Raw genomic sequence first — 57,671 nt, 5'->3', positions numbered from 1 at the left:
CAAAGAAAAGTTTGGTACAGATTTAAATGAGTGAAAATCACAAAATCCTTAGTTTTAATTTCAAATAGGATAATTGTCCTTCAGGTTTGGTTTTGTATTTTTGCAGCGCTTTCAAAAAGAATCGCTTTAAACATTTAAAATTAAAAATATGAGCACTTTCGATGTTATTGTTTTAGGTAGTGGCCCAGGTGGCTATGTTACTGCTATTAGAGCTTCTCAGCTAGGTCTTAAAACAGCAATTATAGAAAAGGAAAACCTTGGTGGAGTTTGTTTAAACTGGGGTTGTATCCCAACTAAAGCTTTATTAAAGTCAGCTCAGGTTTTTGAATATCTTCAACATGCCGGTGATTATGGACTTAAGGCCGAAGGTGTTGATAAGGATTTTGATGCCGTGGTGAAAAGAAGTAGAAATGTGGCCGATGGCATGAGTAAAGGCGTGCAATTCTTAATGAAGAAGAACAAAATCGAGGTTATTAATGGGTTCGGCCGACTAATGCCTGGAAAAAAGGTGGTGGTTAAAGGAGAGCACGGAGAACCTGCGGAATACTCTGCGGATCATATCATAGTAGCTACAGGAGCCCGTAGTAGGGAATTACCGAGTTTACCACAGGACGGAAAAAAAATAATTGGTTACCGGGAGGCAATGACCTTGGCCGACCAACCCAAGAAGATGATTGTTGTGGGTAGTGGCGCCATAGGTATAGAGTTCGCCTATTTCTATAACGCCATGGGTACCGAGGTTACCGTGGTAGAATACCTTCCGAATATTGTCCCCGTAGAAGACGAGGACATCTCCAAACAATTGGAACGTAGCTTCAAGAAATCAGGGGTTAAAATTATGACGTCTGCGGAAGTAACTTCTGTAGATACTTCGGGTGAAGGTGTGAAAGCTACCGTAAAGACTGCTAAAGGAGAACAAGTATTGGAAGCTGATATTGTCCTGTCTGCAGTGGGTATCAAGACTAATATTGAAAATATAGGATTAGAGGATGTAGGTATCGCTACCGATAGGGATAAGATCATAGTAAACGATTTCTACCAGACCAATATACCGGGATACTATGCCATTGGTGACGTTACCCCTGGACAGGCCTTAGCCCACGTTGCCTCGGCCGAAGGTATACTTTGTGTTGAAAAAATAGCAGGGATGCATGTGGAAGCCCTAGATTACGGAAACATACCTGGATGTACCTATTGCACGCCTGAAATTGCCTCTGTCGGACTCACAGAAAAACAAGCAAAAGAACAAGGACTGGATATCAAGGTTGGTAAATTTCCCTTTTCGGCTAGTGGAAAGGCCAAAGCCGCCGGAACTTCTGACGGTTTTGTGAAAGTAATTTTCGATGCCAAATACGGTGAATGGCTTGGGTGCCATATGATCGGTGCTGGTGTTACCGATATGATTGCAGAAGCGGTTGTAGCCCGTAAGTTGGAAACGACCGGTCATGAGGTTTTAAAGGCCGTACACCCACATCCTACGATGAGTGAGGCCGTGATGGAAGCAGTGGCAGATGCCTATGACGAGGTAATTCATTTATAATTTTATGAAGCCGAAAATTAGGAAAATCCATTGAGATGGGATGCGGACGATTCTAACAAGGACGGTTTCGAATTAACCGCTCTTGGCCTAATTTTTTCGATATTCATACTTATTTTATTCGCATACTATGTTATTAAAAGCTTTTAGGGCCACGGCCATTTTAGAAGGTATCTCATATCTAGCCCTTTTTGGGGTAACCATGCCCTTGAAATATTGGGCAGAAATTCCTGGTCCCAATAAGGTAGTGGGCTATGCGCACGGGGTTTTATTTATTGCCTTCATAGCGCTAGCCCTTCTCGTCTGTTTTAACAAAAAATGGGGGATAAAACGCTTCATTATTTTCGGAATAGCTTCACTATTACCTTTTGCGACGTTCTACGTGGAAGAAAAATATTTAAGAGAAGAATAGCGGTTATTCGGTTTCCTTAAACTTGTAAATTTGTCCATCGAAACTACAGACATAGATTTCTTTGGCATTATCCGTACCGAAAGAAGAGATATTTAAACCAGATTCTACCAAAAGCTGATTACTAGGACTACCGTTTAGATTACTGTCCAAAGCCCATATGCGCCCTGAGATAAAATCGCCATAAATGTAATATCCTTTCAAAGTACTAACCTCATCTCCTCTATACACATAACCGCCTGTTATTGACCTGTCATTGGCATTGTGGTTGTATTCAAAAACAGGTGCAATCGTATTAGCACCATCACAAGTGTCCGAGCCAAAACAGGAGGTACCCTCTAGAATGTTCCAACCGTAATTACCGCCTTTTTCTATGATATTTATCTCTTCCATTTCTCCTTGACCCACATCGCCGGTCCATATACTTTTGGTTTGTTCGTCAAAACTAAAACGCCACGGATTACGAAGACCGTAGGCATAAATCTCCCCTCTTGCATTATTCATATTCACAAATGGATTGTCGGAGGGAATGCTGTAGTTAGCTTCCGACCCCGGAAAGTCCACATCAATTCTTAAAATTGCACCTAGCAGGTTCTCTAAATTTTGAGCGTTACCTTGGGGGTCACCTCCTCCTCCACCATCACCCGAAGCAATATATAAGTAACCATCCGGACCAAAGGCTAATTGCCCTCCGTTATGGTTTGTTTCTGGTTGAGGAATCCGTAATAAAATTGTTTCGCTAGCTACGTCCGCGATATCATCGGAAGCACCGGAAACTTGAAACCTTGAGACCAATGCCATATCTTCTGTTGGCGTGTAGGTCACGTAAAAGAAGCCGTTAGAGCTGTAATTGGGATGAAATGCAAAACCAAGAAGACCCAGTTCACCGGTACTAACAGTTCGGTTTTCCAAATCTAAAAAAGTAGTGCTTGCCTGCGTAGTTTCATCATTTGGAAAAACCTTGATACTTCCTCCTTGTTCGGCTACAAAAATACGATTGGTACCGTCGTCCGGGCTTTGGAAGTCCAAAGGTCTCGAAAATTCTAAATTGGGGAACGCGTTTACCAAACTTACGGCGCCCTCGGGAAGCGGAACAAGTTTATTGTCCTCGTCCTTGCTACAGGAAAATAGGACCAATAAAGCAAATGAGATGGGTGCAATAATCCTTTTCATAGCTATAGGCTTTCTTTATTTACGTAGAAATAGTCCTGTTTGGACGTATTTCAAAAACCAACCATTGAATAAGCGTAGGGCTATAAAAAACTTTGTATGGCTAAATTATAGCTCTGAAGACCAAAGCCAAGAATTACGCCTTTTGCACCAGAAGAAATATACGAAACATGTCTGAAGTCTTCTCTTTTATGGGTATTGGAAATATGCACCTCAACGACGGGAGTCTCTATAGCTTTTACCGCATCGCCTATACCTACCGAGGTGTGGGTGTAAGATGCTGCGTTTAAAACAATACCGTCATAGGAAAAACCTGTCTCCTGTAGTTTGGAAATTAGCTCTCCCTCTATGTTAGATTGAAAATATTCTAGTTGTACCTCCTTAAACTTAAATTGAAGCTCGGCAAAATAGTCTTCAAAGGTTTTATCCCCATAAACTTCTGGTTCACGTTTGCCTAAAAGGTTTAGATTGGGTCCGTTAATGATGATGATTTTCATATAAATCGCTTCTGTTATTATCTAGAATTAGAACAAACGCTTCAATCTTATTGCCAAAGACCTATAAAGCATATCCTGTCATCAAAAATACTAAATAATTATGCTAGAGAAAGCGACAGCAGCAAGCTTGTGCTTTTAGAATAGAATGAGAAACCCTAAAAGTACTGTGGAGAAATTAACATCTCCATTAACGGCAAAGTAGGAAACATTTATTTCGGTGGAACCTCCACTTACATCTACGCCCATACTTGGCCTATAGTAAAAGCCGCCATCATTACCTTCATTGAGGCCAATGGCGTATCCCACGTCCGCACCTATCTTAAACCCGGAAGTTGGATAAATGCGTAAGGACCCGGCAACCGGAATGAACTGTGCATTGTCAAATTCGGTTTGGACGGTTACACCACCAACCGAAGAAGATTCCTTTTCTCCAAAGGCATTGGAAAAACCTGTGGCGATTCCTAAGTCCAGTTCTTTTGACACACCCCAATGTTGATAAATATCTACACCTAATGTAAGACTGTAAGCTTCGGAAAAATCGCCTACCACGAGTCCGGCGTTGACGCCAGCCCTAAAATTAGTTCTGTCTATTTGCGCTTCAGCTGAAAAAGAAGCGACCAAGAGACAGATGGCTATATAAAATGTTTTCATTTGATTTTATAGGTTTGATTGTCATGTAAACATAACACCTTAATCACGGTCTGATAATAAAAGTTGTAATCGCCCTGAATTTCGTTGTAAAACACTCATTTTATGAAGAAAACAGAATTAGAATACTGGTGAATGACCTCCAAGCATTAGAAAGAAAGTCAACATTTATCCCCACGCAAACATCAGAACATTTTAAACCTCGACTATCCTCCACATCAAAAAAAGCGAGAGGTACACCTCTCGCTTTTCTAAATAATCTCATCCTAGTTTAGAAAAAATATACTGCCGATACTTGAAAAACTCTATTTTTGGAGGTGACATCCTCAATAGCGTTTATAAAGCCCGCAGCAAACCTAGCTTGGAAGTAAAAATTTTCATTTAAACGATACCCTGCGCCAACGGTGAGCCCAAGGTCTAGCCCGTTCGTCTCATCAAAATTCTGACCCGTACCAAAAGTATTTCCATCTAAATTATTGGATAGTAGAAGACCCACTTGTGGTCCGGCCTCAATATACAAGGCGTCCCACACATTATACTTGGCAACGACAGGAATGGACAAATACACAAAATTTAAATCATCCTGAAAAAAGCCACCACTTCCCTGTAAAGAGATAAGCGCTTCCGGTTGGATGATTATCTTGTCTGAAAAAGGAATTTCCAGCACGCCGCCGGCGTGGAATCCTAATTTAGCGTCGTAGCTATAAACAGCATCGCCACCCAAAGAGGAAACATTAAGTCCTGCTTTTGCTCCAAACCTCATTCCATCCTGAGCCTTTGATTTATAGGCCATTAAGGAGAGTAATACCGTAACAAATAGTAATTTTTTCATTTTAAAGTGTGTTTTAGATTGAAGCGTTAAAGATATAAATCTTTATTATTCAGAGGCTTTGCATTTGTAATTTTCGACCTATCTTTCCTAAATAATAGTCAAATTTTTTAGAAAACAACTATTGGTCAATGAATTGGGAACATGCCCTAAAAGACTTTAAATCCTACCTTAAAATAGAAAGAGGGTTAGCGGATAACTCTATAAAAAACTATGTTTGGGATATAGAGAAATTAGTGAAATTTCTTGAGACCAATAAGTTAAAAGATTCTCCCTTGGACATTCATAAAGACACGGTGGAGCGCTTTGTTTATGAAATTGCTAAAGAGGTTAATCCCAGGTCCCAAGCGCGTATTATTTCCGGACTTAAAAGTTTCTTCATCTATTTGGTCTTTGAGGATTACCGGGACAACAATCCCTTAGACCTCATAGAGTCTCCAAAAATTGGACGTAAGCTTCCAGATACGATTTCAGAAAACGAAATAAACCAACTCATTGCCGCCATTGATTTAAGTAAGAAAGAAGGAGAACGAAACCGAGCAATGTTAGAAACATTATACGGCTGTGGCCTACGTGTTTCGGAGCTAATCGGACTCAAAATTTCCGACCTTTATTTTGAAGAAGACTTTATCAAAGTTACCGGCAAAGGCAATAAACAAAGGTTTGTGCCCATAAGCAACATCAATAAAAAATATATCAATATTTACAAAGACGAGGTTCGTATTCACCTAAAAATCCAAGAGGGTTTTCAAGATATTCTTTTTCTGAACAGAAGAGGTAAACAGCTTACACGTGCCATGGTGTTTACCATAGTCAAGGATTTGGCTGAGCACATAGGGCTTCGCAAAAATATAAGTCCACATACCTTTAGACACTCCTTTGCGACGCATTTATTGGAAAATGGGGCAGACCTTAGGTCTATACAACAAATGTTAGGACACGAAAGTATTACTACAACGGAGGTATATATGCATGTTGATAGGAGTCACTTAGCTGAAGTGATGAATAAATTTCATCCTAGAAAATAGCCTTCAAAATTTGATTTTACCGCCTAGCGTATAAACTTGCGGCATTGGAATATCGCGTTCACCAAAAACACCCATAGGAGAATTGTTTATCTGAATATTTGATCCACCTTCTATCACAAAACTTTTGTTTACCTCATAGCCCAGACCATTAATGAGTCCTACTCTTGGTGGTTGTTGTTTTACATGAGGATATTTATTTATCTCCGCTTCTATTTCCAGTCCTGAGTACAGGTATAATTTCTTGTTCAAACACTGTTTAAACCGAAAATTGGAACGTACACGATTTGTAGCTCTATAGGTATCGTAAAAGGTTCTTAGTTCTGCGCTGGTCTTATCGGAGAGCCTATACCTTACCAAAAAAGAGCTATGCTCTTCATCATCTAAAAATAAGGGATACGAAAAAGTAGAGCGTGTCAATTTCGGTTCAGCATCCGATATTGCCGAAGCGTTCTCCCGGTTTTGCGAGAAGCCATATTGTAAAATGACAAACAAACAGAGAAAAGAATGTATTTTCCACATAAGCCCTTTTTAGAAGTTCAACCACTTTAAAGCTATTCTAAAAAATAAAACGACTATCCATTTTTATGAATCATTTAACGAGATTATACTGTATTTAACATTCATAAGAAAACAACTCCATCGTTATAGTGTCGCTTATCCTTTTTGATTCTCTTTTTTTAATAACCAAAACAATATATTTATAAAAAAATTGGCCGAATTGAAAGAGCATTTAGAAAGATTGTGGTGGAAAGAAGGTATCGTATATCAAATCTACCCTAGAAGTTTTCAGGATACTACAGGTAACGGAATAGGTGATTTACAGGGTATAATTAAGCGTTTGGATTATATAAAAAGCCTAGGGGTGACCATTATTTGGCTCAACCCGGTATACACCTCACCAAACGATGATAACGGTTACGACATAAGTGACTACAGAGGTATTATGTCCGAGTTTGGAACCATGGAAGATTTTGACCAGCTTCTTGAAGAAATGAAGCAAAGAGGTCTAAAACTCGTCATGGACCTTGTGGTTAACCATAGTAGCGATGAACACCAATGGTTTGTAGAATCTCGCAAGTCCAGGGATAATCCTTTTAGGGATTATTACCATTGGTGGCCAGCCGAAAAAGGCATACCGCCAAAAAGGTGGAGTTATTTTGATGTGGAGGGCAATGCATGGAAATATGACGAGACCACCAATGCATACTACCTGCATTACTTTTCCGAGAAGCAACCCGATTTAAAGTGGGAGAATCCAAAACTTAGGGAAGAAGTATACAATGCCATGCGTTTTTGGTTCGAGAAAGGCGTAGATGGTTTCCGTATGGATGTAATATCCTTTATTTCAAAAGACACGAACTACCCAGAGCTTCCCCAGGAATACGAGGGAAACTTTGTCCCCTTTTATGCTAACGGACCAAATTTACACGAATACCTCAATGAAATGAACAACGAAGTACTTTCTAAGTATGATGTGATGACGGTTGGAGAAGCTCCAGGAGTTACTTTAAAAAACGCATTGGACTTTGTAGACGAAGACCGAAAGGAACTGAACATGTTTTTCCATTTTGATTTGATGTCCCTAGACCGCGATGGAGACGAAGTTTTCATGATGCGAAAAGATAAATGGAAACTTACGGAGTTTAAAAAAATACATACCGATTGGGATGCTGTTTTTTCTGAAAAAGGCTGGGGTAGTATGTATCTTAACAATCACGATTTTCCCAGAAGTGTAAGTAGATGGGGAGACGATTCCAAAACACATTGGTACAACTCCGCGACCATGCTTCAAACGTTTTTATTGACCATGAGGGGCACTCCCTATTTTTATTACGGAGAAGAAATAGGTATGACGAATATTAGATTTCAAAATATTACCGATTACAAGGACATTAATACCCTGAACAGATATGCAAGCGTTAAGAATGTAGGTGGAGATGTATCTGCTTTTATCGAAAATGAAAAAGATGCCAGTAGAGATAATGCTAGAACCCCCATGCAATGGGACACCTCTAAAAATGCGGGATTTTCAGACGAAAAACCATGGATCAAGGTAAACGATAACTATGCAGAAGGTATCAATGTAGCATCACAGGAAAATGATAGGGGCTCGGTTTTGAACTATTTCCGTAAAATGGTTCAAATCAGGAAAGATCATTTAGCCCTCATCTATGGGAGTTATGAACTCCTTGCACCGGACAATGAACGGGTTTATGCCTACACGAGAACTTTAGAAGAAGACAAATATTTAATTCTTCTTAGTTTTTCTAGGGAACGGGAAATACTAACTTTAGAGCAGTTCAAGGGTCAGAATGCAAAATTACTCTTGGCAAACGATGATGCCGTAGTACATGTAAAAGACGGCGTATTTAAAGTACGCCCTTATCATGCCATGCTGTATACAATTGACTAATCTTTGAATTGACTATAATTTCTTTTAAAAGGCCTAATGATTAGTCTTGCTTCACGGTCAAAGCGCACATAATTATACACCCAATTTACAAAGACCACTACCCTATTTCTAAAGCCTATCAAGAAAAATAGGTGCACGAACATCCAAACGAACCAAGCAAAAACCCCTTGAAATTTAAGGTTTTTCAAGTCTACCACCGCTTTATTCCTACCTACTGTTGCCATACTGCCTTTATCCAGATAGGAAAAAGGTTTCAGGGATTTTCCATCTATTAAACGCACCAGGTTTTCACCAAGATGCTTTCCTTGCTGTATGGCCGGTTGTGCCATCATAGGATGCCCTCTTGGATAATCCTCACTTTGCATGCAGGCAATATCACCAATGGCAAATATCTCGGGATATCCTTCTACCTGATTAAATTCGTTCACATTCAATCGGTTACCGCCGGCCAGTAATTCTTTTGCATCTAAACCCTTAATCGTTGCTCCCATTACACCGGCCGCCCAAACAAGGGTCGCCGTGTCAAAGGTTAAATCGGTTTTGGTGGTTACCGTTTTACCATCGTAGCCGGTAACTCTAGTGTTTTTCCAAACTTGCACGCCCAGTTTTTCTAAAAATTGTTCTGATTTTTCAGAAGCATTAGCACTCATGGCATCTAGAAGTCGGTCGCCTCCCTGTACTAAATTGATTTGTGCCCTCCGCGTATCCAAATCAGGATAATCCTTAGGTAGAATTCCCTTTTTTATTTCGGCCAAGGCGCCTGCCAATTCCACACCTGTTGGTCCGCCACCCACAATAACAAAATTCATTAGGGCATCTCGCTCATGGTAATCGTCCGTTAAAAGGGCTTGTTCAAAATTTTCGAGAATCAGACTTCTAAGGTTTAAGGATTGCGGAATGGATTTCATTGCCATCGCATTTTTTTCTAACTCTTTGTTCCCGAAGAAATTGGTCTCCGAGCCGGTGGCAACAACCAAATAATCATAACTCACTTCCCCTATGGAAGTACTTAACACCTTCTTTTCTGGCTGTATTTCCTTTACCTCAGCAAGTCTAAAGAAGAAATTATCATAACCGATCAAAACCTTACGTAAAGGATAGGCAATGGAATCCGGTTCCAGACCACCCGTAGAAACTTGATATAATAAAGGCTGAAAAGTGTGATAGTTGTTTTTATCCAGAAGCACTACCTGAACTTCTTTTTTACTTAGTTTTTGAGCTAAGGAAATGCCGCCAAAACCACCTCCCACAATAACGATTCTTGGATAATTGGACTGCGGTATGTTCATAATTTAAATCTTACGTACAAAATTAAACAAACCTTCTTCCATTGAAAAAAGAATATGGGGTTTTTAGTATATTTAGAAGCTAATTTCAAATACCAACAAAAATGTACAAATCCCTTTACATCTTAGTTTTCTTACTCGTATCCCAGTATACCGTACAGGCTCAAAAAACAACGGATGATGTTTTAAAAAGATTAGATGCCAAAAGCGAGACCTATGCCAACATAGCTCAAGAGATTTGGGGTTTGGCCGAAATGGGTTATCAAGAGGTTAAAAGTTCTGCTTTACTTCAAAAAACACTGGAAGATGAAGGCTTTACCATAAAAACAGGCGTTGCCGGAATACCTACGGCCTTTATTGCGGAATATGGTAGTGGAAATCCCGTAATCGGGATTATGGGCGAGTATGATGCCTTGCCCGGATTATCCCAACAAGCAGTAGCCGAAAAAAAATCAGCCGGAAAAGTAGCGGGGCATGCCTGTGGACATCACCTGTTCGGCACGGCCTCTACTGCTGCCGCAATCGCTACCAAGGACTGGCTAAAGGCCAATAAGATGCAAGGGACCATTCGTTTTTATGGAACTCCTGCCGAAGAAGGTGGTTCTGGAAAAGTCTACATGGTACGAGAAGGACTTTTTAATGATGTAGATGTTGCCCTTCATTGGCATCCCGGAGCTCAAAATGCGGCCAGTGCGGGAGCTGCGTTGGCCAATAAATCGGCTAAATTTCGTTTTTACGGTGTATCCGCCCATGCCGCGGCATCTCCAGAAATGGGTCGCTCCTCTTTAGATGGCGTGGAGGCCATGAACATGATGGTGAACATGATGCGAGAGCACATCCCTGAAAAAGCCAGAATTCATTATGTAATCACAGATGGCGGAAAAGCTCCGAACGTAGTTCCAGATTTTGCAGAAGTGTATTACTATGCGCGCCACAATACGAGGGATGTAGTCATCGAGATTTTTGACCGTATCGTTAAAGCTGCCGAAGGAGCCGCTTTAGGTACAGGTACGACTATGGATTATGAAATGATCGGCGGAACCCATGAACTACTGCCGAACCTGACATTACAAAAATTAATGCACGATAATCTATCCAAAATCGGTGGCATGGAGTACACGCCTGAAGAAAAGATATTCGCGGATAAAATTGCCAAGAGTTTAGGCCAAGACGGTGTTGACAGTGATACCGCTAAAAAGATACAGCCTTATAAAACGGAAGCAAAAGCTTTTGGCTCAACGGATGTTGGAGATGTTAGTTTTGCTGTACCCACGGTAGGTATGAGCGCCTCTACGTGGGTGCCAGGTACTCCCGCGCATAGCTGGCAGGCCGTTGCGGCGGGCGGAACCTCTATAGGCAACAAGGGAATGATGATAGCGGCAAAAACACTAACACTTACGGCTATTGATCTATTCAAGAACAAACAATTAGTCAGTGAGGCCAGGAAAGAATTCGTGGACCGAAGAGGAACGGATTTTAAATATATTCCTTTGCTGGGTGAACGGTCACCGGCGTTGGACTATAGAAATTAGTAAAGTCGAACGGTTACTGCTAATGGCTACTGTCTACTGGTTACTGGCTACTGGCTACTGGCTACTGGCGGCTATGTAACAATAAAAACTTCCTTTTTGTTGTAACAAAAAGAACCCTGTACACACTTATCTCGTAAGAACTACCAACCAAGCGTGAATAAAGAGCTGGAACATCAATTTGTGACGGAACTGCAGGACAATCAAAACATTGTTCACAAGGTCTGTACGTTGTATACAAACGACCGCGATTCTCATAACGATTTGTTTCAGGAAATAACCATTCAGCTGTGGAAGGCCTATCCAAAATTTAGGGGCGAAGCCAAATTTAGTACTTGGATGTACCGGGTTGCGTTGAATACGGCCATTACATTGTATAGAAAGTCTAAGCGACGTGTTGACACGCAGGACTATGAGTCTGTAATTTATAAAATAAAAGCCGACGAATACGATGAGACGGAGGAACAACAGCTTAAGTTGATGTACAAGGCAGTTAGGCAGTTAGGAGATATTGACAAGGCCTTGGTCTTTATGTACTTGGAAGATAAAAATTATATGGAAATTTCTGAAACACTGGGGATTACAGAAGTAAATGCCAGAGTTAAGATGAACCGTATCAAAAACAAATTAAGAACCATTTTGAATCCATAAGGTTATGACGGATGAATTGGAATTATTAAAAAAAGACTGGCAAAAGAAGGAAATTGCCGTGCCTAAGCTATCCTATACCGAAATTCATAAAATGATTTGGAAGAAATCATCTTCTATTGTGAAGTGGATTTTGACCATAAGTATTCTTGAATTTACACTACCGCACCTATTATATCTCGTACCTTCTTGGCAAGATGGTTTGCAGGTTTATGAAAACATCGGCGTATCCAAATATTTATTTGGTCTTTCTATTTTCTCCTACGGTATTGCAGCGTATTTCATTTTTCAGTTCTATCAGCGGTTCAAGGAAATATCCGTATTGGATAGTTCGAAGAATTTAATGAAGAAAATTATCAAGACCAGAAGAACGGTGAAACACTATGTTATTTTTTCCCTCTCCATGATTATGGTGACTATAATGGTCATGGTCATCGGTATTTACCTAAGTGAAGATATTGCCGCAGCATTTCCGGAGTTAAAGGATGGTTTGGACAAAGTATCCCCAGAAAAACTAAGGATTACGTTAATGCTTACCATTGGTATTTTTGGAGTCTTATTAACGCTGTTTATGGGCGGAGTATATTTCTTGTTATATGGTCTGCTATTACGTAAACTGAATAAAAACTACAAAGAATTAAAGCAGCTGGAAGTTTAACCGTTGCGCCATTTGCGCATTTTATTTTCTTCCTCGTAGGCCAATAGTTCCTTTTCCGAAATCACTTTTAGAAAAGACGGGTGCTGCTCTATGGCGTATTCTAATTTTTCAATGATGGCCTCGGTAGATTCGTTTTCGTAATCGATTTCCAACGGCTCCTTGATAACCATAGATTGTAGAATACCTTTTTTCTTAACCCGTAATCCTTTCTTATCAAATGAACGGCGAAAACCATCTATGACCACCGGTACCACTAAGGGCTTATATTTTTTGATAATGTGGGCCGTGCCTTTTCTAAGTGGCTTCCAAGGTGTTGTAGTTCCTTGCGGAAAAGTAATTACCCACCCATCTTCCAAAGCGGTTCCGATATTTGAAATATCACTCATTTTTACCTGTCTGTTCACATCTTGGCCTTCTGACCTCCATGTTCGCTGAACACTTATAGACCCTGCGTAGGCCAAAATTTTGGTAAGTAGACTCTTCTTCATGGTCTCTGCAGCGGCCACGTAATACATATTTAATTTGGGCTGCCAAATATATCCTAGGTTTTTAATGGAATCTTCCCTGCCACTTAAACTAGCATTAAAGACATGGAACATGGCGACCACATCTGCGAAATAAGTTTGATGATTACTCACGAAAAGCACGTTCGTGTCCGGGAGACCCCTTATAATTTCCGAACCCTCAATATCCAAAGTATTAAAGCGTTTATAACGTTGGTGCGAGAGTAACGCTAGAACACGTATAAGCCACTTTTTTAGAAATAGGTTATGCCCAAAAGGGTTTTTCTTGAATAATCCCATAGACGCTAAAGTAGTAAATAGAGTTTTATAACACCTGCTTCAACAAGTCTTTTATCTCGCTCATCATCATTGCCGTAGCTCCCCATACGATGTAATCGTTTAGTTTAAAGGCAGGTACTTCCATCTCGGAAGCATACGAAGTGCTTAATTTTTTTGAGACTACATTGTGGTCTTGTAAGAAATCTACTAAAGAAATTTCCAGTAGTGCCTCCACTTCAGATTCTTGTATCACAAATGGTTTGGGACTAGGATAAAGACCAATGAAAGGTTGTACCTCAAAATTACTGGGTGGAATATAGACCTTGGTAATTTCCGAAATCACATTTACATTACTTGGGTGTACCCCTACTTCTTCATGGGTCTCCCTCAAAGCGGTTTCCATCAAGTCCCTATCCGTAGTTTCAACCTTTCCTCCGGGAAAGGCCACCTGGTTGGAATGTACTCCCTTATACGTTTTTCTAAGAATGCAAAGTATTTTAGTTTCATGGTTCGCATCTGGGTAAAAAAGTGCCATCACAGCCGCTTTTCTTAGATTTTTCTTCTTGAACTTATCTTTTAAAAGTTCTTCGATTCGCTCCTCGGGCGCCATTTTAAAGTGTGATGCCTCGCCTGGTAGCGAGAGATTTTTTATTTTTGATAACCTTGCTTCAAAAATGCTAAAATTCATGCGCTTACTATATTACTTTCTGACAATTACCGCTTTATCGATTCTTTGTTCAGGATGTAAAGATAGTCCGAAGAAATCAGAATCTGATGCAAAACAGCCCGTTACGACAATAGATTCCGTAAAACGGAAAGAAGAAAAGCTCGTATCTGAAATTCAAAAGGATACCTTTAAGCTTACCGAAGAAAATGCCATTGATTTCTTTTTTGAATACCAGCAAAACTTAAAAACCACCAAAGTTAAAATGACCACTAAATTTGGAAGTTTTGTGATTCAACTCTACGATAATGTGCCCTATCATAAAGCAAACTTCATCTATCTTACGAAAAAAGGATATTTCGACTATACTCAGTTTCATAGAGTGGTCAAAGATTTTATAATTCAAGGTGGAAATTCTGACGACAAAAAAACAGCTCAAAAACGAAGGGACATTGGACGATACCTCTTACCTCCTGATACCAGAAAGGGTTACAGGCATCATCGTGGAACCGTATCCATGCCCAGTAGCGAGATAAATAACCCACATATGTTAGCTTCTCCCTACGAGTTTTTTATTGTAGTGACCAAACCTGGCTCTTATCATTTAGATGGTGACTTTACCCCGTTCGGGAAGGTCATAGAAGGGATGGACGTGGTTGATGAGATAAATCGTCAGCCCGTTGGCAAGGGGGATTGGCCTTCGCAGAACATTTATATTCAAAAAGCGGAGGTTGTTGAGTAATTAATGGTTAACTGAAATAATGCTTTGATTGAGGATAAGGAAATTGAAAATATTAATGCCGAAATAATAAATTATCAGGATAAATTAAAACGAATGCAAAAAAAGATTCCTTGGGGAATCTTTGGTGGTTTTGTCTTCTCCTTTTTATTTCCCTTTATTCCAGGACGAAGAGGAAGGAGACCAATGATAGAAAATTGGGAATATCAAAACGCTGTTTTATTTTGTGCCATAATCTATATTATAATATATCCCATTGGATACATAATGGGTAAAAATAAAGCTGAGAAAAAACTAAGAGAATTGAAACTAAAAAAGTATCTAATAGAAAAAGAAAGGTAAATAAGTAGGGAATTGAGACTAATCCCTATAAATATTAGGCAAGGAAATTCTGAACTTTACCGCTAAAATCCGCATTACGATTATGGATAGTATGGCCACAGAATAGGCATAGGTGCTGTTTATAGGAAATTGAATCAATAAAAAATAAAAAGCGCCTCCCAGAATACAGACCGTTGCGTATACTTCCTTTCTGAATATTACAGGAATTTCGTTGCAAAGAATATCCCGTAACACACCTCCAAAACTTGCCGTAATCGTTCCTAGAGCGATGCACATTACCGGTAACAATCCGGCATCCAATCCTTTCTCTACCCCTATCAAAGTGTACAGACCTATTCCTATAGTATCGAATAAAAAGAGTGATTTCCTAAAATACTTTAGTTGCTTAACGAAAAGTATGGCCAGGATTACAGTAGATAAAATAGTGATGACATAGGTGGCATCTCGCATCCAAACCACGGGCGTATTCCCAATGAGTAAATCGCGTAGCGTACCCCCTCCGATTGAGGTTACAAAGGCTATAATTACCACCCCAAAGAAATCGAGGCGTTTTTCCATGGCCACCAACACTCCTGAAATTGCAAAGGCAATGGTTCCTAAAATATCGATGACCGTATAGAACATATTATAGTTGTTGGGTGTAGTAGTTGTAATCCTTGATAACGATATCCACAAAATCAATTGGCTTTAGGTCCGTTGAAATCTCAGCAACTTTTTTAATGCGGTTACTTAAAGACAGTACCACATTGTGGTTCCCATTTCGCTTGGCGCTATCATACAGATTCTTTATGGTCTGCATTTCATTATCCTTGAAAACAGTGACTTGTGGGAACTTTGGACTGTAATCCTCTGGTAACTCCCTTAAAAGGGTGTCCTTTAGAAAAACACGTTTCTTTTCGCTTATTACGGTTGTACCTGCTGCAATATCACCAACGCGCTGTCCTTTTCCTCGAATTAAGATGGTAAATACGGCGACACCCCCCGAACTGATGGAGACATCTATTATTCTAAGTATCCATCTAACAAAATAACTGGAAAAACCAGCTTTGGTGCCATCTAACTTTACCACTCGCAACTTCATGAAACTTTTTCCTATGGTCTTTCCGTCCATAAAAGTTTCCAAAAGAAGGTAATATAAGAACGCTGGTAATCCTATGAGCATATAAATGGCCCATTGGTCTCCCAAATCTACATCTAAGGCCAATAAAAACCATATCATGAGCACATAATAGATGACGATTATAAGGGTGTCTATGATAAAGGCCAACATACGGTCTCCCAAGTGAGCAGTGTTTTGGTCTATACTTATATTTTGGGCCGTTTCTATTTGAAATTGTTCCATTGTTTTGTTTCTTTGGTATAAACCCTTCTGTGAATGCGCGAAGCCGCCTTTGTAAAGCAAAATAAGGACAAATGGTCAACTTTTGAAAGCGCTTTGGCTAACAAAACGAATCTGGAGCCAGATGTATTGTCCAATTTGTATATAGAAATAACGGATCACCTTAGCTACGCCAAGACTTTTTATCCGGCTAGTAATACGGCACATTATCTAAATTCCTTAGCGTCCCAGGCGCATCAAAAAATATATAGGACCAAAAGAGAGCCGAAAAATAGAATCATAAGTTTTTGGAAAGTAGAATTCCCCATGATGTTCAAACAGCATCATCGCGAATTGCTCATCGCGTTTTTAGTGTTCATTTTCTTCTCTTTCGTCGGAGCCTTTTCAGCCGCCAACGAAGGGGATTTTGTCCGTTCCATTCTTGGAGATGCCTATGTAAATATGACGCTTCAAAATATTGAGAAAGGTGACCCCATGGCCGTTTACAAGCAAATGGGAGAGTTCAACATGTTTTTAGGCATCACTATCAATAATATAAGGGTAGCTTTAATGGCCTTTGTTTACGGAATTATGTTAGGCGTGGGCACATTGATGATAATGTTGCAAAATGGTATCATGTTGGGTAGTTTTCAATATTTCTTTTACGAAAAAGGATTGCTTTGGGAATCCGTTAGAACTATTTGGATTCATGGCACCATTGAGATTTCAGTGATCATCATTGCGGGCTGTGCAGGCTTGGTCTTGGCCAATGGTATGCTCTTTCCTGGAACCTACTCCCGTTTGGAATCCTTTAAAAGAGGTACTAAAAATGGTTTGAAAATTATGATAAGTACCATACCGTTCTTTATTATCGCAGGTTTTTTAGAGGGCTTTGTAACCCGCCATACAGAAATGCCAGATGGGTTGGCCATATTCATAATTTTAGCCTCTTTAGCACTAATTCTTTTTTATTACGTTATATATCCATACCAAATACATAAGAAAATACCATCACATGAAAACTGATTATATAGAGTTTAAAAAACAGCGCGAACTTGGGGATATACTTTCGGACACTTTCGCTTTTCTCAGGGCAGAGTTTAAACCCTTCTTTACTACCTATTTCAAAATTGTAGGCCCCTTTTTACTCGTAATGATTTTAGCGCTTGCCGCTTACCTCTATTTCGTAGGAAATATAGCTAATATCATGATGTTCAATTCGGGTAACGAAGCGGCTAATTTGGCAACTATTTTTATCATTGGCCTAGTGTACATACTTTCCATTATGGCCGTGTATACCATGTCGCAATCCACGGTATTGCATTATATTAAGTCCTACTCCAACGGAAAAGGCACTACAGATTTTGATACAGTCCAAAAAGAAGTCTACGGTAGTTTTTGGAACTTCATAGGACTCGGAATTATGGTGGGACTTTCCGTAATGGTAGGGTTTATCTGTTGTATTATTCCTGGAATATACCTCTATGTTCCTTTGGCACTTTCTTTCTCCGTTCTAGTATTTAATAGAATGGGAGCTTCTGACGCCTACAGTTATAGTTTTACCCTAGTAAAGGATGAATGGTGGATGACCTTTGCGACCTTTTTTGTAATCGGAATTATTGTAGCAATTGCCTCTTACGCCTTCGCACTACCCACGGCCATATACCAATGGATGAAGATGGGTATCTTCTCGGGTGAGATGGATGCTGAGAGTATGTTGGATATTTTTAAGGACCCGATTTATATTCTTTTAAATATAGTAGGTACTATAGGTCAATTTCTACTGAACCTCATCTCCGTTATCGCTGGAGTCTTTATCTATTTTAACCTCAACGAGAAAAAGAACTTTACCGGCACCTATGAACAAATTGAAAATCTCGGTAAAACTTCTGATAACTAACGATGCCCAAAGGTCTTCTGTATCTAACCGTCTTTCTACTCTCTTTAAGCAGCTTTTGTCAAAAGGATTCTTTAGCGCTTAACTACGATAAGACTAAAATAGTACAGAAAGAAATTTCAGCTCAAGATATAGAAGTCTATAAAAATGACCCCAATTTTAATTATGAGGTTGTACAAAACGATGCTCCCGAATGGTGGATAGCCTTTAAAAATTGGGCCGGAAACCTGCTTATCCGTTTTTTTGAATGGCTTTTTGGTGTCAATAAGGCGTCCGGCGCACTGAATCTCTTTTTAGAGTTCTTACCCTATGTGTTGCTGGCAGTACTACTATTTATTCTTGTGAAATTCTTCCTTAACGTCAATGCGCGCGCTATTAGTTATGCCAAGAAGAACCAAGCCGCCATGACCATGTCCGAGGAGGAGCATATCATTAAAAACGAAAATATTCAAAAGCTCATTCAGGAAGCCTTGGCCAATAACAATTACCGTCTTGCCGTTCGTTATTACTACCTGTTCATATTGCAAATAATGACAGAAAAGGAGTTAATAGATTGGCAAATACAGAAGACGAACGAAGACTATCTTAAGGAACTAAGACAAGAACGACTACAGCATCCCTTTAAAGATATTACGCGACTGTACGACTATATCTGGTATGGGGAATTTCCTATGGACCATGAGAAATACCAAAAGGCAGAAAGCTCGTTTTCAACCTTAAAACAACTCTTGTCCAATGGGTAAAAAAGGCATTGCTTATATTATTATTGCACTGGTTACCTTGGGCGCCATACTCCTGCTACAATATAATAAAACAAAGGATATTAATTGGTTTGAATCCTATGTTCGGTCCCACAAAATACCGTACGGCACCCTGGTCTTTAACGAGCTTATGGAAACGAAACTATTTCCAGGTAAAACAAAGCAATTGCAGGTTCCGCCTTTTGAATTCCTTTCCAAAAATAATGGGGCAAAGGGAACCTACGTTTTCATTAATAATTCGGTACAATTTCAAGAAGCGGAGCTATATCTAATTTTGGACTGGGTGGCCCAAGGAAATTCCCTGTTCATAGCCTCCGAAGGTTTCGAAGAAAAATTAAGGGATACCCTGAATTTTGAAACCGCTACGCATTATGGCGGATTCGAAGTAGTTCAAAATCAGGACCATCAGCTTGTAAACCCGTTTTTAGAGAAAAGTGAACCCTACAGCTACCGCAAGGACAACGCTATGCGCTATTTTAAGACCATAGATACTTTAAAATCTACCATTGTCGGCGTAGTTAATTTTCCCGATGAGGAAGAAGAACAACCCGAGGTCGTTTCGGTTATAAAGTCACCCTTTGGGAAAGGAGAGATAGTTTTATCCACTTTTCCCAAGGCCTTTACAAATTATTTTATTTTAGAAAAAGAAAACAAATCCTACACAGCCGGTTTGGCTTCCTATTTTAAGGGAGATGAAACCATATATTTAGACAATCATTACAAAAGCGGTAAAACCTTTTACACTTCCCCAATGCACATTTTTTTAAACACCAAAGAATTGAAATGGGCATACTATCTGGCGCTTATCGGTGTGCTTGTCTACGTGGTCTTTGAAGGCAAACGTAAGCAACGTGCCATACCAGTGGTAACGCCGTTACAAAATCAGACCCTGGCCTTTACACGGACCATTTCTGATATGTATTTTGAAAAAGGAGACCAAAAAGCTATCGTTGAGCACAAAATAAATTACTTTCTAGATTACCTGCGTACCAAGTACTATTTAGGGAATATAGCCAACGAAGAGGATTTTTATAAAAATTTAGCCGCTCGTAGCAACTATTCCCTAGATGAGACCAAGAAGCTATTTGGCTTTATGGAAAAACTTAGGGAGCAGCTTCAAATAACTGATAATGAACTGATGCAACTGAACAAACGCATTCAAAAATTTAAATCTGAAACAGATGGAAAATAAGGAAGAAAATACAACCGACTTAAATTTTGACGCTAGAATACCTCTGGCAGATCTACAAAAAGCAGTCGCCGATATAAAACAGGAGTTGGCAAAGGTAATTATAGGTCAAGATAATTTTATAGAGTTATTGATCGTATCCCTTTTGGTTGACGGCCATGTACTCATAGAAGGGGTGCCCGGGGTTGCAAAGACGATTACCGCAAAGCTGTTTGCTAAAACCCTAAAGACCAATTTTAGCCGTATTCAATTTACGCCGGACCTTATGCCGAGCGATATTCTTGGGACTTCTATTTTCAACGTTAAGTCTTCAGAATTTGAATTTAAAAAAGGGCCTATTTTCTCCAATATTATCCTCATAGATGAAATTAACAGGGCTCCGGCCAAAACACAGGCTGCCATGTTCGAAACTATGGAAGAAAGACAGGTAACCATGGACGGTACCACCTATACGATGGAATCTCCCTTTATGGTATTAGCTACTCAAAACCCAATAGAACAGGAAGGTACCTATGCCCTACCCGAAGCACAATTAGACCGTTTTCTGTTTAAAATAAAAGTTTCCTATCCTGAAACAGATGAAGAAATCCTGATTCTGAAATCTCACCACGAAAGAAAAGGTGCCTTACCACAAACCAAGGTTAAAGACATCCTAAGTCCTACAAAGTTAAAAACATTCAAAGCACAAATCCAGGATATTATAGTAGAAGAAAAGATATTCAAGTACATAGCGGAGGTAGTTTCTAAAACAAGGAATCATCCCCATTTGTATTTGGGGGGCTCCCCAAGGGCATCTATTGCAACCCTAAATAGTGCAAAGGCCTTTGCCGCAGTAAACGGAAGGGATTTTGTTACTCCAGAAGATGTAAAAAAAGCCTTGGTTCCCGTACTAAACCATAGGGTTATTTTAACCCCGGAAAGAGAAATGGAAGGAATGTTCACCGAGAATGTTATAAAGATGATTACCGAAAGTGTGGAAATCCCAAGATAAATGAAGTTTTTAAAAGCACTTTATATCCATAATGCGTTCTTTACGTATATCGCAGTGCTTTGCGCTAGCTTCATCCTATCGTATTGGATATCTGACATATACCCAATAGCTTGGCTTCTTACCTTGGTACTACTTGGACTTTTTTTGTTCGATATTTTTATTTTGTTCAGTTCTTCGGAAGGTATTAAAGCACAAAGGGCCCTTCCTAAAAAACTATCGAATAGTGATGTTAATCCGATACAAATTCAGTTTGAAAGTTTTTATCCTTTCAAAACACATATTACCATCATTGATGAACTACCCGTGCAATTTCAAAAGCGCGACTTTAATTACAGAACTGTGGCGATAAAGGGTGAAAAAAAACAATTTGATTACAGCGTAAGACCAGTTGACCGAGGAGAATATTTCTTTGGGAATTTAAATGTTTATGCCTCATCACCCCTACGAATTATAAAAAGGAGATTTGTATTTCAGAAAGACCAAATGGTTCCGGTCTATCCGTCCATTATACAAATGCAGCAATACGACTTTCTCGCTATTAGTAACCGTTTACGTGAAATAGGACTAAAAAAGATTCGAAAGATTGGTCATACCCAAGAATTTGAGCAGATTAAAGACTATGTACGCGGGGATGACATCAGGACTTTAAATTGGAAAGCAACAGCAAAGCGAAACCAACTTATGGTCAATCAATATCAGGATGAAAAATCACAACCGGTATATTCTATTATTGATACAGGTAGGGTAATGAAAATGCCTTTTAACGGACTTAAATTATTAGATTTTGCCATCAATAGCGCTCTGGCCTTTTCTAATGTGGCTTTGAAGAGAAACGATAAAACAGGATTGATATCTTTTTCAAAACAGATAGAGAATTTTGTTCCTGCCGTTCAAAAAATAACACATTTAAATACTATTTTAGAAAAGCTTTACCGCATAGATACCGCTTTTACAGACGCTGATTTTGGACTTTTATATGGTCTTGTCAAAAGAAAAGTAAACCACAGAAGTTTATTGCTCCTTTACACGAATTTTGAGCATATGTCTTCCCTAAAACGACAATTACCCTATTTATTGGGCCTTGCTAAAAAGCATGTCCTAGTGGTCATTTTCTTTCAGAATTCAGAGCTAGAATCCCTCATAGCTGAGGATGCCGAGGACCTACAGGCCATTTACCACAAAACCATTGCAGAAAAATTTTACCTAGAAAAGAAATTGATGCAAAAAGAGTTACAGAAATACGGTATACAGACCATACTTACAAGGCCGGAAGAGCTAACGATAAACACTATAAACAAGTATTTAGAAATAAAGGCCAGAGGTATCCTATAAGCCGTTACTTAGAATATCATTTGCTTGTATCGCAGCCGTGATACTTCCTGAAGCATTTACCGGGTCTACATCTAAGGATTCAAAAACGATTGGCGGACAACCGCAATTTTTACGACTACGTCCCCTTCTTCTATTTTTTAAAAGTAAGTCAAGAGCTAGTCCGGAAATGACTCCACCTAAAGTCGTGAAAAGCACATCCTCTGTTTCCCATTGAGCACCCCTGTTGATGTCGTAGGTCTCTTTCGCCAAACCAGCAGCTAGGCTACTGCCAACAGCGCCCGCCCACGTCCAACCGCGTTGCCCATTAAAGATTTTATGCGCTGCATAGCCTCCAACGGCTCCTATGGCCACACCTGCTCCCAAATGTTTGGCGGCATTTTCCACTTGCTGGGCATGACTATTACTGTGAAATGTTAAAAATACGAAAAGTAAAAGCGTTATTCTAGGTAACATAATGGGGGATTTTTAAAACTTATTATAGCTACAAAACAACTAAATTACACAATACCCTACCATAAATAACAAATTGTGAATTTCATCTAAAAAACACTACTTTTTAACGAACAACACTAAACGAAATCCTGTAATAAAGAACCAATTTTTACGACTACATTTTGATAAAAGAAAGCAGTATGAAAACGATATATTACAACGCAGATACAAGAGGACATGCCAATCACGGATGGTTAAACTCCTACCATAGTTTTAGTTTTGCCAATTACCACAATCCTGAGCGAATGAATTTTGGAACGCTCCGAGTACTTAATGATGATACCGTTGCCGCAGGTAGAGGTTTTGGCACCCATCCACACCGCAATATGGAAATTATATCCATCCCGTTAAAAGGAGATTTAAAGCATATGGATGATATGGGCAATTCTACCGTTATTAGAGAAGGAGATATTCAAGTAATGAGCGCGGGTACCGGTATTTCCCATAGCGAGTTCAACAACAGTAATAATTCAGAAGTAAAGTTCCTTCAGATTTGGGTTATCCCAAGAACGCAAAATGTAGCTCCAAGATATGACCAAGTGCAGCTCAAAAAGCTTGCTCAGGGTACTGATTTTTATCAAATCCTTTCACCCCATAAAGATGACCAAGGCGTTTGGATTCATCAAGATGCGTGGTTCCATATTGGCGAATTCAAGGAAGAAAAAACCACAGTATATTCGGTTAATAAAAAAGGTAATGGAGCCTATATTTTTGTTCTTGACGGGGAAGTTAGCATCAATGGCCAAAAATTAAAGGAGAGGGATGGTCTTGGCGTATGGGAAACTACAGATTTTGAAATAAAAGCCCAGAAAAATTCAAGAATTTTGGTCATGGAAGTCCCCATGCATTTTTAAAACTATCCTAAGGATTTTTAATCCGCATATTTTTGATACTTAAAAGCTATTAGTTCTTATGAAAAGTGCTGATAGCTTTTTCTGTCTTCTATAGGAGTTCGTATATTTAGAGAAATTCCAACCAAATATGAAACTGCTTAAAAAGTTAATTGCCCTAATCGGTATTCTATTCGTAATCCTTATCGCCTACCTTAGCTTTAATGCACTAAATTTTGAATCCAAACAAATAAAAGTTGCTGCATTAGACGCACCCCAAATTGACAAGGCAGCCATTCAAAATTTTTCGAAAGCACTTCAGATTAAAACTGTTTCTCCAGAAAATTTAGCAGATTTTGATTCCTTGGAATTTCAAAAATTTGCCACTTTCGTTTCTGATACCTACCCCTTGATGGACTCCTTGCTAGAAAAGAAAATGTTCAACTCCTTTAGTCACTTATACCATTGGAAAGGAACGGACCCTTCCTTAAAACCTGTAGTGATGATGGGGCATTTGGACGTTGTTCCCGTCATAGAGAAAAACCTGCCAGAATGGAAAGTTGCGCCCTTTGGCGGCGAAATCAAAAATGATACGATCTGGGGACGGGGTGCCATAGATGACAAAGTCGGTGTAATTGGCATTATGGAAGCGGTAGAACTGCTTTTAAAAAAGGGCTACACCCCTAAAAGAAGTTTTTACTTTGCATTTGGTCATGATGAAGAGATAGGCGGACGACAAGGAGCAGTGGCCATGGCCACATATCTCAAGGAAAAAGGCGTAAAAGCGGAATTTGTCGTTGATGAAGGTGGTGTTATAGCAGACGGACTCGTTCCTGATATCACCAAAGAGGTAGCTTTAATAGGTACCGCGGAAAAAGGGTACCTTACACTAAACCTTGCGGTTAAGATTGAAGGCGGCCATTCCTCCATGCCAGGGAAAGAAACTGCAATCGACGTTATGTCCACCGCTATCGCCAAATTAAAGAACAATCCGTTACCAGCTAAAATCACCGTTCCCCTAGAAGGATTTATGAATTATCTAGGTCCAGAGATGCCTTTTATCAATAAAATGATTTTTGCCAATAAAGGCCTTTTAGAACCCTTTGTACTGAACCTCTATGAAAAGAGTCCCTCTGGTAATGCCCTTATACGAACAACGACTTCCCCAACTATATTTAACAGTGGTATAAAAGACAATATCATACCACAAAGAGCAAATGCCACGGTAAATTTTAGAGTGCTTCCCGAAACAACGATAGAAGATGTCATTGCCCATGTGAAGAATGTCGTCGCAGATGACCGCATTACACTTACAAAAGGAAGCACCGCTGCGGAAGCATCCAAACTTTCCAGAACAGATTCGTTCGGATTTTCTACCTTGAACAAGACCATCTTAGAACTATATCCAGAGGTTCTGGTCTCTCCCAATTTAGTCGTTGGTGCAACAGACTCAAGGCATTTTAGAGATATTTCCGATGATATCTACCGCTTTTCTCCTATTCACTTGAATAACGATACTAAAAAATCATTTCATGGTCTAAACGAACGGTTAGCAGTAGAGGATTTTTATGACAGCATTCGTTTTTACATACAGTTTATCAAGAATAGTGACCAACAAAATAATTAAAGCTTAAACTAGCAGACGTAAAATTGTACGAATGAACAAGGTTGTTGCCTATTTTAAATCGAAAATTGGAAAGGACTCTTCTGATTCCATATCGCCGTTGATGAAATGGCTGAATCCTACCTTGCTCAGTGCGGAAGAGGGTGAGTTAGAATTCTCTCATCTTATACGTGATGAGATGACCAATCCCGTAGGTATTCTACATGGCGGTATTACCGCCGCTATCATCGACGATGCCATAGGTGCCGCCGTCTATTCCCTAAACAATAGCCATATTTATACCACGGTAAATCTAGCGGTAGATTACTTTAGTTCAGCTAGAGCTGGTGAAATCGTTATAGCCCAAACAGTTATGGGTAAAAAGGGAAACCAAATTATGAATGTTGAGTGTTTGGTCTGGAACAATGACAAGTCCCGATTAATCGCTAAGGGACATTCCAATCTAATCAAAACTAAAGTAGAAATTCCCAAACAGTAAAAAATAGGTAGTTAGGGAAAGGCAATAAGCACATCTAGGAAATATGCATAAAAATAGAAGAACTTTTTTAAAAAATATGGGTTTAGGTGTAGCCGGAACACTAGCGCTACCTGCACAAAGTTGGTCTAATAGTAAAGCCCCTTTACAATCGGCCATTAACGAGCTTCATCAATTTCCCGATAAAAATTCAGAGAATTATTGGGAAACTGTTGCCAAACAATTCCAATTTGTCGAAGGGGTCAAATACTTCAATAATGCGTCCTTGGGAGCCTGCCCTTACCCTATAAGAAAAGCCACTAATACGTTCAGGGATACCCTAGACGATTTTCCTTCGAAATATATGTGGGGTGGTTGGGATGAAGAAAAGGAAGCTACCCGCAAGAAGGTGGCCTCCGTTTTTAGCGTATCAGAAGAAGAAATCGCTTTAATACACAATACCACGGAAGGAATGAACCTTATTGCGCAGAGCCTACGATTAGAGCCTGGGGACGAAGTTATTCTATCTGATCATGAACATGCAAGTGCAGTTGTGCCATGGACCGTATGGCAAGCATCCAAAGGAATTAAGCTCATAAGGCCTACGTTACCTATCCTACCTAAAACTAAAGAAGAGATTTTAGCCATTTTCAAAGCAGCGATTACACCACGAACGAAAGTAATATCGCTTTGTCATATCGTAAACACCAACGGAATGATGCTGCCCATAAAGGAAATTTCAAAAATGGCACATGAAAACGGTGTTTTGGTGGCCGTAGATGGCGCCCAAGGAGCTGGTATGGTAAAAACCGATTTAAGAGAAATGGATTGCGACTTTTATACCGTTAGCGCCCACAAGTGGTTATTTGCTCCAAAAGGAATCGGTATTTTCTATGCTAAAAAAGAACAACAGGAACTACTTAAACCATTAATCGTAGCACGTGGCTATAAAGATCCCAGCATTAGAAGACTAGAAAATTATAATACACGGAATTTACCGGAATTATTAGGACTTGGAGCTGCAATTGATTACCGAAATGGTATTGGCGAAGATAGAATTCACAAACGAACCTATGAACTAAAAGACTATTTCCTGAAGAGCATAGAAAGTAGTGACCTTATTGTAACTAAAACGCCTTCGTCAAATGACCTCTCTGCCGGAATACAAGTGGTAGAAATTAAAGGAAAGGATGTACAAGCGGTAAAAGAAGAACTCTTCAATGACTTCGGTATAGATTCCAGACCCATGTCTAAATTTGGATTAAATGCAGTGCGACTTTCATTCGCCATATTCATAACAAAGAAGGATATTGACCATTTGGTAACAGCACTTAAAACCATAGCTGAAACCTAAAAAGGTGTAGAAACATGACCGTCGCTTACGCAGTTATGTTTATCTATCCAATACCGGTGTTATTTCCAAGCTTCTAAATTCTACAGGACCGTGGTCTCCTTGAATCATTATTGGTCCTGGTGCAGCTTCATCGTTATCGAGTGCACCTCCGGTCATACCAAGAATATTCTGTTCGGAGATAATGGTCTTGCCGTTGGCCACTATAGTGATATTCCTTCCTAATAGCGTAATATCATAGGTCTGCCATTCTCCCGCCTCTTTGGCCATGTTCGTGTTCGGTGTAAGTAATCCGTAAACACCACCAAAATAGATGGATGATGGCTCTAGACCCTTATTATCCGCAATCTGAATTTCATAACGCCCACGAAGATACAAACCACTATTACTGGCCTTAGGATATCTGAATTCTGCATGAAGCTTAAAATCCGTAAATTTTTCTTGGGAAATAAGATTAATTCCGGGTTTAGGACTTGTCAAAATTCCATCGACCACTTCCCATTGGTTATTACTGTCCGTTTTCCAACCGTCTAAATTTTTTCCATTAAAGAGCTTTTGGGTTTTTCCAAATTTAGGATTGACTACGGTGTTCAATTTGGGAGCTGCAACCGCTGTCCAGTTATAGGTCTTTCCATCCGTATATATCATGGTCCCTTCAAGCCCCGCTCCCACTATTTTACCTTGGAACTCCATGTCGGAGGCACCTGGCTCCCATTGTGGCGGAATTGAAAAGTAAAACAAATCGCCGTATTTCTTTACCTCTGCGATTGGTCTCGCACTTCCAAAAGCATAGGTAAACCTACCTATTAAAGTGTTGTTACCGGAATGTCGTATTTCTAGCCATGACGGTAATTTTTCTCCTTCTTGATCAACAGTCAGATTCCATCTTCCTTCTAGGGGGTGTCCCTCTTGCGCAGAAATAATTGTTGGACTAAAAAAAGTTATTACAACTGCCAGCAAAAAGTATCTTTTCATATGTATTGATTTTTTTCAAATATACTATTAAGTTGGAAAAATCAGACGGCTATAAAGAACCGGGCCGTGCCGGTAACATTAAACGCTACCCTTTTTTGCAATTTACGCCAATAGTGCAATTCAAAATAAAATGACGTTTGCAAGATGCTGTGGACCGTATTAAAAATGGTGTAATTTCTCAGTAGCAAGAACAGCCAATTTATACTCTTCCATCATTTCACGGACAATTTCACCTGCTGGTTTAATATCGTGGATTAAAGCGGATACTTGTCCAATCTCTAACTCGCCCTCATCCAAGTCTCCCTCGAACATCCCTTTCTTGGCTCTTGCTCTTCCTAATAACTGTTTTAATTCCTCTGCAGAAGCACCTTTGGCATAAGCTTCTTGCACTGATTGGTAGAACTTGTTTTTCAAAAGCCGAACTGGGGCCAGTTCTTTCAAAGTTAAATGGGTATCACCCTCTTTTGCATCTATTATAGATTCCTTAAAATTATCATGAGACGAGGCTTCTATACTTGCTACAAATCTACTACCTACTTGTACTGCATCAGCTCCTAATATCATGGTGGCCAGCATGGCCTTACCTGAGGCAATGCCTCCAGCGGCTATTAAAGGTATTTCGAGTCTTTCCTTTACGGCAGGAATCAGAACCAAGGTCGTAGTTTCTTCCCGACCGTTATGTCCACCGGCCTCAAAACCTTCTGCGACTACAGCATCAACACCGGCATCTTGCGCTTTAAGGGCAAACTTAACACTACTGACCACATGCACTACGGTAATCCCGTTCTGCTTTAAGAATGCCGTCCACGTTTTAGGGTTTCCTGCGGAAGTAAAAACGATTTTCACCTTTTGGCTTACTATAATATTCATCAACTGTTCAATATCCGGATAAAGCATTGGTATATTTACCGCAAAGGGCTTTTCGGTCGCCTGTTTACATTTTTGAATATGTTCTAGTAATACATCGGGATACATGCTTCCCGCCCCAATTATACCTAACCCGCCCGCATTGGAAACAGCGGAAGCCAAACGCCAGCCACTAGCCCAAATCATTCCGCCTTGAATAATAGGATACTGTATATTGAAGAGTTCGGTAATTCTATTTTTCATTGGTTACCCCTTTTTGCTGTCTTTGAAAAATGCTCCTTAACTATCAAGATATGACACCAGAGCCTACGAGCTCCTCCTCTATATACCATGCAACGAACTGACCTTCCTGTATGGCGGACTGTTCTTCTGCAAAATCTACATAAAGACCGCCTTCTATTTTATATAGGATGGCTTCTTCCAGAGGTTGCCGGTACCTTATTCGTGCCATGACTTTTAAGGAGCCATCGGTTTTTAACTTCAAATCTGGACGTACCCAGTGTAATTCTTCATCCTTTACGAACAAGGTTCTTCTATAAAGACCGGGATGAGATTTACCCTCACCCGTATAAATTACATTATCGGTAACATCGGTTTCAATGACGAACAACGGTTCTTTTGTACCGCCCACGTGTAGACCTTTACGTTGCCCCTTTGTAAAATAATGTGCTCCTTGATGCTCGCCTACCACGGCACCGTCTGCGATGCTATATTGGGGTTTACTTGCATAAAAAGCCAATTCTTCTTGCTTGTTGTTAAAATTAGGAACTGTTCTGCGGTAGGCATCAACGGTGTGGGGGACTTGTATGATTTTTCCTTTTTTTGGCTTTAATTGTTGTTGTAAAAATTCCGGAAGTCGCACTTTACCTATAAAACATAGCCCTTGAGAATCTTTTTTATCCGCCGTTATCAAATTCATTTCAGCGGCAATTTCTCGCACCTGCGGTTTGGTCAATTCACCTATAGGAAATAAGGTCTTGGACAATTGTTCCTGTGATAATTGACATAAGAAATAAGATTGGTCCTTATTGCTATCCTTACCCGACAAAAGCTGATAGATTTTACTCCCATCTGGGCGTTCAATGGTACCTTTTCTACAGTAATGACCCGTAGCCACATAGTCAGCACCTAATTGTAGTGCTATCTTCATAAAGACATCAAACTTAATTTCTCTGTTACAAAGTACATCAGGATTGGGAGTTCTTCCCATCTCATATTCCCTGAACATATAATCAACGATACGCTCTTTATACTCCGCACTTAAATCCACTGTTTGAAATGGAATACCCAATTTCTCCGCAACGATTAATGCGTCGTTACTATCCTCTAGCCAAGGGCATTCCTCGGAAATGGTTACGGAATCATCATGCCAATTCTTCATGAATAGTCCTATGACCTCGTATCCTTGTCTTTTTAAAAGATAAGCGGCAACACTAGAATCTACGCCTCCGGAAAGTCCAATAACAACTTTTTTCATCTTCCTCTTTTGTCGGTACAAAAATACAAAATTACAGTGCATTAGAAGGCACAGTAACCTATTCTGTATAACGAAATCAATATGTTCATTTTAGACCTTATGTCATGGTTGTATTATCATTTTAGCACAATCCTGAACAAATATTTTCCTTGTTGCAGGCAAATTCCTCTCTGGGCAACTTCAAATGTGCTCTATCCATTTGGAAAAGAACTCAAAAGGTTCATTTCTGTTAAACTTATGTGAAATTTTCATAAACAAAAGCAACCTTAAGAATACTATAACATCTTTCTCTGTGTAAAAACTGTTTATTTATATTTTGAAATAATTGAACAATAATAATCTAAATCCTTAAAAGTAGTTCTATGAAAACATTACCCAGAATTTTAAAATCTACCATTTGTGCGTTCCTCTTAATATTCGCTGCCTCCTGTAGCGATGACGATGAGGATCAAGGACCTGAAATGGTACCTGGTTCTAACATCGTTGAAACCGCCCAAGCTAATAATTCTTTAAGTAGCTTAGTAGCAGCACTTTCGAAGGCTGATGAAAGTGATGATAATGACCTTATAACTTTACTAAGTACAGAAGGTGCCGTATATACGGTATTAGCTCCTTCCAATGAAGCTTTCACAGCTTTACTCGGACGTTTAGATGGATTTGATTCTTTAGACGATTTTAACACGACACAACTTCAGAATTTACTCGCTACGATACTCACTTATCATGTCGTTGGCGGGGCTGCGGTTCCTTCTTCTGAATTAACGGAGGGACTAACAATTACTACCGCACAGGGAGAACAATTGACCGTTAGCCTTGAAGGCGGTGCTTCATTTACCGATGCGGCAGGAGAAGCAGCTTTCGTAACTACTGCCGATGTGACTACGAACAATGGAATTGTTCATGTTATTGATAAGGTATTAATACCTCAAGCAGCATTAGATGCATTAGAAGGTGTTCTTTTAAGTTCTATAACAGACTTGGCCATAGCTACACCGACATTAAGTAATTTAGTTGCAGCACTGCAAGCGGCAGACGGCGATTTACCTAATGTTTTAGATGGCGCAGGACCTTTTACGGTTTTCGCTCCAACGGACGATGCGTTCGAAGCTTTCCTAGAGGCCAATAATTTCACGACCCTAGCGGATGTTCCTGTAGACGTATTAACACAAGTTCTACTGAACCATGTAGTTAGCGGTACAAATATGTCTTCTGATTTAGCTACAGGTTATGTATCATCACTTTCTACAGCGGGACCTGAAGGCGCAAATCTTAGTATGTTTATAGATGTGTCCGACGGTGTTGTCGTAAATGGAGTATCCTCAGTTACTAATGCCGATATCAAAGCAAGTAACGGTGTAGTACATATCGTAGATGCGGTTATAGGTCTTCCCAATATTGTTGATCATGCATTGGCAAATTCAGAATTGACCTCTCTTGTAGGTGCTTTAACCGACGGCGGAAATACGACCTTCACTACTCTATTATCTGATGCTGACGAAGTATTTACCGTATTCGCTCCAGTCAATGCTGCTTTTACAGCATTTACCAATCCAAACGGAAACGATATTAATAATGTATTGTCCAATCACGTAATTCAAGGTGCTGCCGCAGTATCCACAGGATTAACCAATAGTTATATTAGCTCTTTGGGTACTAATGTGGATGGGGACAACCTAAGTATGTATGTTAATACAGATGATGGGGTAAGACTTAACGGAACGAGTAGTGTGGCCATTGCAGATGTTATTGCTACGAATGGTGTAATCCATGCAGTTGATGCGGTCATAGATTTACCATCGGTGGTTACTTTTGCTGTAGCTGACCCTAATTTTACGACTTTAGTAAGTGCATTGACAGAATTAACACCAGATACTGATTTCGCAGGAATCCTATCAAGAACAGAAGGTGGTAATATGGACAATATAAATCCGGATTTTACTGTATTTGCACCAACAAATACAGCATTCGAGGCATTATCCGAAATACCCGGGGAAGCTGTCTTAACCCAAGTATTGTTGCATCACGTAGTAGCTGGAGCTAACGTAAGGTCTGGAGATTTAAATGCTGATGGAACTACAGCCGCTACAACTCTTGAAGGAGATGAAATCACTATAACCTTGCCAGGCTCAGGTGACAACATTGCCGACGTAACCGATGGTTCGGGAACTATGGATATAGGCATCATAGCGGTAGACGTGCAAGCCAACAACGGCGTCGTTCATGTCTTGAACAAAGTTATGATTCCGGATACGACGAATTAATAGTTAATATAAAGTCAAAATCTAAAAGCCGCTTCTTGCGGCTTTTTTTATGTGCATCATTGAAACGGATTCGTTTCACTAGCACTAGAATGATAGCCAATCAAACCACTTCATCCTTAAACAAATATCCCTAATTCGCAATAAATACTGTTGTATTGTCTTACAATTGAGCTTTTTGTTTAACTTTTTTGTTAAACTTTTGTAAAATTTAAATAAACAAAAGCAACCCTTTCTACTTTTGACACTCTTGTTAAAAAGAATGATGATAAAGGGATAAAATTCATTTTTGTGTTAAAAATTCAATTTTTTGAGATTATGACTCCACTTTTTAATTGAATTAGCAAAAAATTAAAAAATATCATTTGAATCATTTGTTCTATTTAAAAAACAATTAATTAAACATTTTACCTAAAACACAAATTATGAAAAAAGTAGTATCCTTTAAAAGTTTGTTAGCCCTGCTAGCAATAGTTTTCTTGGCCTGGTCCTGTGACAAGGACGACAACGATGAAGTAGCCAAAACGTTTGATGAAAAAAATATTGTTGAGACCGCACAGGGACAAGAAGCCCTAGCGGCATTAGTTTCAGCATTAACTACTGCAGATAATACTGAGGGAACCGATTTAGTAGGAACTTTAAGCGGAGATGGCCCCTTCACAGTTTTCGCCCCCACAAATGATGCCTTTGAAAATTTATTGGCCTCACTGGACGGGTTCGAATCTCTTGCGGATTTTGATACGGATGAAGAACGTGCCATACTAACAACTATCCTTACTTATCATGTTATTTCTGGTGTGGCTGCAAAATCTACTGATTTGAGTGCAGGACAAAAGCTAGGAACCGTACAAGGAGAAGAGTTAACGGTAAATCTTGAAGGCGGCGTCTTTATACAGGATGCTACAGAAGTTGATGCTGAAGTTGTCATCGCAGACGTTGAAGCTACCAACGGAGTAGTGCATGTTATCAACAAGGTCATGGTACCTCAGGCTATCATCGATGCCTTGAATGAAGGAGAAATGACTAATGAGACTGGTACCCTTGTAGATGTGGTAGTCGCAACCGAAGCACTATCCATATTGGAAGCCGCTGTCATTAAAGCAGATTTGGCTGCAACTTTAAGTAGTGAAGGTCCTTTTACCGTTTTTGCTCCCACGGACGATGCTTTCGTTGCACTTTTAGATATTTTAGGAGACGATTATAATGGGTTGGACGATTTTGACACGGAGGAAGAAATGGCCTTGTTAAAAGACATCTTATTGTATCATGTCTTAGCTGCCGAGGTAAAGGCTGCGGATTTAGCAGCTGGTTCCGTACCGACAGCACTTGCGGATAATTCAATTGAAGTTATCGCTTCTGGTGACACTTTTGTCATTGGTGATGCTTCTGAAACAAACGCTAATATTACTGCAACGGATATCATGGCTTCCAATGGTGTAGCGCATACGATTGACAAAGTTTTATTACCACAGTCTGCAATCGATTTTGTAGCTAGCCTTCAGTTAAAGACCATAGTGGATACAGCAGTTGCTACAGACGACTTAAGTCTTTTGGTCGATGCTTTAGTTCAGGCAGATGCTGGACTAGTTGAAACCTTGAGTGGTGACGGACCATTTACAGTATTTGCTCCTACTAACGCGGCTTTTGCAGCTTTATTAGATGTTTTAGGTGATGATTTTAACAGTTTGGCTGATTTTGATACAGAGGAAGAAAAAGCGCTACTTGTTAAGGTATTGACGTATCACGTAGTTGCTGGTACGGCCGCTTTCTCTACAGATTTAAGCGATGGACAAATGATTGAAACTTTCCAAGGTGAAAACGTTGGAGTAAGTTTAAATGGCGGTGTATTTATAACCGATGCTACAGAAACTAATGCTGAAGTAGTTATCGCTGATGTAGAAGCTAGCAACGGTGTTGTACATGTAATAAACAAAGTTCTTTTACCACAAGAAGTATTGGATGCTTTAGCAGCCATGAGCCTACAAACAATTATAGAAATTGCTGTAGCAACTGATGATTTAAGTCTTTTGGTAAGTGCTTTAGGACAAGCTGACGCTGGTTTAGTGGAAACATTGAGTGGTGACGGACCTTTTACAGTATTTGCTCCGACAAATGCAGCATTCGTAGAATTATTGGATATCTTAGGAGATGACTTCAATAGTCTTTCAGATTTTGATACTGACGAAGAAAAAGCATTACTTGTAAGTGTACTTACGTACCATGTGGTAGCAGGAACTACCGCTTTTTCAGCTGACTTAAGCGATGGTCAAAACATCACTACCTTCCAAGGAGAGGATGTTTCAATTAATATTAAAGACGGTACAGTTCATGTGGATGACGCTACCGATGAAAATGCTACAGTTGTCCTTGCGGATGTTGAAGCTAGTAACGGAGTAGTACACGTTATTGATAAAGTATTATTACCGCAAGCTGTTTTAGATGCATTGACTCCTGCCGTACCAAATATCGTAGAGACTGCGCAAAGTGTAGATGACTTAAGCTTATTGGTAGATGCCCTGATTCAGGCAGATGCTGGTCTAGTAGAAGTACTTAGTGGCGACGGACCATTTACTGTTTTTGCTCCTACAAATGCAGCTTTCGCTGATTTATTGAATGCTTTGGGAGATGATTTCCATAGTCTTGCTGATTTTGATACGGATGAGGAAAAAGCCCTATTAGCTAAAGTACTTACGTATCATGTAGTTGCAGGCGCTGCCGTGGCTTCGGGAGATTTACAAGATCATCAAGAAATTGGTACTGTACAGGGAGAATCTGTTTTTGCAATATTGAACCATGGCGTTCAAATACGTGACAAAACAGATGTTGATGCTAACGTTACCCTGGCGGATGTAATGGCGAGCAACGGAATCGTACATGTCATAGATAAAGTGTTATTACCACAAGAAGTATTGGATATTTTAAGTCCTCCTTCTCACTAGTATATAACGGTATAAATTTTAAAACCTCTCAACAACTTGAGAGGTTTTTTTGTGTAATGATTTTTTCAAACATCAGAAGTAGATTAGTTAGCATACAAATAAGTGCTCTTTACAACTCATATTTTTTTTAAGAGGTAATTAGAATCATATTTACATCCCCAAATCTTACCAAACCAATCCTTAATCAATGGCAAAAGCCTCTGGATAATCCAGAGGCTTTTCTTTATTGCGCAATAATCGAGATTAGAATGCTTCAAGGCTTAGCTCAAAAGCACACACCTTGTTTTCCTTTTAAATACCTCTTGGGAATGCCCTGAGTTATTTATAAATAAGAGTATCTAATTATTTCTTTTTCTGAGCTTCCGCCTGCTCCATCATCTCACGCATCTTTCGCTGAAATTTATTCTCTTTTTTAGGCTTCTTTTTATTCTCCTGTATTTGCGCATGAATCTTATCGTTATCCAAGATAAAATTCTTGATCACCAACATAATTCCTATAGTAATTAAGTTGGAAACAAAGTAATACAAACTTAACCCACTTGCATAGTTATTAAAGAAGAATAACATCATAAAGGGCATTAAGTACATAATAAACTTCATGTTGGGCATACCGGGCTGTGTTGGCATATTCTGCCCAGTAGTCATCATCATATAAAAGAAAATAGCTACGGATGCCAAAATTGGAAACAGACTAATATGGTCACCATAGAAGGGTATTGCAAAACCTTCTGGAAACTGATAGATGGTATCAAAAGAAGAAAGATCATCTGCCCATAAAAACGACTTTTGGCGCAATGCAAAAGATGTTGGGAAAAACATGAACAAAGCATAGAATATAGGCATCTGCAGAAATGCCGGCACACAACCACTCATTGGGCTAACACCAGCTTTACCATACAATTTCATGGTTTCCTGTTGCTTTTTCATGGCATTGTCCTTATACTTTTCTCCAAGCTCCGTAATCTCTGGCTTCAACACTTTCATCTTAGCTTGTGACAGATACGATTTATACGTAACCGGAGACATGGCCAAACGCACCAAAATGGTCATGATGATGATAGCGATACCTGCAGGTAGCATACCCCCTAGGAAAGAGTAAAAAGGCGTAAAAATATAGCGGTTGATCCATCCGAAAATTCCCCATCCAAACGGTATAGAGTCCTCAAGTCCCAAATCTTCATATTTTGACAAGACCTCAACATCGGTTGGGCCAAAATACCAGTGCATATTTTGAGAAAGTTCACCTCCTTTAACTTCAAGGGGTAAAACGGAGGCATACTCTTTAGTAAAACCAAAAGTCCTACTCTCTTCCTCCACTAAATTTTTTGACTCTAACGCTCCCGTTTTAAAGGACTCCTTGGTCGCCAGAATAGAACTAAAAAAGTGCTGTCTATAAGATATCCATTTTATATCCTCTTCCGTTTCCTCATCATCACTACCTTCAGACAGTTTACTTATCTTACCATCTTCATGATTATAGGTGAGACGCGTATATCTATTTTCATATACTATGCTTTTGGAATGTCTTATACCTTTTAACTGCCAGTCTAAGGTTACAGGCTTACTATCGTTCATAACCCTGTCCAGACCTTGGCTACGTATTGTAAAATCTACCAAGTAGTCATCCGGCTTCATTTCATAACGGTATTCCAAGTATTGGTTGTTGGAAACTTTTGCTTTCAATGAAAGTACTTGGTTGTTATCCGAATTACTTAAGCTTGGCTCAAAATACAGCTCCTTGGTATTCAACACTCTGTTGTCCGTGGTAGAGAAATTAAGCCCAAAAGAGGAATTTCCATCTTTAATTAGGTACACCGGAATAGAATCATAGGTGACAAAATTCTTCATCTTTGCCTCTATAATGTGTCCTCCCTTATTACTTATCTCTAAATAAAGTACTTCGTTTTCAAGAACGGTCGTTGCCGCAGAGGGCGCCGTAAAGCCGAATGCCCCTATTTGACTTTTGTAATTTGCAACTGCCGTAGAATCGTTTAAATTAAGTACTGGCGCTTCCGCTACTATCTCTTTATCTATATTTTCTTCTTGTGCCGCCTTAGCCTCTACCTGCTCTTGTTTTGCCTGTTCTTCCAGCTCTTCTGGGGTAGGCTTGTTCTGATAAAACATGAAAATCAATATGCCAAAAATCAGTACAAAACCGATTATGGAATTCACGTCCAATTTCTTTTCTTCCATCTAAAATATCTTATAGGTAAGGTAATTGTTTGGTTTTCAGAGAGCAAATATATGCCCAAATCGATAGTTTATGCCATACTGGCACTAGTTTGTGTTTTTTTGTGCGCTAAGGCGGCCTTTATAAACCCTACGAATAGAGGGTGTGGATTAGCAACGGTACTTTTGTATTCTGGATGATACTGTACGCCAATAAACCAAGGATGATCTCCCAACTCAACGATTTCTACTAAATCAGTGGCTGAATTTATCCCCGATGTCAATAAACCAGATTGCTCCAATTGTGATTTATAGTCGTTGTTAAATTCATATCTATGACGGTGGCGCTCAGAAATTTCCGTTTCCCCACCATAGACCTTTTGCACCAAGCTCCCCTCTTTTAATTTACAGTCCCATGCTCCCAAACGCATAGTACCTCCCATATTGGTAATTGTCTTTTGCTCTTCCATAAGACTTATTACGGGAGCAACGGTATGCTCATCCATTTCAGTAGAATTAGCATTTTTAAGTCCTAAAACATTTCTAGCATATTCTATGACCGCCATTTGCATACCCAGACAGATTCCCAAAAACGGAATCCCCATTTCTCTAGCGTATTGAACGGCTTTTATTTTTCCTTCTATTCCCCTTTCACCAAATCCGGGAGCTACTAGAATACCATCTAACCCTATTAATTTGTTCTCGAAATTACGTTCTGTTATAAATTCTGAATGAATGGATTTTACTTTGACCTTAACTTCATTTACGGCACCGGCATGGATAAAGGCTTCCAAGATGGACTTGTAAGAATCCTGAAGTTCTACATATTTACCAATGAGACCTATAACTACTTCGTTTTTAGGATTTTTATGTCGCTTTAAAAACTCGTTCCATTGCGTTAGGTCTGGCTCAATTGTATCCGGCAATGCTAATTTTTTTAACGTAACAGTATCTAGACCTTCTTCTTGCATAAGAACGGGCACGTCATAAATCGTTGAAGCATCAATACTTTGTATAACCGCTTCTCTTTTCACGTTGCAAAAGAGTGCCAATTTGTCCTTTATGTCATCTGAAATCTCGTGTTCGGTCCTACAAACAAGGATATCCGCTTTAATTCCGCTCTCCATAAGTGTTTTTACGGAATGCTGTGTTGGTTTGGTTTTAAGTTCACCCGCAGCAGATAAATAAGGAACCAAAGTTAGATGAATCACTATTCCGTTATTATCACCTAACTCCCACAGTAATTGTCTAACGGCCTCTATGTAGGGTAAGGATTCAATATCACCAACGGTACCACCAATCTCCGTAATTACAATATCGTAATCTCCACTATTGCCCAACAACTGAACACGCTCCTTTATTTCGTTGGTTATATGCGGAACTACCTGAACGGTCTTTCCTAGAAATTCCCCTCTTCTTTCCTTTTCAATGACGCTTTGATAAATTCTTCCCGTAGTAACGTTGTTCGCCTGTGAAGTCCTTACATTAAGAAAACGCTCATAATGTCCTAGATCCAAATCGGTCTCCGCACCGTCATCCGTCACATAACATTCACCGTGTTCATAAGGATTTAGTGTACCTGGATCTACATTAATATAAGGGTCTAATTTTTGAATTGTAGTTCGGTATCCGCGAGCTTGCAATAATTTTGCCAAGGAAGCGGCTATGATACCCTTACCAAGAGAAGAAGTTACCCCGCCCGTAACGAAGATGTATTTGGTTTGCGACATGATTGGAATTCTGTGTTACGGGACACAAAGTTACAAATTGCCGTAAGATTTCAGGGCTTATTGACAGGAAATTCTTTTTGTATTTTAAGAATTAGGGTTTCCAAGCCATTTACCTTGATTTCATGCATAGAACGCAACATTTCTCCTAATCTTCCATTCGGATATCCTTTTTGATTAAACCAAACCAAATAAGGTTCTGGCAGGTTCACCAGATAGCGACCTTTATATTTTCCGAAAGGCATTCTGTAATGGGCAAGCGCAATCAAATGTTGCTTATCTAGACCTAATTCCATTTTTTAAATCTAAAAAAATTATCTTTAGTACTACCAATAAAATCAATACTTATGAAAAGACGCAAGTTTATCGGAGCATCCGCGGCCGCTTCAGTCGGCCTAATAGCGTGCAATACTTCAGCTGCACAGGTCACAAAAAAAGACTCGGCAATAAAACTTAAGCACAATATAAACCATAGTGCCTGTTATTGGTGTTACGATTCTATTCCCTTAGGGGCGTTTCTTAAGAATTTAAATGAACTGGATATCAAGGCCATTGATTTAGTAGGTCCTGAAGATTGGCCACTTCTTAAAAAATACAACATACATGCCTCCATGTGCTGGGGCGCGGGATTAGGAATTAAAAAAGGCTGGAACGACCCCACACTGCATGATGAATTGGCGGCGGATTATCTACAAATAATACCCAAAGTAGCAGAAGCCGGTTATACCAATCTTATCTGTTTTAGTGGTAACCGAAACGGAATGAACGATGAAGAAGGTCTAGCGAACTGTATTACAGGTTTAAAGCGCATTTTACCACTTGCCGAAAAACACGGCGTTGTAGTACAAATGGAACTTTTGAACAGCAAGGTAAATCACGAAGACTATATGTGTGACCGCACCGAATGGGGTGTAGCACTTTGTAAAGCCCTTGGTACCGAAAATTTCAAGTTACTTTACGATATTTACCACATGCAGATTATGGAAGGGGACATCATAAGAAACATACAGGAATACCACCCCTATTTTGGACATTACCACACGGGCGGTAATCCCGGAAGAAATGAAATTGATGAAACACAGGAACTCTTTTACCCGGCAATTATGAAGGCTATATTGGACACGGGATACAAGGGACATGTAGCCCAAGAGTTTGTGCCTACTTGGGAAAATAAAATAGATGCCCTTAAGCAAGGCGTAACCATTTGTGACGTTTAACTCAACGTTTGCAACCTAACCCTCGTTCAATGCTTTTTCTATTCTTTGAATCCAAAGTTTTTGCTGAGGGATATTTCTAGAATAATCCGTTTCCTTATCGTAACGGTTCTGAAAATCGTTTAGTTCTTTAAGGGTCTCTCTATAAATAGCCTTTACCTCGGCCTTTATGTTTTTTGTAAATCGTGCTTTCGCCATTTTTTTTCGCATGTGGCGAGCAAAAAGCTCCGAAATATCAAAATGAAGCTGTTCGTGCACCAAGGTTACCTCATTACATATTTTGGGTTTGTACCACGACTTTGTAGGATAAAAGAACGCATTGACTTCGTAATCAACCACCATTTCATTACCCTTATAGCTTGTTGAAAACTGATAACTTATGCCACTCGCGGTAGTAGCTGCAGCTCCCGCCCCAACGGGAACTTTTCCCCTGAAATCGCTCCAATACAGCCTTTTGTCCGGTTCCCAAAGCACTTCTTCTTGTCCCCAAGAATACGATGAGAACATAACAAAAAAGAAAAAAATTAGAAAAGCGTTCTTTATAATACCCAATTGAAAGAGATTTCCTTTTCTATATCAGGGTGTAAACTAAAATGAACAGGACAGGTATTTGCCGTGTGTATCAATATTTTCCTGTCCTTTTCGGAAATATGCGATGGCAAGCTTAGGTCTACTTCTATCTTGGCAATTCTTCTTGGGTCGGATGCCATATGTTTGGTCACATCTGCCCGCGAACCTTCTAAATTTAATTTTAGGCCATTTGCCTTAATTCCCATCATGGTTAAAATACAGCTGGCCAAACCGGTGGCCACAGTATCGGTTGGCGAAAATGCCTGTCCAAGACCATTATTATCGGTCGGAGCATCGGTTACGAAAGAATTACCGGATTTTAAATGAACGCACTCCGTTCTCAAATCGCCGTTATAGGTCACTTTTGATGTCATACTACTTATTCTATTTGTTTTATGGCCATATCCTCATAAGCCATGATATAAGAGGCCTTATTGAAATAACCGGATGTGGCATCTTTTTCGTAATCGAATTTATTGCCGTTATACTCCGTTGCCCCTATGAACTTGGAAATATCTATCAAATCGTTCTTATAGGCTAACTTTAATAGTAAATCATACGTAAGGTCAAAACCTCTTACCGCAAATTTGTCCGGAGCATCCCCGAATCTTTTCCTGTAACGTTTCACAAAGGCATTTGAAGTGACTTCTCTGTATACAGATGGATACGTGAAGTTTAAGTTAGACAAATGGGTGCTAGAAATGACATCATTTTCAAATGCGTTGTTCTTATCCGTTGTTAACATGCGTAATTTCACCTTGTTCTTACCATTTTCAATATCCAGCAATGCATTATTAAAGGAATTTAATATGGATACCACACTGGCTATCAGTTTAAAGTTGTCCGATTCTACGAAAACCCAATTTTCTACGTCTTCAGATAATTGACTTGCCAATTTATCCCTATTTATGCCGATATTCTTCTCTTCTTCTTTTACAAGAATTACTTTTGAACCCGGGAAATGTCCCAACAACTCTTCCTCCACCGCTCTATTTTTTTCGTCCGCAATAATCACCAAATTTTCATTGGCATGATTGGCCTTCACGTATTTAATCATATGTTCCCGCAACAATTTTTCTTCGGTATAGGAGAAAAAAACGTTACTTAAACTAAGCTCACTTCTTACAGGAACAGGTGCAATAACCGGCAACTGATAACTTGCGGCCTGGTTAGAAACCTCATTCAAAGAAATTGCGTCCAAAGGTCCTACGATAGCACTGTATTCTGAAAGATTTTCTTGCTGTAAAATTGTTTTTGTCCTAGCCAAGGTAAATTGGTTATCAAAAGTTTCCACATCTACAGAAATACCTAAGGATTTAATAGAATCTAAGGCAACCAAGGCACCAGAGTATAGCCCAAGACTATATTTAAGGCTATTTCTGTTCTGCATGGCCCAAGTAACGGATTCCTTATCGCTCATATTAAGCTTATCAATGCGGAAGGGCAACAAAAACATAATTTTTGGCCTTACCTGGGTATTGATGCTATCCAACAAGTTGATTTTATCCAGAACGAGGGAATTGCGTACTTCAAAATCCCCAACTTGATCTTTGGGTAATTTAAGCACCATTCCTGCTTTAAGACCATCCTTTAAATCTGGGTTTAGTTGCATTAAATCCGACCAGGACATTCCAAATTTTCGAGTCAGCCGAAATTCGTTCTGTTTTGGCCGTACCACATAGAAGATATAATTGTCCGTATTGATTTCGCCAGGGTCCAATTTAGTTTCGGGGAGTCTAATGACCATTCCCTCTTTCAACCCTCCACGCTCAGAAATTTCCGGATTTAAACGAACTATTTCATCCGCTTTTACACCAAACTTCTTTTCCAACCGATAAAAATTCATTTTGGCCGGAACCGTATAGGAAATATAGAGCTGCGTTTGCTGGTCTTCTACTGTGCTTCCCGCAATTCTGGGCATTAAAAGCTCATAGCCTTCGGCTAGATAATTACTTGTCTTGGACAATCCAGGATTAAGTACGAGCATACTATCGATGGTAATCCCATATTTGTGGGCAATACTCCACCTCGTTTCTTTAGGCGCGACAATATACTTCTCATAATCACCTGGGTCAATCGCGGATGTTTCTTCGTCTGCCTCTGGATATTTCGGGATACGGATTACCATCTTCTTCCTTAATTGCGAGGCGTACAGCTGTTTATTGTATTTCTTTATTTCCTCCTCAGAAACATTGTACCTCTTGGCGATACCATAAAGCGTCTCTTTCTTTCTTACTTTGTGTTCCCTAAAACCAATCGGCTCCTTTTTCACTACTGAATCAGTCATTATACCTTTGATAAGGGCATCAACGGTATTCTTGTCATCGGCCGTCATAGCACCGCTTGGTATTACCAAAATAGTATTAGGGCTTAAATCCCCATCCTTTTTAATTTCCTTGTTATATTTAAGGATATCGTCCGGAGAAACTCCATAAGCCTTAGAGATGCTCTCTAAGGTTTCTCCTTTCTTTACCGGATGCGTATTAAACTTCTGCGCAAAGGCCGTACCGCCGAACAGAAGGCAGATTAGAACCGTAAAAAGTGTTTTAAGTGTATTTTTCATTATTCCCATTCTATCGTTGCTGGTGGTTTGGAACTTATATCATATACGACACGATTCACTCCAGGGACTTTATTAATGATATCATTTGATGTTTTTTGCAAAAACTCATATGGTAAATTTACCCAATCTGCGGTCATGCCATCTGTACTTTCGACAGCTCGTAAAGCTACACATTTTTCATAAGTTCGCTCGTCTCCCATAACTCCCACGCTATTGACAGGCAATAACATAGCACCAGCCTGCCAGACCTTATCGTACAATCCCCACTCACGTAATCCATTAATAAATATATGGTCTACTTCTTGTAATATGGCCACTTTATCCCTGGTAATATCCCCTAGAATTCGAATTGCCAAACCAGGACCCGGAAATGGATGCCGTCCTAACAAGGCTTTGTCTATTCCTAAACTGGCACCTACCCTACGCACTTCGTCCTTGAACAACATTTTTAAAGGCTCCACTACTTTTAACTTCATATAATCCGGAAGACCACCAACATTGTGATGACTTTTTATTGTCGCCGAAGGTCCGCCGGTTGCCGAAACAGACTCAATGACATCCGGATAAATTGTTCCTTGCGCCAACCATTTGGCGTTATCTACCTTGTGCGATTCATCATCAAAAACCTCAACGAACACTCTTCCTATGGTTTTACGCTTCGTCTCTGGGTCAGACTCTCCTTCCAAATCATCCAAAAAGCGTGCCGAAGCATCTACTCCTTTAACATTGAGGCCCATGCCCTCGTACTGTTTCAGCACATCGCCAAACTCGTTCTTACGAAGCAAACCATTGTTTACAAAAATACAATGCAGATTAGTGCCAATTGCCTTATGCAGTAGTACCGCGGCCACAGAGGAGTCTACTCCACCGGACAAGCCTAATATCACCTTTTCATCCCCGATCTTTTCTTTTAACTCCGCCACCGTGGTTTCTACAAAAGCGTCCGGTGTCCAAGTTTGTGCCACCCCTGCAATATGAACTAGAAAATTCTCCAATAATTGTTTACCATCCGTAGTATGATACACTTCTGGATGAAACTGAATTCCATACGTATCTTCACCATCAAACTTAAAAGCGGCATTCTCAACATCATTGGTACTAGCCAATAGGGTAGTATTTTCGGGTAGTTTTTTAATCGTATCCGCATGGCTCATCCAAACCTGACTGCCCGTACCTATTTTGGCTAAAAACGGGGAATTGCTATCCACTTTAGACAAATTTGCCCGACCATATTCTCTTGTATTCGATTTTTCAACATTCCCGCCATTGAAATGAGCTAGATACTGTGCGCCATAGCAAACACCCAACAAGGGTTTCTTGCCACGAATTTGAGACAAATCGGGATGCGGAGCATCATCGGCCCTAACGGAATAGGGAGAACCCGAAAGTATCACCGCTTTGTATTCAGAAAGGGCTGCCGGTGGTTTGTTAAAAGGTTTTATTTCAGAGAAAATATTCAGCTCTCGAACGCGTCTACCAATGAGTTGGGTATACTGAGAACCGAAATCTAGAATCAGGACTTTATTTTGCATGGGCAAAAATAGGAAAATCGAAAATTTGATGTAGCGTTCTTTTGAGATATTTACAACAGGTTTTTAACAATAAACCACATCGCTGTCAACTAGATGAACCACTAGCCTGCAAAACCCCATACCGTCCCCAAGCGTCATGTTTTCAACACGTATGTAAAATTACAAGCCTGACATAACTTTCATGGTAACAGCTACTATTTTTTTTGTACATAACGACCGTCTAGGTGACTTCTTACGTACATACCTAGAGTATTAGGTATTACAGAACCATATTGTAGGGTTTTCACTATTTTTATCACACAGCTTAAACAAAATCTATGAAATATATTTCGTCAATTATCTTCGGTGCCGCCATAGTAATCGCCGCCTATTTTCTTGGAAACGCCTATATCAAAAGAGCTAGTCCGCCGCAGATTATTTCCGTGACGGGTCTTGGAAACGAAAATTTTACATCGGACCTCATTGTTTGGGAGGGGAAGTTTTCCGCAAACAATACGGTGTTAAAATCAGCATTTGAGCAGTTAAACATAGATAAAGCTGTCGTCAGGGATTACCTAGTGTCAAAAGGTATAAAAGAAGAAAACATCATTTTTAATAGCGTACAGACTACGGAAACGAGAGATAACAAATACGACAATGGTAATTATGTCGGTAGTATTTTTAGAGGTTACCAATTAACCCAGTCCATTAAAATAGAATCACCCAATGTAGCGCTTATTGAACAAGTGTCTAGAGAGATTACAGAGCTTTTGAACAGAGGCGTTCAGTTCAACTCTTTCCCTCCCCGCTATTACTATACCAAGCTGGCGGATTTAAAAATAGAGATGATTTCCAAAGCAACGGAAGATGCCAGGATAAGAGCTGAGAAAATTGCAGAAAATTCGGGGAGTAGATTAGGCGACTTATCTTCTGCGCGAATGGGCGTTTTTCAGATAACAGGTCAAAATTCCGGTGAAGATTACTCTTGGGGCGGAGCCTATAATACCACATCCAAAAAGAAAACGGCGTCTATCACCATGAAATTGGACTATAGGGTAGACTAAATGTATTCATTGAAATAAAATATCTTATTTAGCTGATATACATATTCTTGAATTGATTCCTACAAAATATTCTTGACCAGTATTAAAAAAAAGCCCGGTAATCAACCGGGCTTTCTATCCAACCAACCAAATAATCGAATACGATTAGGAATTGAATACTACTCTTTTTCATAGCAATTCGTATTCCTCTCCTTGGTCGTAAGATACATACATGCCTTACAATTAGGGTTTAAAAAAAAGCTCGGGAACCACCCCGAGCTTTTTAATCAAAATCAAAAACCAACCTAACTTTAGTATTTTATCGGAATACTAATTTATTTTTCATAGCAATTTATATATAGAACAACTTAGCTGTAAAAAACCCTACCCAATCCTATGTTTTTTTCTAACTTTATTAAAAGAAGTATAACATGGAGCAGGTTTTCTGGAAGGAGCTAAATGAGGAATTACATAAAGGAACAACTAAAAAAGGGCATCCTTTTCGGTATATGACCCTTGCTACTGTGGGATTGGACCATTTGGCAAGACTCAGAACCGTGGTTTTGAGAAAGCTGAACGAAAATCTAGACCTTACGATATTCACGGACAAACGCTCTAAAAAAGTGATACATATTAAAGAGAACAACAAAGTAAGCCTGCTCCTATATCACCCCAAAAAGATGCTACAACTTAAAATAGAAGGGAAAGCTAGAATCATTGAAGACCCTGAAACTCTAAAAAAATACTGGAACGGCATACAGCCCAACAGTCGCAAAGATTACATTACCAAAAAGGCTCCTGGAACTGTCATCAAAAATCCTGATTTGGTAACCTACATGGATGATGAGCATCATTTTTGTATGATAGAAATAAAGCCTTATAAAATCGAGTATCTAAAACTAAAGAGACCAAACCACATCCGGATTAAATACTCCAAAGAGGGAGAAAAATGGGTAGAGGAATTTATGACTCCTTAATACTGACTATAGGCTAATAACAGTGAACTCCATACGTAAAGGCTGTAAGGCATTCTTTAGCATGGGAATAAGACCATCACCGTATTCCAAAAAAAGTTCTGAAAAGTTCAAATTACGCTCTTGCAAAGATTTCCCTGGAAAGAGCTCGTTCTGTATTTCCGTCATACGAATGACATGATCTTTCAATTTTCTTTTTTGTGCCTTCAACAGGCGTTTTTCCAGATGGTCAAGACCTTTTTTTTGTTTTACCTCCTGTGCCTTAACGGCGCCTAAAAAAGATTTATCCGTCTGTTCGGCCAAGGTATACAAGTCTTTAAATTGATTTTCCAAAAGTTCTTTTTGTGAAGTAAAATCGATTTCGACATTCGATATTTCACGTATTTTTTTATTAATGAGGCTATTTTGCTTTAGAAACAAATCCTTGACGGACAATTGCATCTTATCCAACTTTTTCAACTGTTTCTTTGAAATCACCAAGGCCGAATTTCTTAGTAGAAGAATAGGAAAAGGCACCCGCATAGCTTCAAAAGTTGTCTTGAGCTCCAACCAATATGCAATTTCGCCGCCTCCGCCAATATAGCAGAGATTGGGCAATATCACCTCTTGATACAATGGTCTGGCGATTACGTTTGGCGAAAAGCGCTCTGGATGTCCTTCTAATTCTCTCAGGAGCTCTTCTTCCGTAAAGGAAATAGCCGTGTCATTTACCACATACCTATCCTTGTGTTCAACAATCCGTTCTCTTAAGCCCTCGTGCAAATAGAAATAATTAATTTCTCTAGGATTCACCTGTATGGGATACCCCTCGTTTAGTCCTTCCATGGCACTAATGGTCTTGCTAACCTCGGAATGGGCTTTTTGTTCTAGGATATCTTTTTTTGCGTATGGAATTAGCAGCCGTTTAAGCTTACTGTCGTCACCATCTACGATAACCAAACCATATTCCCCAAATAATTCGTTCGCTAAGAAACGGGTTGCATTTGTTAGTGTCCCGTTTTCTAAATAGGCTTTTTCAAAAAGGTTCTTCAATTCCAGAGCATTCTTACTACTCCCTAAATGGCTAGCAAAAATCCTGAATACCTCATCTAAACCTTCGGTACCTAAATGACCAACGGCTCCGGAGGCATCTTTGTTCCATTGAAGCTTCTTACCTTGAAAATTAAAATAATTTATTTCATCAAAATCATGGTCTTCCGTGGCCATCCAATAGATAGGCACGAAATTGGAATCAGGGAAGTCTTTTTTTAACTGTTCTGCGAGATTTATAGTGGCTATGATTTTGTACAAAAAATATAAAGGTCCCGTAAAGAGGTTTAACTGATGTCCCGTTACAATAGTGAACGTTGAAGATTCCTTTAAACTGTTGATATGATGTAAGGTGCTATCGGAAACATTAAAATCTTTATATTGATGTAATAACGCTTCCTTTAAAATAGCTCTATTTTCTTGGGGAAAGTTCGCCCCTTTTTCTTTTAACTGTTTTTGGAAACCTGCTCTGTCCGGAAAGTTGTTGTAGAGCATCTTAATCTTCTTATCCGCCTCAATATAGTCACAGATTAAATTTGAAAAGTAGCCGGTCTCTTTAAAGGGTAAACAGTCAATATCCATAGAAGAACAAAAATGAAGGTAAATATAAAACTCTCCTGTTTTAGAGTTCCTAAAAATACGTTAATTACCTTAACAAATAAATTTTTGATTACTCGTTAAAAAGCAGTTCTCACAGGACAATTTTCAACAATAATTTGTTAGATTTGGAAACTTTCGATTTTAAAAATATCACATGGTTAAAATTTTACGTTCCCTCCTATTTCTACTACCTATTTTATCAATTGCGCAGCTACAATCCCCTTCAGAATTTTTGGGTTATGAACTTGGAAGCCAGTTTACAAGACACCATCAAGTAGTAGACTACTACGAATATCTTGTCGGGGCATCGCCGGACAGGATGCAATTAATGCAGTATGGGAAAACCAATGAAAGAAGACCTTTATTATTAGCATATATTTCCTCAGCGAATAATATTGAAAATCTAGAGCGTATTCGGTTAGAGCATCTAAAAAGCACCAGTGGAGAGGGAGCATCGGATAAAGCCATCGTATGGCTTAGTTATAATGTTCACGGTAACGAAAGTGTTAGCACGGAAGCATCCATGCAGACCATTTATGATTTACTCACCCGTAAGAGCGACTATTTAGAAAATACCATCGTCATTATGGACCCCTGTATTAATCCAGACGGTAGGGATCGGTATGTAAATTGGTACAACCAGTATAAAAACAGCCCAAATACGGTTGATCCCAACAGCAAAGAACACCATGAAGGTTGGTGGAGTGGTCGCAGCAACCATTACATGTTCGACCTTAACAGGGATTGGGCATGGCTCACACAGGTAGAAAGTCAACAAAGACTGAAACAGTTTAACAAATGGCTACCCCATGTGCACGTAGATTTTCATGAACAAGGTGTAGATAGTCCTTATTATTTCGCCCCCGCGGCCGAACCTTATCATGAGGTGATCACTGATTTTCAACGAGCGTTTCAGGTAACTATCGGTAAAAACCATGCAAAATATTTTGATGAAAACGGATGGTTTTACTTTACCAAAGAATCGTTTGACTTGTTATATCCCAGCTACGGAGATACCTATCCAACCTATAACGGTGGTATTGGCATGACCTATGAACAGGGAGGAAGCGGTAGAGCGGGTCTCGGTATTAAAACCAGTATTGGGGACACCCTTACGTTGAAAGACCGAATTTCTCATCACCACACTACCGGACTTTCCACTGTGGAGGTGGCAAGTAATAATGTGGCAAAATTGAATGATGAATTCAAGAAATTCTATCAGGACAAGGACTTCAAGTACAAAAACTATGTGCTCAACGGAAACCAGGATAAATTGAATGCGCTGACCAACCTGTTAAAACAGCATGAAATCGAGTTCGGTTATGCCTCCAATACAACATATAAAGGATATGACTATGCGACAGGGAAAATAGGCGCTATGAAGGCATCGACCAAAAGTCTGGTCGTTTCAACAGACCAAGCTAAGGGAACTTTGGTGAAGGTACTATTTGAGCCTAAAGCAAAATTAAGTGATTCGGTTACCTATGATATAACCGCTTGGTCCCTACCCTATGCCTATGGCTTGGATGCATTGGCAACAGAGACCGGCATTCAGAAAAATACGGCTACGAATACCGTAGGAAGCTTTGGGATAGCAACGCCGGATAGCTATGCCTACATTACCGATTGGAATGCCATGAACGATGCTAAATTTCTTGCGGAATTGCTCAAGCAAAAAATACGGGTGCGTTATGCTCACAAACCCTTTATGTTAGACGGGATTGAACACAAAAGAGGAAGTCTTATCATTACTAAAACGGACAATAAAAACATAACCGACTTTAGTGAAATTTTAAATGAGGCATCTATTAAATTTTCTAAACGGCTCCAACCCACAACTACCGGTTTTGTAGAGAGTGGAAAAGACTTTGGCTCTAGATACGTCGGCGTTGTACCAGATGTAAAAGTTGCCGTATTATCCGGTGAACCGACCGCTACACTCCGTTTTGGCGAAGTATGGCATTATTTTGAACAACAGCTCAACTACCCATTATCCGTTTTGGACGAAAGCTACTTTAGTCGTGTAGATTTATCCGACTATGACATTTTAATTCTTCCTGACGGATGGGGATATCGCAGTTTCTTAAAGAAGAACATTACCGAAAAAATCACGGATTGGGTTAAAGCCGGTGGTAGGTTAATCGCCATGGGCGGGTCCGTAAACGCCTTAGCTAAAAGTGATAGTTTTAGCATCAAGGAAAAAGAAACACCTAAAGACACCACGGTAAATCTTGAAGCTTTTGAAAACAATCAAAGAGAACGCATTAAAACGGCTATCACCGGCGCAATCTTTAAAGCTACGGTAGACCCTACACACCCCTTAGCATACGGTTATGGCAATACTTACTATACCCTAAAACTCGGTAATACCGCCTTTAATTATTTAGACGGTGGCAGCGCGGTATATCTTAATGAGAACGCGAACAAACCGGTTTCTGGTTTTGCAGGGAGCGAGGCTCAAAAGAAAATTGCGGAAACACTGATTTTTGGAACCGAAAATATAGGAAGAGGTCAAGTTGTTTATATGGTTGATAATCCATTGTTTCGAGGGTTTTGGGAAAATGGAAAACTATTCTTTGCCAACGCCATATTCATGATCAATTAAAACCTCAAAATAAACCGCATGAAAGCATATAAAGTCGAAACACTTATCTATTACAGTAAAATTACCCTGGACACCAAGCATATTGCCAATTCTTCAAAAGCAGAAATTCAAGAAAAGTTAGATGCATATGCCAAGGATGGTTGGCGACTGGCTTCAACGGACGCTACCAACTTCGGTGCAGCGGTTTACATCTATCTTTATTTTGAAAAATAGTATTTTAAACTACTGATTTACTGTATTTTAATTTAAAATACGATTTTAATAGAATTTTAGAGTATCTCAGAATACCCAGTATTCAGGGTATACCAACTCTAAAAAGCTTGATATCTTGCCAACAAATCCAGAGTATATTCGTTCTTAAAATCCGAACGATACCAAGAGTGTGGAGTAAAATGAATCATTATGCCAGATAATCAAGACAACGTATCAGCACTTTTAGCAAAATTAGAACTGCTTTTAAAAAAGCAAGAAAGTTTTAATTTGGAAGTCAATGAGCTTCGCAAAGACTTAAAGGCATTGCAAAGTGAAGCGCCATCAAAGATTACTGAAACAACTCCTGAAACAAAAGAAGCAACTACCCCGGACAACCCTATTATAAAGGAGGAAACCGCTGTAATAAAAGATACTGAAGCGGTAATTGAAACAAAACCGATTGCACCCATTGAAGCTCCTTCTAAAAAGTTTTCCGCACCAATAAAAAAACCGAAGGGCAAATCAAATCTGGAGAAATTCATTGGGGAGAACCTAATTAATAAAATTGGTATTCTCATTACCGTTATTGGTGTATTCATAGGTGCCAAATATTCTATAGAAAACAACCTCATAAGCCCGCTGACCCGCATTATCTTGGGGTATTTGGTAGGTTTAGGACTGGTGGCAACAGGAATTAAACTAAAGGCAAAATATAAGAATTACAGCGCTGTACTGGTCAGTGGCGCCTTGGCGATATTATACTTTATCACCTTTGCAGCCTATAGTTTTTACGATTTATTTCCCCAAGGTGTAGCCTTTACCTTAATGGTCTTTTTAACCGTATTCGGGGTTGTGGCCGCATTAAATTACAACAAACAGATTATTGCCCATATAGGACTGGTCGGTGCCTATGCCGTGCCCTTTTTACTCAGTAATAATTCCGGCAATGCGTGGGTCCTGTTCAGTTATATGGCCATTATTAATTTGGGCATCCTTTTCATTTCCATAAAAAAATACTGGAAAGCGCTGTACTATGTCGCTTTTGCTTTTACATGGCTCATATTTAGCGGCTGGATTACTTTTTCTTACGAAACAAAGGACCATTATCAAATAGCACTCCTATTTCTTTTCATCTTCTTTTTATTCTTTTACGCAACATTTCTGGGTTATAAACTCATCAAGTCCGAAAAATTCAAAGTCTCGGATGTTTTTATGCTCTTGTTGAATTCCTTTATCTTTTACGGATTTGGATTTGGACTACTGGCCCATAACGAAACGGGTGAGGAATTGCTAGGTTTATTTACTCTGGGTAATGCGTTGGTCCATTTTGTGGTGACCACCATAATATTCAAAAAGAATCTTGGTGATAAGAACCTATTTTATCTTGCGGCAGGTTTAGTACTGATATTTATAACCATTGCCATACCCGTTCAATTAGACGGTAACTGGGTGACATTATTATGGGCCATGGAGGCGGCACTCTTATTCTGGATAGGAAAGAGCAAAAACATACGCGCCTACGAGTACATGTCCTATCCTTTAATGGTCATCGCGTTTTTAAGTTTGACCCAGGATTGGGCTTTAGCGTATGGTGGCTTTACCTTCAATCTAGAAGACGAGCGACTTCAGCCGATACTCAACGCAGCTTTTTTAACTTCGTTTCTTTTCATCGCGGCCTCTGGTTTTATCAATTGGGTGAACAAGAAATACAATGCCGTTGATGGGAAAAAGAGTTTCATATCCAAGGTCATGTCCATCGCAATACCCGCAGTTTTCATTTTAGTCCTTTATTGTTCGTTTTATTTGGAAATCGAATACTATTTCACACAATTATATCAAGCCTCCGGAATACCTATGACCATAACGGATACCTCTGAGTATTCGCAATACAACGAAAATATTTCCCAACAAAGAATTGTCTGGCTTCTGAACTATACCTTGTTGTTCTTGTCCGTTCTAACGTTCATCAACATTCACAAACTAAAAAGTAGGGTCCTTGGAATCGTTACTTTGATCCTGTCCATTTTTGCCGGGTTCCTATTCCTTACAACCGGGCTGTACGCACTTAGTGAACTTAGAGAAAATTACTTGAGCGGAGCATTGGCCGAGTTCTATACCGTGAGCACATTTACCATTACCGTACGCTATGTCTGCTTTGCGTTTTTAGCATTACTGCTTTTCATGGTCCGTAAATTGACTTTGGCTCCTTTTATGAGGATAAACTTTAATGTTCCATTTGGACTTTTACTGCATACCTCCGTATTATGGATTGCAAGTAGTGAGCTTATTCATTGGATGGATATGAGTGGCTCTGACCAAAGCTATAAATTGGGCCTTAGTATTCTCTGGGGAAGTTATTCCTTGTTCTTGATTATATTGGGGCTTTGGAAGAAGAAAAAATACCTTCGTATTTCGGCAATCGTACTCTTTGGCGTAACCCTTGTAAAACTTTTCTTTTATGATATAGCGTCTTTGAGCACTATTGCCAAGACCATTGTTTTTGTTTCTCTTGGCGTGCTGCTCCTTATTATCTCATTCTTGTACAATAAATACAAACATATTATTACGGAAGAAAATGAAGACTAAATTCATCTATTATCTTACGCTGCTCGTTTGCTCTTATTCTTTTGGACAGTTGGACACTTATTCCGAAAAAATTCCCCTTACCGGGGTTTCAGACTCGTGGCACACGATAGCCCTACCCGATACGGTCTTTTCAAAGGTAAATGACGAATTTTCGGATATCCGCATTTATGGTATCACCGAAAAAGATACTATAGAGGCACCCTATGTACTACAAACTTCCAGAGCCACTGGAGTTGAGAATGAAATTAAATTTGAACTCGTAAACCAGTCTTTCAACGCCAATGGATTCTATTTTACCTATCAAATTCCCGTGGAAGAATCCATCAACAAAATAGCACTCGATTTTAAGAATACCAATTTTGATTGGAAGGTTCAATTGGAAGGAAGTCAAAATCAAAATGAATGGTTCACTATTCTAGAGGATTACAGAATTTTATCCATACAGAATACCGAAACCAACTACCGGTTTACGGACCTTATCTTTCCAGATTCAAAATTTAAGTATTTTAGACTATTTATAAAGACCGCAACAAAACCTGAGCTTTTAAAAAGCTATCTCGTTTCGAACAAAATTACGCCTGCACGTTATCGTTCTTATTCCGCCTCGGACTTCTCCGTGTCGGAAAAGGGAAAACAGACCTATATCGATATTGATTTAAAGAAACGTGTGCCCATAGCTTTTTTGAAGCTTAAAGTTACCGATGATATAGCGTATTACAGAACCATTACCATTGATTATATAGCGGACAGTACCGAAACCGAAAAAGGATGGCGGTATTCTTATAGAAATCTTTATCGCGGAACCTTGACCTCTTTCAAGGCGAATGAATTTACATTTAGGCCTGTATTAACATCAAAATTCAGCGTAAGGATAGCGAATAATGACAACGCGCCGCTACATATTACCGACGTAGAAGCCAAAGGTTATGAATATACCTTAATAACGCGCTTAATGGATGATGCGAAGTATGATTTGGTCTATGGAAAAGAAAATGCGTACAAACCCCGATATGATATTCAACAAACGGGCTTTACGTTCCCCGAGGATATAAAACCCTTACAACTAGGACAGCCGGAAATTATTGAGAAAAAACCTCCCTTCGTAAAGGCCCCACTATTTGAAAACAAGCTATGGCTCTGGTTGCTTATGGGTACCATTATTCTTGTATTGGGTGGTTTTACGCTTAAGATGATGCAGCAAAAGTAACTACTACTTCTTCCATACTGAAGACCTAAAATTACTGCACAGGATCACCGTACAAATCAAAATCTGCCGCATCTGTAATGGTTACATCAACAAATTCACCCTGTTTTACATAGTGCTTGGTAGCATCGATTAAAACCTCATTGTCAACATCTGGGGAGTCGAACTCCGTTCTACCGATAAAATAATTCCCTTCTTTTCTGTCAATAATACACCGAAAGGTCTGCCCTATTTTTTGCTGATTAAGTTCCCAAGAAATCTGGGATTGTATTTCCATAATCTCGTTGGCACGTTCCTGTTTTACCGCTTCTGGTACATTGTCCTCTAAATTATAGGCATGGGTATTCTCTTCATGACTATAGGTAAAACAGCCCAAACGCTCAAAACGCATATCTTCCACCCAATTTCTCAAGGTTTTAAAATCCTCCTCGGTTTCCCCGGGGTAGCCCACTATCAAGGTGGTGCGTATGGTCATTTCTGGTACCGTAGCCCTAAAATCCTGCAGAAGCTTCGTTGTTTTCGCCTGAGTGGTACCACGGCGCATACTTTTTAAAATACTATCGGAAATGTGCTGTAAAGGAATGTCCAGATAGTTACAGACCTTTGGCTCGTTCTTCATTACCTCCAAAACATCCATCGGAAAACCCGTTGGGAAGGCATAATGTAACCGTATCCATTCAATCCCTTCGACTTTCACCAAAGCTTCAAGTAATTCCGCCAAGTTTCTTTTCTTATATAAATCCAGTCCGTAATAGGTTAAGTCCTGCGCAATTAAAATCAACTCCTTAACGCCTTTTGCGGCCAGTTTCTCCGTTTCTGTAACCAATTCTTCAATGGGCTTACTCTTATGCTTACCGCGCATTAAGGGTATGGCACAAAACGAACAGGGACGGTCACAACCTTCCGCAATTTTAAGATACGCGTAATTTTTGGGCGTCGTGGTCAAGCGCTCCCCTATAAGCTCGTGCTTATAGTCCGCTCCCAAAGCTTTTAGAAGGTTGGGAAGTTCGCTAGTTCCAAAATACTCGTCTACATTGGGTATTTCTTTTTGCAAATCTGGCTTATACCGCTCACTTAAGCAGCCCGTAACAAAAACCTTGTCCACCTCACCGGCCTCCTTCTTCTGCACATATTCAAGAATGGTGTTTACACTCTGCTCTTTGGCATTGGCAATAAAACCGCAGGTATTAATGACGACTACATTCCCCTCTTCCTCATGAACGACCTCTTTATCGTTAGCGCGCAACTGGCCCATAAGAACTTCCGAGTCGTACACATTCTTACTGCAACCAAGGGTTACTACGTTGATTTTATTCTTCTTGAGCGTTTTTGTTCGCATAGCTTTTTAATGGGGTGCAAAAATACGATTTGCCGTTAGAACTAGCTGTGTTTCACACGATTTCTTTGATTTTAACGTTAAACCAATGCAGCGATATATAGTCCTACTAAAAAATCAATCGTTATGATACGTTCCAAAACTTATATCCTATTTCTCATCACGACCCTCATTCTCGGATGTTCCAAAGACACGCCCATTGATGAGAATAATGATATCCCTTTAGAAAATAACGGCCTTTACTTTCCTCCTTTAGATACTTCGGATTGGGACACGGTTGACCTAGAGGGCCTCAATTGGAATGCCGACGCCGAAGCGGAACTCTATGATTTTCTGAATACAAATGGAACAAGGGCCTTTATTGTGCTGAAAGATGGTAAGATTGCCCTCGAAAAATATTTTGGAGACCATACT

At 39.6% G+C, this 57,671-nt stretch carries 53 protein-coding genes (2 of these 53 only partly in view); 30 read left to right on the top strand and 23 right to left on the bottom strand.

The window, feature by feature from the left end:
* The 3 genes from EJ994_RS02195 to EJ994_RS02185 all read left to right on the top strand — a co-directional run.
* Positions 1-34: the final stretch of a DUF1572 family protein gene (locus tag EJ994_RS02195; RefSeq protein ID WP_126591006.1), read on the top strand. Its footprint begins 506 nt before the window's first position; only the last 34 of its 540 coding nucleotides appear in the window; the start codon falls outside the window, past its left edge; the stop codon is at positions 32-34.
* 114 nt (positions 35-148) lie between these two features.
* Positions 149-1,540 carry a dihydrolipoyl dehydrogenase gene (lpdA, locus tag EJ994_RS02190; RefSeq protein WP_126591005.1) on the top strand — a complete coding sequence of 464 codons (1,392 nt, stop codon included), beginning with the start codon at positions 149-151 and terminating at the stop codon, positions 1,538-1,540.
* A 127-nt stretch (positions 1,541-1,667) separates the two neighbouring features.
* The gene (locus EJ994_RS02185; RefSeq protein ID WP_099574425.1) at positions 1,668-1,949 is read left to right on the top strand and encodes a DUF3817 domain-containing protein; all 282 of its coding nucleotides are present in this window, start codon (positions 1,668-1,670) and stop codon (positions 1,947-1,949) included.
* A 3-nt stretch (positions 1,950-1,952) separates the two neighbouring features.
* Here EJ994_RS02185 and EJ994_RS02180 read toward each other — a convergent pair whose 3' ends face one another.
* The 4 genes from EJ994_RS02180 to EJ994_RS02165 all read right to left on the bottom strand — a co-directional run bounded on the left by EJ994_RS02180 (position 1,953) and on the right by EJ994_RS02165 (position 5,093).
* Positions 1,953-3,119 (bottom strand): PQQ-dependent sugar dehydrogenase, encoded by a 1,167-nt coding sequence (locus tag EJ994_RS02180; RefSeq protein ID WP_126591004.1) that lies wholly within the window; start codon positions 3,117-3,119, stop codon positions 1,953-1,955.
* 80 nt (positions 3,120-3,199) lie between these two features.
* On the bottom strand, positions 3,200-3,613 hold the full coding sequence (gene aroQ / locus EJ994_RS02175; protein WP_126591003.1) for a type II 3-dehydroquinate dehydratase: 414 nt from the start codon (positions 3,611-3,613) through the stop codon (positions 3,200-3,202).
* Positions 3,614-3,748: 135 nt separating this feature from the next.
* Positions 3,749-4,264 (bottom strand): hypothetical protein, encoded by a 516-nt coding sequence (locus tag EJ994_RS02170; RefSeq protein ID WP_126591002.1) that lies wholly within the window; start codon positions 4,262-4,264, stop codon positions 3,749-3,751.
* Between the two features lie 268 nt (positions 4,265-4,532).
* A complete protein-coding gene (locus tag EJ994_RS02165; protein ID WP_126591001.1) occupies positions 4,533-5,093 on the bottom strand; it encodes a porin family protein in 561 nt (186 codons plus the stop codon).
* A 128-nt stretch (positions 5,094-5,221) separates the two neighbouring features.
* Here EJ994_RS02165 and xerD point away from each other — a divergent pair, with 128 nt between their 5' ends.
* Positions 5,222-6,118 carry a site-specific tyrosine recombinase XerD gene (gene xerD / locus EJ994_RS02160; RefSeq protein WP_126591000.1) on the top strand — a complete coding sequence of 299 codons (897 nt, stop codon included), beginning with the start codon at positions 5,222-5,224 and terminating at the stop codon, positions 6,116-6,118.
* 3 nt (positions 6,119-6,121) lie between these two features.
* Here the strand turns inward: xerD and EJ994_RS02155 are convergent, their stop codons facing one another.
* Complete coding sequence (locus EJ994_RS02155; RefSeq protein WP_126590999.1) at positions 6,122-6,637, bottom strand: hypothetical protein; 516 nt, start codon at positions 6,635-6,637, stop codon at positions 6,122-6,124.
* Between the two features lie 199 nt (positions 6,638-6,836).
* Between EJ994_RS02155 and EJ994_RS02150 the strand changes: the two genes are divergently transcribed.
* Positions 6,837-8,531 (top strand): glycoside hydrolase family 13 protein, encoded by a 1,695-nt coding sequence (locus EJ994_RS02150; RefSeq protein WP_126590998.1) that lies wholly within the window; start codon positions 6,837-6,839, stop codon positions 8,529-8,531.
* Here EJ994_RS02150 and EJ994_RS02145 read toward each other — a convergent pair.
* Positions 8,528-9,820 carry an NAD(P)/FAD-dependent oxidoreductase gene (locus tag EJ994_RS02145; RefSeq protein ID WP_099574418.1) on the bottom strand — a complete coding sequence of 431 codons (1,293 nt, stop codon included), beginning with the start codon at positions 9,818-9,820 and terminating at the stop codon, positions 8,528-8,530. The genes EJ994_RS02150 and EJ994_RS02145 overlap by 4 nt on opposite strands.
* Before the next feature lie 101 nt (positions 9,821-9,921).
* On the opposite strand from EJ994_RS02145, the gene EJ994_RS02140 reads away from it, so the two are divergent.
* The 3 genes from EJ994_RS02140 to EJ994_RS02130 all read left to right on the top strand — a co-directional run bounded on the left by EJ994_RS02140 (position 9,922) and on the right by EJ994_RS02130 (position 12,652).
* Positions 9,922-11,349: an amidohydrolase gene (locus EJ994_RS02140; protein ID WP_126590997.1), complete on the top strand. Its 1,428-nt coding sequence runs from the start codon at positions 9,922-9,924 to the stop codon at positions 11,347-11,349.
* Between the two features lie 153 nt (positions 11,350-11,502).
* Entirely contained in the window at positions 11,503-11,997 is a 495-nt protein-coding gene (locus EJ994_RS02135; protein WP_099574416.1) for an RNA polymerase sigma factor, read from the top strand.
* A gap of 4 nt (positions 11,998-12,001) precedes the next feature.
* Positions 12,002-12,652: a hypothetical protein gene (locus EJ994_RS02130; RefSeq protein ID WP_099574415.1), complete on the top strand. Its 651-nt coding sequence runs from the start codon at positions 12,002-12,004 to the stop codon at positions 12,650-12,652.
* On the opposite strand, the gene EJ994_RS02125 is transcribed toward EJ994_RS02130, so the two are convergent.
* Together EJ994_RS02125 and EJ994_RS02120 are read right to left on the bottom strand one after the other, a co-directional pair.
* Entirely contained in the window at positions 12,649-13,455 is an 807-nt protein-coding gene (locus EJ994_RS02125; protein WP_099574414.1) for a lysophospholipid acyltransferase family protein, read from the bottom strand. The genes EJ994_RS02130 and EJ994_RS02125 overlap by 4 nt on opposite strands.
* Before the next feature lie 25 nt (positions 13,456-13,480).
* Positions 13,481-14,122 (bottom strand): NUDIX hydrolase, encoded by a 642-nt coding sequence (locus tag EJ994_RS02120; RefSeq protein ID WP_126590996.1) that lies wholly within the window; start codon positions 14,120-14,122, stop codon positions 13,481-13,483.
* On the opposite strand from EJ994_RS02120, the gene EJ994_RS02115 reads away from it, so the two are divergent.
* Positions 14,121-14,840 carry a peptidylprolyl isomerase gene (locus tag EJ994_RS02115; RefSeq protein WP_126590995.1) on the top strand — a complete coding sequence of 240 codons (720 nt, stop codon included), beginning with the start codon at positions 14,121-14,123 and terminating at the stop codon, positions 14,838-14,840. The genes EJ994_RS02120 and EJ994_RS02115 overlap by 2 nt on opposite strands.
* Before the next feature lie 24 nt (positions 14,841-14,864).
* Positions 14,865-15,179 (top strand): hypothetical protein, encoded by a 315-nt coding sequence (locus EJ994_RS02110; protein ID WP_126590994.1) that lies wholly within the window; start codon positions 14,865-14,867, stop codon positions 15,177-15,179.
* Between the two features lie 18 nt (positions 15,180-15,197).
* On the opposite strand, the gene EJ994_RS02105 is transcribed toward EJ994_RS02110, so the two are convergent.
* Both EJ994_RS02105 and EJ994_RS02100 read right to left on the bottom strand, forming a co-directional pair.
* Positions 15,198-15,803: a trimeric intracellular cation channel family protein gene (locus EJ994_RS02105; protein WP_126590993.1), complete on the bottom strand. Its 606-nt coding sequence runs from the start codon at positions 15,801-15,803 to the stop codon at positions 15,198-15,200.
* 1 nt (position 15,804) lies between these two features.
* The gene (locus EJ994_RS02100; RefSeq protein WP_126590992.1) at positions 15,805-16,521 is read right to left on the bottom strand and encodes an RDD family protein; all 717 of its coding nucleotides are present in this window, start codon (positions 16,519-16,521) and stop codon (positions 15,805-15,807) included.
* Positions 16,522-16,554: 33 nt separating this feature from the next.
* Here EJ994_RS02100 and EJ994_RS02095 point away from each other — a divergent pair, with 33 nt between their 5' ends.
* The 6 genes from EJ994_RS02095 to EJ994_RS02070 are packed head-to-tail and all read left to right on the top strand — an operon-like array spanning position 16,555 to position 22,667.
* Positions 16,555-17,523 (top strand): stage II sporulation protein M, encoded by a 969-nt coding sequence (locus tag EJ994_RS02095; protein WP_126590991.1) that lies wholly within the window; start codon positions 16,555-16,557, stop codon positions 17,521-17,523.
* Positions 17,513-18,397 (top strand): hypothetical protein, encoded by an 885-nt coding sequence (locus tag EJ994_RS02090; RefSeq protein WP_126590990.1) that lies wholly within the window; start codon positions 17,513-17,515, stop codon positions 18,395-18,397. Before EJ994_RS02095 ends, EJ994_RS02090 begins: the two co-directional genes overlap by 11 nt.
* Before the next feature lie 2 nt (positions 18,398-18,399).
* The gene (locus EJ994_RS02085) at positions 18,400-19,137 is read left to right on the top strand and encodes a DUF4129 domain-containing protein (protein WP_126590989.1); all 738 of its coding nucleotides are present in this window, start codon (positions 18,400-18,402) and stop codon (positions 19,135-19,137) included.
* A complete protein-coding gene (locus EJ994_RS02080; RefSeq protein ID WP_126590988.1) occupies positions 19,130-20,347 on the top strand; it encodes a DUF4350 domain-containing protein in 1,218 nt (405 codons plus the stop codon). Before EJ994_RS02085 ends, EJ994_RS02080 begins: the two co-directional genes overlap by 8 nt.
* Positions 20,337-21,335 carry an AAA family ATPase gene (locus tag EJ994_RS02075; RefSeq protein ID WP_126590987.1) on the top strand — a complete coding sequence of 333 codons (999 nt, stop codon included), beginning with the start codon at positions 20,337-20,339 and terminating at the stop codon, positions 21,333-21,335. Before EJ994_RS02080 ends, EJ994_RS02075 begins: the two co-directional genes overlap by 11 nt.
* On the top strand, positions 21,336-22,667 hold the full coding sequence (locus tag EJ994_RS02070; RefSeq protein ID WP_126590986.1) for a DUF58 domain-containing protein: 1,332 nt from the start codon (positions 21,336-21,338) through the stop codon (positions 22,665-22,667).
* Here the strand turns inward: EJ994_RS02070 and EJ994_RS02065 are convergent.
* Positions 22,662-23,120, bottom strand: a complete 459-nt coding sequence (locus EJ994_RS02065; RefSeq protein ID WP_126590985.1) for a hypothetical protein — start codon at positions 23,118-23,120, stop codon at positions 22,662-22,664. The two genes, EJ994_RS02070 and EJ994_RS02065, sit on opposite strands and share 6 nt — an antisense overlap.
* 179 nt (positions 23,121-23,299) lie before the next feature.
* Here EJ994_RS02065 and EJ994_RS02060 point away from each other — a divergent pair, with 179 nt between their 5' ends.
* From EJ994_RS02060 to EJ994_RS02045, 4 genes are all read left to right on the top strand, one after another.
* Complete coding sequence (locus tag EJ994_RS02060) at positions 23,300-24,013, top strand: pirin family protein (RefSeq protein ID WP_126590984.1); 714 nt, start codon at positions 23,300-23,302, stop codon at positions 24,011-24,013.
* A gap of 127 nt (positions 24,014-24,140) precedes the next feature.
* Positions 24,141-25,616, top strand: coding sequence for a M20 family peptidase (locus EJ994_RS02055; protein ID WP_126590983.1), 1,476 nt, complete (start codon positions 24,141-24,143; stop codon positions 25,614-25,616).
* Between the two features lie 31 nt (positions 25,617-25,647).
* A complete protein-coding gene (locus tag EJ994_RS02050; RefSeq protein WP_126590982.1) occupies positions 25,648-26,091 on the top strand; it encodes a PaaI family thioesterase in 444 nt (147 codons plus the stop codon).
* A gap of 76 nt (positions 26,092-26,167) precedes the next feature.
* Positions 26,168-27,421, top strand: coding sequence for an aminotransferase class V-fold PLP-dependent enzyme (locus EJ994_RS02045; RefSeq protein ID WP_126590981.1), 1,254 nt, complete (start codon positions 26,168-26,170; stop codon positions 27,419-27,421).
* A 39-nt stretch (positions 27,422-27,460) separates the two neighbouring features.
* On the opposite strand, the gene EJ994_RS02040 is transcribed toward EJ994_RS02045, so the two are convergent.
* From EJ994_RS02040 to mnmA, 3 genes are all read right to left on the bottom strand, one after another.
* The gene (locus EJ994_RS02040) at positions 27,461-28,393 is read right to left on the bottom strand and encodes a DUF1080 domain-containing protein (protein ID WP_126590980.1); all 933 of its coding nucleotides are present in this window, start codon (positions 28,391-28,393) and stop codon (positions 27,461-27,463) included.
* Between the two features lie 159 nt (positions 28,394-28,552).
* Positions 28,553-29,503, bottom strand: a complete 951-nt coding sequence (locus EJ994_RS02035) for an NAD(P)H-dependent flavin oxidoreductase (RefSeq protein ID WP_126590979.1) — start codon at positions 29,501-29,503, stop codon at positions 28,553-28,555.
* A 43-nt stretch (positions 29,504-29,546) separates the two neighbouring features.
* On the bottom strand, positions 29,547-30,779 hold the full coding sequence (gene mnmA / locus EJ994_RS02030) for a tRNA 2-thiouridine(34) synthase MnmA (RefSeq protein WP_126590978.1): 1,233 nt from the start codon (positions 30,777-30,779) through the stop codon (positions 29,547-29,549).
* A gap of 320 nt (positions 30,780-31,099) precedes the next feature.
* Here mnmA and EJ994_RS02025 point away from each other — a divergent pair, with 320 nt between their 5' ends.
* Entirely contained in the window at positions 31,100-32,998 is a 1,899-nt protein-coding gene (locus EJ994_RS02025; protein WP_126590977.1) for a fasciclin domain-containing protein, read from the top strand.
* Positions 32,999-33,420: 422 nt separating this feature from the next.
* The gene (locus tag EJ994_RS02020; protein WP_241240830.1) at positions 33,421-35,934 is read left to right on the top strand and encodes a fasciclin domain-containing protein; all 2,514 of its coding nucleotides are present in this window, start codon (positions 33,421-33,423) and stop codon (positions 35,932-35,934) included.
* Positions 35,935-36,276: 342 nt separating this feature from the next.
* On the opposite strand, the gene yidC is transcribed toward EJ994_RS02020, so the two are convergent.
* From yidC to EJ994_RS02005, 3 genes are all read right to left on the bottom strand, one after another.
* Complete coding sequence (gene yidC / locus EJ994_RS02015; RefSeq protein WP_126590976.1) at positions 36,277-38,127, bottom strand: membrane protein insertase YidC; 1,851 nt, start codon at positions 38,125-38,127, stop codon at positions 36,277-36,279.
* A 68-nt stretch (positions 38,128-38,195) separates the two neighbouring features.
* Complete coding sequence (locus EJ994_RS02010) at positions 38,196-39,833, bottom strand: CTP synthase (RefSeq protein ID WP_126590975.1); 1,638 nt, start codon at positions 39,831-39,833, stop codon at positions 38,196-38,198.
* A gap of 50 nt (positions 39,834-39,883) precedes the next feature.
* Entirely contained in the window at positions 39,884-40,126 is a 243-nt protein-coding gene (locus EJ994_RS02005; protein WP_126590974.1) for a DUF3820 family protein, read from the bottom strand.
* A gap of 51 nt (positions 40,127-40,177) precedes the next feature.
* Here EJ994_RS02005 and EJ994_RS02000 point away from each other — a divergent pair, with 51 nt between their 5' ends.
* A complete protein-coding gene (locus EJ994_RS02000; protein ID WP_126590973.1) occupies positions 40,178-41,047 on the top strand; it encodes a hydroxypyruvate isomerase family protein in 870 nt (289 codons plus the stop codon).
* Positions 41,048-41,062: 15 nt separating this feature from the next.
* On the opposite strand, the gene EJ994_RS01995 is transcribed toward EJ994_RS02000, so the two are convergent.
* From EJ994_RS01995 to guaA, 4 genes are read right to left on the bottom strand one after another with little or no spacing between them, the layout of a single operon-like run.
* On the bottom strand, positions 41,063-41,551 hold the full coding sequence (locus EJ994_RS01995; RefSeq protein ID WP_126590972.1) for a DUF922 domain-containing protein: 489 nt from the start codon (positions 41,549-41,551) through the stop codon (positions 41,063-41,065).
* Between the two features lie 32 nt (positions 41,552-41,583).
* Positions 41,584-41,988: an OsmC family protein gene (locus tag EJ994_RS01990; protein ID WP_126590971.1), complete on the bottom strand. Its 405-nt coding sequence runs from the start codon at positions 41,986-41,988 to the stop codon at positions 41,584-41,586.
* Positions 41,989-41,993: 5 nt separating this feature from the next.
* Positions 41,994-44,177: a LysM peptidoglycan-binding domain-containing protein gene (locus EJ994_RS01985; RefSeq protein ID WP_241240829.1), complete on the bottom strand. Its 2,184-nt coding sequence runs from the start codon at positions 44,175-44,177 to the stop codon at positions 41,994-41,996.
* Positions 44,177-45,709 carry a glutamine-hydrolyzing GMP synthase gene (gene guaA, locus EJ994_RS01980; protein WP_126590969.1) on the bottom strand — a complete coding sequence of 511 codons (1,533 nt, stop codon included), beginning with the start codon at positions 45,707-45,709 and terminating at the stop codon, positions 44,177-44,179. The genes EJ994_RS01985 and guaA overlap by 1 nt, the downstream gene beginning before the upstream one ends.
* Positions 45,710-46,026: 317 nt before the next feature.
* Here guaA and EJ994_RS01975 point away from each other — a divergent pair, with 317 nt between their 5' ends.
* Positions 46,027-46,752, top strand: a complete 726-nt coding sequence (locus EJ994_RS01975; RefSeq protein ID WP_126590968.1) for an SIMPL domain-containing protein — start codon at positions 46,027-46,029, stop codon at positions 46,750-46,752.
* 410 nt (positions 46,753-47,162) lie between these two features.
* A complete protein-coding gene (locus EJ994_RS01970) occupies positions 47,163-47,708 on the top strand; it encodes a pyridoxamine 5'-phosphate oxidase family protein (RefSeq protein WP_126590967.1) in 546 nt (181 codons plus the stop codon).
* A gap of 6 nt (positions 47,709-47,714) precedes the next feature.
* On the opposite strand, the gene bshC is transcribed toward EJ994_RS01970, so the two are convergent.
* Positions 47,715-49,316, bottom strand: coding sequence for a bacillithiol biosynthesis cysteine-adding enzyme BshC (gene bshC / locus EJ994_RS01965; RefSeq protein WP_126590966.1), 1,602 nt, complete (start codon positions 49,314-49,316; stop codon positions 47,715-47,717).
* Between the two features lie 172 nt (positions 49,317-49,488).
* Between bshC and EJ994_RS01960 the strand changes: the two genes are divergently transcribed.
* The 4 genes from EJ994_RS01960 (at position 49,489) to EJ994_RS01945 (ending at position 55,924) form a co-directional block, all read left to right on the top strand.
* The gene (locus tag EJ994_RS01960) at positions 49,489-51,939 is read left to right on the top strand and encodes a M14 family zinc carboxypeptidase (RefSeq protein WP_126590965.1); all 2,451 of its coding nucleotides are present in this window, start codon (positions 49,489-49,491) and stop codon (positions 51,937-51,939) included.
* 18 nt (positions 51,940-51,957) lie between these two features.
* Positions 51,958-52,152: a DUF4177 domain-containing protein gene (locus EJ994_RS01955; protein ID WP_126590964.1), complete on the top strand. Its 195-nt coding sequence runs from the start codon at positions 51,958-51,960 to the stop codon at positions 52,150-52,152.
* A gap of 189 nt (positions 52,153-52,341) precedes the next feature.
* Positions 52,342-54,717 (top strand): DUF2339 domain-containing protein, encoded by a 2,376-nt coding sequence (locus tag EJ994_RS01950; RefSeq protein WP_126590963.1) that lies wholly within the window; start codon positions 52,342-52,344, stop codon positions 54,715-54,717.
* Complete coding sequence (locus EJ994_RS01945) at positions 54,707-55,924, top strand: DUF3999 domain-containing protein (protein ID WP_126590962.1); 1,218 nt, start codon at positions 54,707-54,709, stop codon at positions 55,922-55,924. The genes EJ994_RS01950 and EJ994_RS01945 overlap by 11 nt, the downstream gene beginning before the upstream one ends.
* 31 nt (positions 55,925-55,955) lie before the next feature.
* Here the strand turns inward: EJ994_RS01945 and rimO are convergent, their stop codons facing one another.
* Positions 55,956-57,260, bottom strand: a complete 1,305-nt coding sequence (gene rimO / locus EJ994_RS01940) for a 30S ribosomal protein S12 methylthiotransferase RimO (protein WP_126590961.1) — start codon at positions 57,258-57,260, stop codon at positions 55,956-55,958.
* Between the two features lie 123 nt (positions 57,261-57,383).
* Between rimO and EJ994_RS01935 the strand changes: the two genes are divergently transcribed.
* Positions 57,384-57,671: the start of a serine hydrolase domain-containing protein gene (locus EJ994_RS01935; RefSeq protein ID WP_126590960.1), read on the top strand. The gene runs 807 nt beyond the window's last position; only the first 288 of its 1,095 coding nucleotides appear in the window; its start codon is at positions 57,384-57,386; its stop codon lies beyond the right edge, outside the window.

The organism is Maribacter sp. MJ134 (assembly GCF_003970695.1).
Lineage (GTDB): Bacteria > Bacteroidota > Bacteroidia > Flavobacteriales > Flavobacteriaceae > Maribacter.
Note: the sequence above shows the minus strand (reverse complement) of the source record. Positions and strands in the feature narration are given on the sequence as shown.

Excerpts from the sequence above, each read along its gene's own strand:
- lpdA (WP_126591005.1), top strand. The coding sequence starts at position 149 with ATGAGCACTTTCGATGTTATTGTTTTAGGTAGTGGCCCAGGTGGCTAT.
- EJ994_RS02185 (WP_099574425.1), top strand. The coding sequence starts at position 1,668 with ATGTTATTAAAAGCTTTTAGGGCCACGGCCATTTTAGAAGGTATCTCA.
- EJ994_RS02180 (WP_126591004.1), bottom strand. The coding sequence starts at position 3,119 with ATGAAAAGGATTATTGCACCCATCTCATTTGCTTTATTGGTCCTATTT.
- aroQ (WP_126591003.1), bottom strand. The coding sequence starts at position 3,613 with ATGAAAATCATCATCATTAACGGACCCAATCTAAACCTTTTAGGCAAA.
- EJ994_RS02170 (WP_126591002.1), bottom strand. The coding sequence starts at position 4,264 with ATGAAAACATTTTATATAGCCATCTGTCTCTTGGTCGCTTCTTTTTCA.
- EJ994_RS02165 (WP_126591001.1), bottom strand. The coding sequence starts at position 5,093 with ATGAAAAAATTACTATTTGTTACGGTATTACTCTCCTTAATGGCCTAT.
- xerD (WP_126591000.1), top strand. The coding sequence starts at position 5,222 with ATGAATTGGGAACATGCCCTAAAAGACTTTAAATCCTACCTTAAAATA.
- EJ994_RS02155 (WP_126590999.1), bottom strand. The coding sequence starts at position 6,637 with ATGTGGAAAATACATTCTTTTCTCTGTTTGTTTGTCATTTTACAATAT.
- EJ994_RS02145 (WP_099574418.1), bottom strand. The coding sequence starts at position 9,820 with ATGAACATACCGCAGTCCAATTATCCAAGAATCGTTATTGTGGGAGGT.
- EJ994_RS02140 (WP_126590997.1), top strand. The coding sequence starts at position 9,922 with ATGTACAAATCCCTTTACATCTTAGTTTTCTTACTCGTATCCCAGTAT.
- EJ994_RS02130 (WP_099574415.1), top strand. The coding sequence starts at position 12,002 with ATGACGGATGAATTGGAATTATTAAAAAAAGACTGGCAAAAGAAGGAA.
- EJ994_RS02125 (WP_099574414.1), bottom strand. The coding sequence starts at position 13,455 with ATGGGATTATTCAAGAAAAACCCTTTTGGGCATAACCTATTTCTAAAA.
- EJ994_RS02115 (WP_126590995.1), top strand. The coding sequence starts at position 14,121 with ATGCGCTTACTATATTACTTTCTGACAATTACCGCTTTATCGATTCTT.
- EJ994_RS02120 (WP_126590996.1), bottom strand. The coding sequence starts at position 14,122 with ATGAATTTTAGCATTTTTGAAGCAAGGTTATCAAAAATAAAAAATCTC.
- EJ994_RS02105 (WP_126590993.1), bottom strand. The coding sequence starts at position 15,803 with ATGTTCTATACGGTCATCGATATTTTAGGAACCATTGCCTTTGCAATT.
- EJ994_RS02100 (WP_126590992.1), bottom strand. The coding sequence starts at position 16,521 with ATGGAACAATTTCAAATAGAAACGGCCCAAAATATAAGTATAGACCAA.
- EJ994_RS02095 (WP_126590991.1), top strand. The coding sequence starts at position 16,555 with ATGCGCGAAGCCGCCTTTGTAAAGCAAAATAAGGACAAATGGTCAACT.
- EJ994_RS02090 (WP_126590990.1), top strand. The coding sequence starts at position 17,513 with ATGAAAACTGATTATATAGAGTTTAAAAAACAGCGCGAACTTGGGGAT.
- EJ994_RS02085 (WP_126590989.1), top strand. The coding sequence starts at position 18,400 with ATGCCCAAAGGTCTTCTGTATCTAACCGTCTTTCTACTCTCTTTAAGC.
- EJ994_RS02080 (WP_126590988.1), top strand. The coding sequence starts at position 19,130 with ATGGGTAAAAAAGGCATTGCTTATATTATTATTGCACTGGTTACCTTG.
- EJ994_RS02075 (WP_126590987.1), top strand. The coding sequence starts at position 20,337 with ATGGAAAATAAGGAAGAAAATACAACCGACTTAAATTTTGACGCTAGA.
- EJ994_RS02070 (WP_126590986.1), top strand. The coding sequence starts at position 21,336 with ATGAAGTTTTTAAAAGCACTTTATATCCATAATGCGTTCTTTACGTAT.
- EJ994_RS02065 (WP_126590985.1), bottom strand. The coding sequence starts at position 23,120 with ATGTTACCTAGAATAACGCTTTTACTTTTCGTATTTTTAACATTTCAC.
- EJ994_RS02060 (WP_126590984.1), top strand. The coding sequence starts at position 23,300 with ATGAAAACGATATATTACAACGCAGATACAAGAGGACATGCCAATCAC.
- EJ994_RS02055 (WP_126590983.1), top strand. The coding sequence starts at position 24,141 with ATGAAACTGCTTAAAAAGTTAATTGCCCTAATCGGTATTCTATTCGTA.
- EJ994_RS02050 (WP_126590982.1), top strand. The coding sequence starts at position 25,648 with ATGAACAAGGTTGTTGCCTATTTTAAATCGAAAATTGGAAAGGACTCT.
- EJ994_RS02045 (WP_126590981.1), top strand. The coding sequence starts at position 26,168 with ATGGGTTTAGGTGTAGCCGGAACACTAGCGCTACCTGCACAAAGTTGG.
- EJ994_RS02040 (WP_126590980.1), bottom strand. The coding sequence starts at position 28,393 with ATGAAAAGATACTTTTTGCTGGCAGTTGTAATAACTTTTTTTAGTCCA.
- EJ994_RS02035 (WP_126590979.1), bottom strand. The coding sequence starts at position 29,503 with ATGAAAAATAGAATTACCGAACTCTTCAATATACAGTATCCTATTATT.
- mnmA (WP_126590978.1), bottom strand. The coding sequence starts at position 30,779 with ATGCACTGTAATTTTGTATTTTTGTACCGACAAAAGAGGAAGATGAAA.
- EJ994_RS02025 (WP_126590977.1), top strand. The coding sequence starts at position 31,100 with ATGAAAACATTACCCAGAATTTTAAAATCTACCATTTGTGCGTTCCTC.
- EJ994_RS02020 (WP_241240830.1), top strand. The coding sequence starts at position 33,421 with ATGAAAAAAGTAGTATCCTTTAAAAGTTTGTTAGCCCTGCTAGCAATA.
- yidC (WP_126590976.1), bottom strand. The coding sequence starts at position 38,127 with ATGGAAGAAAAGAAATTGGACGTGAATTCCATAATCGGTTTTGTACTG.
- EJ994_RS02010 (WP_126590975.1), bottom strand. The coding sequence starts at position 39,833 with ATGTCGCAAACCAAATACATCTTCGTTACGGGCGGGGTAACTTCTTCT.
- EJ994_RS02005 (WP_126590974.1), bottom strand. The coding sequence starts at position 40,126 with ATGGAATTAGGTCTAGATAAGCAACATTTGATTGCGCTTGCCCATTAC.
- EJ994_RS02000 (WP_126590973.1), top strand. The coding sequence starts at position 40,178 with ATGAAAAGACGCAAGTTTATCGGAGCATCCGCGGCCGCTTCAGTCGGC.
- EJ994_RS01995 (WP_126590972.1), bottom strand. The coding sequence starts at position 41,551 with ATGTTCTCATCGTATTCTTGGGGACAAGAAGAAGTGCTTTGGGAACCG.
- EJ994_RS01990 (WP_126590971.1), bottom strand. The coding sequence starts at position 41,988 with ATGACATCAAAAGTGACCTATAACGGCGATTTGAGAACGGAGTGCGTT.
- EJ994_RS01985 (WP_241240829.1), bottom strand. The coding sequence starts at position 44,177 with ATGAAAAATACACTTAAAACACTTTTTACGGTTCTAATCTGCCTTCTG.
- guaA (WP_126590969.1), bottom strand. The coding sequence starts at position 45,709 with ATGCAAAATAAAGTCCTGATTCTAGATTTCGGTTCTCAGTATACCCAA.
- EJ994_RS01975 (WP_126590968.1), top strand. The coding sequence starts at position 46,027 with ATGAAATATATTTCGTCAATTATCTTCGGTGCCGCCATAGTAATCGCC.
- EJ994_RS01970 (WP_126590967.1), top strand. The coding sequence starts at position 47,163 with ATGGAGCAGGTTTTCTGGAAGGAGCTAAATGAGGAATTACATAAAGGA.
- bshC (WP_126590966.1), bottom strand. The coding sequence starts at position 49,316 with ATGGATATTGACTGTTTACCCTTTAAAGAGACCGGCTACTTTTCAAAT.
- EJ994_RS01960 (WP_126590965.1), top strand. The coding sequence starts at position 49,489 with ATGGTTAAAATTTTACGTTCCCTCCTATTTCTACTACCTATTTTATCA.
- EJ994_RS01955 (WP_126590964.1), top strand. The coding sequence starts at position 51,958 with ATGAAAGCATATAAAGTCGAAACACTTATCTATTACAGTAAAATTACC.
- EJ994_RS01950 (WP_126590963.1), top strand. The coding sequence starts at position 52,342 with ATGCCAGATAATCAAGACAACGTATCAGCACTTTTAGCAAAATTAGAA.
- EJ994_RS01945 (WP_126590962.1), top strand. The coding sequence starts at position 54,707 with ATGAAGACTAAATTCATCTATTATCTTACGCTGCTCGTTTGCTCTTAT.
- rimO (WP_126590961.1), bottom strand. The coding sequence starts at position 57,260 with ATGCGAACAAAAACGCTCAAGAAGAATAAAATCAACGTAGTAACCCTT.